Origin of the sequence: Burkholderia sp. Tr-20355 (assembly GCF_017104685.1) — a bacterium.
Taxonomy (GTDB): Bacteria; Pseudomonadota; Gammaproteobacteria; order Burkholderiales; family Burkholderiaceae; genus Burkholderia; species Burkholderia seminalis.
On sequence record NZ_JAAGPK010000009.1, the window covers coordinates 1 to 57,671 of the forward strand.

At 64.5% G+C, this 57,671-nt stretch carries 46 protein-coding genes and 3 pseudogenes (1 of these 49 running past the window's edge); 29 read left to right on the forward strand and 20 right to left on the reverse strand.

The genetic code is table 11. The features are described from left to right. The 5 genes from G3N62_RS03445 to G3N62_RS03465 form a co-directional block, all read right to left on the reverse strand. Positions 1-296, reverse strand: a 296-nt coding sequence (locus G3N62_RS03445) for a pyridoxal-phosphate dependent enzyme (RefSeq protein WP_226103995.1), incomplete at its 3' end; no start/stop codon positions are given. Positions 297-544: 248 nt separating this feature from the next. Beyond that, complete coding sequence (locus tag G3N62_RS03450) at positions 545-1,525, reverse strand: sulfonate ABC transporter substrate-binding protein (protein ID WP_034187990.1); 981 nt, start codon at positions 1,523-1,525, stop codon at positions 545-547. 123 nt (positions 1,526-1,648) lie between these two features. Beyond that, positions 1,649-2,497 carry a MerR family transcriptional regulator gene (locus G3N62_RS03455; RefSeq protein WP_034187989.1) on the reverse strand — a complete coding sequence of 283 codons (849 nt, stop codon included), beginning with the start codon at positions 2,495-2,497 and terminating at the stop codon, positions 1,649-1,651. Between the two features lie 27 nt (positions 2,498-2,524). Continuing rightward, positions 2,525-3,067, reverse strand: coding sequence for a GNAT family N-acetyltransferase (locus G3N62_RS03460; RefSeq protein ID WP_034187988.1), 543 nt, complete (start codon positions 3,065-3,067; stop codon positions 2,525-2,527). An 88-nt stretch (positions 3,068-3,155) separates the two neighbouring features. Further along, a complete protein-coding gene (locus G3N62_RS03465) occupies positions 3,156-4,028 on the reverse strand; it encodes a LysR family transcriptional regulator (protein ID WP_069704782.1) in 873 nt (290 codons plus the stop codon). A 131-nt stretch (positions 4,029-4,159) separates the two neighbouring features. On the opposite strand from G3N62_RS03465, the gene G3N62_RS03470 reads away from it, so the two are divergent. Then, entirely contained in the window at positions 4,160-5,158 is a 999-nt protein-coding gene (locus tag G3N62_RS03470; RefSeq protein WP_034187986.1) for a quinone oxidoreductase, read from the forward strand. Positions 5,159-5,217: 59 nt separating this feature from the next. Here the strand turns inward: G3N62_RS03470 and G3N62_RS03475 are convergent, their stop codons facing one another. Beyond that, on the reverse strand, positions 5,218-6,732 hold the full coding sequence (locus tag G3N62_RS03475; protein WP_124671185.1) for an MDR family MFS transporter: 1,515 nt from the start codon (positions 6,730-6,732) through the stop codon (positions 5,218-5,220). A gap of 231 nt (positions 6,733-6,963) precedes the next feature. Here G3N62_RS03475 and G3N62_RS03480 point away from each other — a divergent pair, with 231 nt between their 5' ends. After that, a complete protein-coding gene (locus G3N62_RS03480) occupies positions 6,964-8,523 on the forward strand; it encodes a methyl-accepting chemotaxis protein (protein WP_034187984.1) in 1,560 nt (519 codons plus the stop codon). Positions 8,524-8,595: 72 nt separating this feature from the next. Here the strand turns inward: G3N62_RS03480 and G3N62_RS03485 are convergent, their stop codons facing one another. The 4 genes from G3N62_RS03485 to G3N62_RS03500 form a co-directional block, all read right to left on the reverse strand. Then, a complete protein-coding gene (locus G3N62_RS03485; protein WP_226103996.1) occupies positions 8,596-8,967 on the reverse strand; it encodes a hypothetical protein in 372 nt (123 codons plus the stop codon). Between the two features lie 26 nt (positions 8,968-8,993). Beyond that, positions 8,994-10,208, reverse strand: a complete 1,215-nt coding sequence (locus G3N62_RS03490) for a DUF6402 family protein (RefSeq protein ID WP_185733137.1) — start codon at positions 10,206-10,208, stop codon at positions 8,994-8,996. Between the two features lie 191 nt (positions 10,209-10,399). Next, complete coding sequence (locus G3N62_RS03495; RefSeq protein ID WP_124671184.1) at positions 10,400-12,067, reverse strand: ATP-dependent helicase; 1,668 nt, start codon at positions 12,065-12,067, stop codon at positions 10,400-10,402. A gap of 118 nt (positions 12,068-12,185) precedes the next feature. Continuing rightward, positions 12,186-13,040, reverse strand: a complete 855-nt coding sequence (locus G3N62_RS03500) for a helix-turn-helix domain-containing protein (RefSeq protein ID WP_034187982.1) — start codon at positions 13,038-13,040, stop codon at positions 12,186-12,188. A 226-nt stretch (positions 13,041-13,266) separates the two neighbouring features. Between G3N62_RS03500 and G3N62_RS03505 the strand changes: the two genes are divergently transcribed. The 12 genes and pseudogenes from G3N62_RS03505 to G3N62_RS03555 all read left to right on the forward strand — a co-directional run bounded on the left by G3N62_RS03505 (position 13,267) and on the right by G3N62_RS03555 (position 31,812). Then, the gene (locus tag G3N62_RS03505; protein WP_124671183.1) at positions 13,267-14,601 is read left to right on the forward strand and encodes an FAD-binding oxidoreductase; all 1,335 of its coding nucleotides are present in this window, start codon (positions 13,267-13,269) and stop codon (positions 14,599-14,601) included. 60 nt (positions 14,602-14,661) lie between these two features. Continuing rightward, positions 14,662-15,756 carry a potassium channel protein gene (locus tag G3N62_RS03510; RefSeq protein WP_034187980.1) on the forward strand — a complete coding sequence of 365 codons (1,095 nt, stop codon included), beginning with the start codon at positions 14,662-14,664 and terminating at the stop codon, positions 15,754-15,756. Between the two features lie 425 nt (positions 15,757-16,181). Then, positions 16,182-16,550 (forward strand): annotated as a pseudogene (locus G3N62_RS03515) (2Fe-2S ferredoxin); the annotation flags it as partial. A gap of 536 nt (positions 16,551-17,086) precedes the next feature. Beyond that, positions 17,087-17,557 carry a hypothetical protein gene (locus G3N62_RS03520; protein WP_124671182.1) on the forward strand — a complete coding sequence of 157 codons (471 nt, stop codon included), beginning with the start codon at positions 17,087-17,089 and terminating at the stop codon, positions 17,555-17,557. A 169-nt stretch (positions 17,558-17,726) separates the two neighbouring features. Further along, on the forward strand, positions 17,727-20,429 hold the full coding sequence (locus tag G3N62_RS35815) for a sugar ABC transporter (protein ID WP_241012835.1): 2,703 nt from the start codon (positions 17,727-17,729) through the stop codon (positions 20,427-20,429). After that, entirely contained in the window at positions 20,419-24,552 is a 4,134-nt protein-coding gene (locus G3N62_RS03525; RefSeq protein ID WP_346778200.1) for a tetratricopeptide repeat protein, read from the forward strand. Before G3N62_RS35815 ends, G3N62_RS03525 begins: the two co-directional genes overlap by 11 nt. Before the next feature lie 171 nt (positions 24,553-24,723). Next, positions 24,724-25,221 carry a penicillin-binding protein activator LpoB gene (locus G3N62_RS03530; RefSeq protein WP_080287820.1) on the forward strand — a complete coding sequence of 166 codons (498 nt, stop codon included), beginning with the start codon at positions 24,724-24,726 and terminating at the stop codon, positions 25,219-25,221. A gap of 34 nt (positions 25,222-25,255) precedes the next feature. Beyond that, positions 25,256-26,716 (forward strand): PelD GGDEF domain-containing protein, encoded by a 1,461-nt coding sequence (locus G3N62_RS03535; protein WP_124671181.1) that lies wholly within the window; start codon positions 25,256-25,258, stop codon positions 26,714-26,716. Between the two features lie 64 nt (positions 26,717-26,780). Then, positions 26,781-27,815, forward strand: coding sequence for a hypothetical protein (locus G3N62_RS03540; RefSeq protein ID WP_083286491.1), 1,035 nt, complete (start codon positions 26,781-26,783; stop codon positions 27,813-27,815). Beyond that, positions 27,812-29,458, forward strand: a complete 1,647-nt coding sequence (pelF, locus tag G3N62_RS03545) for a GT4 family glycosyltransferase PelF (protein WP_124671180.1) — start codon at positions 27,812-27,814, stop codon at positions 29,456-29,458. The genes G3N62_RS03540 and pelF overlap by 4 nt, the downstream gene beginning before the upstream one ends. Further along, positions 29,458-30,831: an exopolysaccharide Pel transporter PelG gene (gene pelG / locus G3N62_RS03550; protein WP_124671179.1), complete on the forward strand. Its 1,374-nt coding sequence runs from the start codon at positions 29,458-29,460 to the stop codon at positions 30,829-30,831. Before pelF ends, pelG begins: the two co-directional genes overlap by 1 nt. A gap of 174 nt (positions 30,832-31,005) precedes the next feature. Then, positions 31,006-31,812 carry an endo alpha-1,4 polygalactosaminidase gene (locus G3N62_RS03555; protein WP_124671188.1) on the forward strand — a complete coding sequence of 269 codons (807 nt, stop codon included), beginning with the start codon at positions 31,006-31,008 and terminating at the stop codon, positions 31,810-31,812. On the opposite strand, the gene G3N62_RS03560 is transcribed toward G3N62_RS03555, so the two are convergent. Next, positions 31,774-32,190 carry a hypothetical protein gene (locus G3N62_RS03560; RefSeq protein WP_034187973.1) on the reverse strand — a complete coding sequence of 139 codons (417 nt, stop codon included), beginning with the start codon at positions 32,188-32,190 and terminating at the stop codon, positions 31,774-31,776. The two genes, G3N62_RS03555 and G3N62_RS03560, sit on opposite strands and share 39 nt — an antisense overlap. A gap of 510 nt (positions 32,191-32,700) precedes the next feature. Between G3N62_RS03560 and G3N62_RS03565 the strand changes: the two genes are divergently transcribed. Then, the gene (locus G3N62_RS03565; protein WP_069704618.1) at positions 32,701-34,269 is read left to right on the forward strand and encodes a methyl-accepting chemotaxis protein; all 1,569 of its coding nucleotides are present in this window, start codon (positions 32,701-32,703) and stop codon (positions 34,267-34,269) included. Between the two features lie 209 nt (positions 34,270-34,478). On the opposite strand, the gene G3N62_RS03570 is transcribed toward G3N62_RS03565, so the two are convergent. The 6 genes from G3N62_RS03570 to G3N62_RS03595 form a co-directional block, all read right to left on the reverse strand. Then, positions 34,479-34,748 (reverse strand): hypothetical protein, encoded by a 270-nt coding sequence (locus G3N62_RS03570; RefSeq protein ID WP_034187971.1) that lies wholly within the window; start codon positions 34,746-34,748, stop codon positions 34,479-34,481. A gap of 382 nt (positions 34,749-35,130) precedes the next feature. Beyond that, positions 35,131-35,568 (reverse strand): hypothetical protein, encoded by a 438-nt coding sequence (locus G3N62_RS03575; protein ID WP_051700970.1) that lies wholly within the window; start codon positions 35,566-35,568, stop codon positions 35,131-35,133. After that, the gene (locus G3N62_RS03580; protein ID WP_124671178.1) at positions 35,565-36,095 is read right to left on the reverse strand and encodes a chemotaxis protein CheW; all 531 of its coding nucleotides are present in this window, start codon (positions 36,093-36,095) and stop codon (positions 35,565-35,567) included. The genes G3N62_RS03575 and G3N62_RS03580 overlap by 4 nt, the downstream gene beginning before the upstream one ends. 34 nt (positions 36,096-36,129) lie before the next feature. After that, positions 36,130-37,860, reverse strand: coding sequence for a methyl-accepting chemotaxis protein (locus G3N62_RS03585; protein WP_124608774.1), 1,731 nt, complete (start codon positions 37,858-37,860; stop codon positions 36,130-36,132). A gap of 331 nt (positions 37,861-38,191) precedes the next feature. After that, on the reverse strand, positions 38,192-39,571 hold the full coding sequence (locus G3N62_RS03590) for a sigma-54 dependent transcriptional regulator (protein WP_124671177.1): 1,380 nt from the start codon (positions 39,569-39,571) through the stop codon (positions 38,192-38,194). Beyond that, a complete protein-coding gene (locus G3N62_RS03595) occupies positions 39,553-41,052 on the reverse strand; it encodes a HAMP domain-containing sensor histidine kinase (RefSeq protein WP_311767580.1) in 1,500 nt (499 codons plus the stop codon). The genes G3N62_RS03590 and G3N62_RS03595 overlap by 19 nt, the downstream gene beginning before the upstream one ends. A 456-nt stretch (positions 41,053-41,508) precedes the next feature. Here G3N62_RS03595 and G3N62_RS35820 point away from each other — a divergent pair. The 5 genes and pseudogenes from G3N62_RS35820 to G3N62_RS03615 all read left to right on the forward strand — a co-directional run. Beyond that, positions 41,509-41,686, forward strand: a pseudogene (locus G3N62_RS35820) (IS3 family transposase); the annotation flags it as partial. Positions 41,687-42,008: 322 nt separating this feature from the next. Beyond that, complete coding sequence (locus G3N62_RS03600; RefSeq protein WP_034187967.1) at positions 42,009-42,686, forward strand: YfdX family protein; 678 nt, start codon at positions 42,009-42,011, stop codon at positions 42,684-42,686. 6 nt (positions 42,687-42,692) lie between these two features. Continuing rightward, positions 42,693-42,953, forward strand: a complete 261-nt coding sequence (locus tag G3N62_RS03605; protein ID WP_034187966.1) for a GlsB/YeaQ/YmgE family stress response membrane protein — start codon at positions 42,693-42,695, stop codon at positions 42,951-42,953. 403 nt (positions 42,954-43,356) lie between these two features. Continuing rightward, positions 43,357-43,780 (forward strand): annotated as a pseudogene (locus G3N62_RS36370) (hypothetical protein); the annotation flags it as partial. A gap of 135 nt (positions 43,781-43,915) precedes the next feature. Continuing rightward, positions 43,916-44,884 carry a dienelactone hydrolase family protein gene (locus G3N62_RS03615; protein WP_241012832.1) on the forward strand — a complete coding sequence of 323 codons (969 nt, stop codon included), beginning with the start codon at positions 43,916-43,918 and terminating at the stop codon, positions 44,882-44,884. Positions 44,885-45,402: 518 nt separating this feature from the next. On the opposite strand, the gene G3N62_RS03620 is transcribed toward G3N62_RS03615, so the two are convergent. Together G3N62_RS03620 and G3N62_RS03625 are read right to left on the reverse strand one after the other, a co-directional pair. Further along, positions 45,403-46,587: a GGDEF domain-containing protein gene (locus G3N62_RS03620; RefSeq protein ID WP_059556722.1), complete on the reverse strand. Its 1,185-nt coding sequence runs from the start codon at positions 46,585-46,587 to the stop codon at positions 45,403-45,405. Positions 46,588-47,096: 509 nt separating this feature from the next. Next, positions 47,097-47,489, reverse strand: a complete 393-nt coding sequence (locus G3N62_RS03625) for a tautomerase family protein (protein ID WP_124671174.1) — start codon at positions 47,487-47,489, stop codon at positions 47,097-47,099. 99 nt (positions 47,490-47,588) lie between these two features. On the opposite strand from G3N62_RS03625, the gene G3N62_RS03630 reads away from it, so the two are divergent. Both G3N62_RS03630 and G3N62_RS03635 read left to right on the forward strand, forming a co-directional pair. Then, on the forward strand, positions 47,589-48,497 hold the full coding sequence (locus G3N62_RS03630; RefSeq protein ID WP_034187963.1) for a LysR family transcriptional regulator: 909 nt from the start codon (positions 47,589-47,591) through the stop codon (positions 48,495-48,497). A gap of 133 nt (positions 48,498-48,630) precedes the next feature. Next, positions 48,631-49,026 carry a hypothetical protein gene (locus G3N62_RS03635; RefSeq protein ID WP_034188006.1) on the forward strand — a complete coding sequence of 132 codons (396 nt, stop codon included), beginning with the start codon at positions 48,631-48,633 and terminating at the stop codon, positions 49,024-49,026. 105 nt (positions 49,027-49,131) lie between these two features. Here the strand turns inward: G3N62_RS03635 and G3N62_RS03640 are convergent, their stop codons facing one another. Then, positions 49,132-50,079 (reverse strand): GlxA family transcriptional regulator, encoded by a 948-nt coding sequence (locus tag G3N62_RS03640; protein WP_059556677.1) that lies wholly within the window; start codon positions 50,077-50,079, stop codon positions 49,132-49,134. Between the two features lie 509 nt (positions 50,080-50,588). Between G3N62_RS03640 and G3N62_RS03645 the strand changes: the two genes are divergently transcribed. The 7 genes from G3N62_RS03645 to G3N62_RS03675 all read left to right on the forward strand — a co-directional run. Continuing rightward, positions 50,589-51,398, forward strand: coding sequence for an SDR family oxidoreductase (locus tag G3N62_RS03645; RefSeq protein ID WP_124671173.1), 810 nt, complete (start codon positions 50,589-50,591; stop codon positions 51,396-51,398). 31 nt (positions 51,399-51,429) lie between these two features. Beyond that, positions 51,430-52,311, forward strand: a complete 882-nt coding sequence (locus G3N62_RS03650; RefSeq protein ID WP_241012833.1) for a type 1 glutamine amidotransferase domain-containing protein — start codon at positions 51,430-51,432, stop codon at positions 52,309-52,311. Positions 52,312-52,624: 313 nt separating this feature from the next. Next, a complete protein-coding gene (locus G3N62_RS03655; protein ID WP_034187960.1) occupies positions 52,625-53,176 on the forward strand; it encodes a sigma-70 family RNA polymerase sigma factor in 552 nt (183 codons plus the stop codon). Then, positions 53,158-54,132, forward strand: a complete 975-nt coding sequence (locus tag G3N62_RS03660; RefSeq protein ID WP_124671172.1) for a DUF4880 domain-containing protein — start codon at positions 53,158-53,160, stop codon at positions 54,130-54,132. The genes G3N62_RS03655 and G3N62_RS03660 overlap by 19 nt, the downstream gene beginning before the upstream one ends. A 135-nt stretch (positions 54,133-54,267) precedes the next feature. Further along, positions 54,268-54,729, forward strand: a complete 462-nt coding sequence (locus G3N62_RS03665) for an Lrp/AsnC family transcriptional regulator (protein WP_034188004.1) — start codon at positions 54,268-54,270, stop codon at positions 54,727-54,729. Positions 54,730-55,081: 352 nt separating this feature from the next. Next, positions 55,082-57,430, forward strand: a complete 2,349-nt coding sequence (locus G3N62_RS03670; RefSeq protein ID WP_241012836.1) for a TonB-dependent receptor — start codon at positions 55,082-55,084, stop codon at positions 57,428-57,430. Between the two features lie 31 nt (positions 57,431-57,461). Further along, positions 57,462-57,671 carry the 5' end (the start) of an energy transducer TonB gene (locus tag G3N62_RS03675; protein ID WP_241012834.1) on the forward strand. It continues 537 nt past the right edge of the window, so the window shows 210 of its 747 coding nt (coding positions 1-210); the start codon lies at positions 57,462-57,464; its stop codon lies off the right edge, out of view.

The following is a 57,671-nucleotide window of genomic DNA, read 5'->3' on the forward strand; positions in this document are numbered from 1 at the left end:
TTGCCGGCCGACGCCGTAATCACGCCGCGCGCGAGCGCGTCCGCCGGAATGTGCGCCATCTTGTTGTACGCGCCGCGCAGCTTGAACGAGAACACCGGCTGGTTGTCCTCGCGCTTCAGGTAAACGGTGTTGTGCAAGCGGGCCGACAGATTGCGGGCCGGCTGGAGTTCGGTCTCGCGTGCGACGTCGTACACACGGGCCGTGAGGATTTTCTTGACGTAGTCGATCGGTGGTCGGGCCTGCTTGACAGGTGCGACGCAGGCGTCGGGCGAGCTGCGATACAAAGACACGGTCATTTCCTTTCGAGGGCGGGTTTGACATGCCCTGGGCGGAAATGAAAAACCCGCCTCAGGGGCGGGTTGTCGTCATTGAGCCGGATGCGCGCTAACCCACCATTCGAAGAATGGTGCGAATAATCAGCGCGATGGCGAATGTTCGGTGGCTCATGTCTTGAAGCATCAACCATTGCAGTGGCAGTTGTCAACCGTACGGAGCGAATGGGTGCCTGGGCCGATCGCCGACACTTCGCGCCGCGGTGCGCGCGTTACTTCGCCGCCAGCGCGCTCGCCACGCTTTTGTCGGTCCACGCGTTCTCTGCCACGCTCAGCTTCTGCGGAATCAGCTTCGCCGCATAAAACGCATCGGCCACCCCTTGCTGGACCGCGACGATCTTCTCGTCGACCGGCACCGCACCGAACGGCACGCGCTTGATCCACGTCTCGACGAGCGGCAGCGGCAGGCCGACCTTCGGCGCGATCAGCGCGGCGGTCTCCGACGGATGCCCGTTGACCCACAGGCCCGTTTCGCGCACCTGCTTCAGGATCGCGCCGACCACGTCCGCATGCCGTTGCGCGAAATCGCGCGTCGCTTCGTAGAAGTTGTTCGCCGGCGTCAGACCCGTGTAATCGGACAGCGTGCGAATCTTCAGCGAATTCTGCGCGGCCGCGTAGTACGGATCCCAGACTGCCCATGCATCGACGTTGCCGCTCTCGAACGCGGCGCGCGCGTCGGCCGGCGGCAGGTACACCGGGCGAATTTCGTCGTAGCGCACGCCGGCCTTCTTCAGCGCCTCGAGCAACAGGTAGTTCGCGCTCGAACCCTTCTGCAGCGCAACCTTCTTGCCGCGCAGGTCGCCGAGCGAACGGATCGGCGAATCGGCCTTCACGAATACCGCCTCGTTGTGCGGCGACGGCGGCTCCGCGCCGACGTACACGAAGCGCACGCCGGCCGCCTGCGCGAACACGGGCGGCGGCGCGCCGGTGTAGCCGAAATCGATGCTGTTCGCATTCAGCGCCTCGAGCAGTTGCGGGCCGGCCGGGAATTCGAACCATTGAACGTCGTAGCCGAGCGGCTTGAGGCGCGATTCGAGCGCGCCCTGCGCCTTGACGACCGACAACAGGCCGGCCTTCTGATAGCCGATGCGCACGACCTTGTCGGCGGCGCCTTGGGCGAAGCTGGACGTCGCGGCAAGCGCGACGAGTGTGACGGCGGCGGTGCGGGTGATCCAGCGGGTGAAACGAATCATCGAACGGACTCCATGCGAAACGTCTTCGGGGAGCGGCCGGTGCCGCTCGGTTGGAAGAATCGTCGCATGGGCGTTCGTGCCCGCAAACGAAGCATTGCCGATATGAATATGACGGCGGCGGTCCTATGCTTTGTCGCCGTCGCGTGCGGGATCGGATGTATCCGGCGCGCCGGACTGCCGCGCGGCTTCGTCGCTGAGCTTCTTGTCGAGGATCGTCGCGACGCGGCCGCCGAGATACGCGCCCGCCGCGGTTTCGAGCGCGCGGTTCGTCTCGCCTTCGACGAACACGGCCGCGAGCGGGCGCAGGCGCCAGATCGCGTCGACGAGTTCGGGCACGTCGGTGGCCGGCGGCAGCGTGCCGGCGTCGTAGCGGTCGAGCCGCTTCACGACGAGATCGACGAGCAGCCGCGCGATCGCGTCGAAGTGCGGCCGGGCGAGACTGATCACGTCGAGCAGCTCGCGCGGCGGAATGCCTTCCTTCGTCATCGCGGCCGCCGCCTCGAGCAGCGCGGGGCTCTTCGCGACGAACGACAGGCCGCGCCGTTCGAGCAGCCCGAGCTCGGTCACGCGCGACAGCTGCGTGGTCGCCTGCGGGCCGAACATCTGCGCGAGCGCGGCGAGCGAATAGGTCTTCGGCAACTCGTGCGACCAGCGGCCGCCGATCGCGTTTTCGAGGCCGAGGATCGAGCGCAGGTCGTGGCCCTCGTCGATCGCCTTGATCAGGTCCTGGATGTTCGACAGCGTGTAGCCGCGCGCGAGCAAATGGTTGATCAGCTTCAGGCGCGCGACGTGCGTATCGTCGTAGATGCCGACGCGCCCGCGTTTCTCCGGCGGCGCGAGCAAGCCGCGATCCTGGTACGCGCGGACGTTGCGCACGGTGGTGTCGGACACGCGCGCGAGTTCGTCGACCGTGTACTCGTTGCGGGAATCCGGCGCAGCCTCGTCGGGCGTGGAATGAGTCTGTTTTGACATGCGGGCATTCTAGCGCGACGCGGCGGGTCAGGGCGAGGCGGGGAGCGTGTGCGCGCCGCCGCCGAGCGGCCGTTGCAGCAGCGCCGTGTCGATCCAGCGGCCGTGCTTGAAACCGACCGCTTTCAGCACGCCGGCCGGTTCGAAGCCGAATGCGTGGTGCAGCGAGGTCGAGCCGCCGGTGCCGCCGTCGGCGATCACCGCGATCATCTGCCGCCACGGGCCTTGCTCGCAGCGCGCGATCAGCGCCGCGAGCAACGCGCGGCCGATCCCGCGCCCGCGCTGCGCATCGTCGATGTAGATCGAATCCTCGATCGCGAAGCGGTACGCGCTGCGCGTGCGGTACGGCGTGGCATACGCGTAGCCGGCCACGCGGCCGTCGCATTCCGCGACGAGATACGGCAGTCCTTGGCGCAGCACCGCGTCGCGACGCGCGCGCAGTTCGGCGACGTCGGGCGGCGTTTCCTCGAACGACGCGACGCTGTGGTGCACGTGGTGCGCATAGATCGCGTGGATCGCATCGAGGTCGGTGTCGACGGCGTCGCGAACGACGCAGGCAGGAGCAGTGGACATGGCGGAGGCGGCGGAGAAATGAAAACGTTACTATGCCGCTCGCCGTGCGGCTTGGCAAAGCTGTCGGGCAAATTACGGTGTCGGCTGTCTACAGCCGTCCGTCCGCCGCGTGAACCGCATCGGCGATCGCTTCGGCGACGCGCTGCACGCGCGGCGACCGGCGCACGTCCGGGTGAACGACGAGCCAGATCTCGCGCTCGATGTCGCAACGCGGGGCGTCGGTCAGCTCGACGAGCGGCGCAGCGACGCGGGCGGCCGGATCGTCGACGAGAAACCTAGGCAGCAGCGCGACGCCGGCCCCGGCGGCGCACGCGCGATGCTGCGCGGCGAGGTCGTTGGCGATGAACGCGAAACGGCGCCCGGCCGCGAAGCGTTCGAGCCATTGCTGCTGCGGCGTTTGCGCGAGCGCGTCGTCGTAGCCGACGAACGGCCAGGTGTCGGGCGGCGCGTCGGCCCATTCCGGTGCCGCGCACAGCGCGAAACGCATCGTGCCGAGCCGGCGCGCGGCGAGTCCCGGCTCGCTCGGCCGCGACAGCCGCACCGCGAGATCGGCCTCGCGCGCATACAGGTTCGCCGCATGCATCTCGCCCAGCAGGTCGATCCGCAGTGCCGGCCACGCACGCTGTGCCCGGGCCAGGCGCGGCGCGAGGAAATGGCTGGCGAACACGGGCGACGCCGACACGCGCACTACACCGTCGAGCGCCGCGGCCCCTTGCGCGGCGCGCGCGAATGCATGTGCGTCGGCTTCGAGGCGCGCGGCGTGTTCGGCGAGGTGCAGCCCTTCGTCGGTCGGCGGCCAGCCGCGCGGCAGCCGGTCGAACAGCCGGATCCCGAGCGCCGACTCCAGCGCGTCGATGCGCCGCGCGACCGTCGAGTGCTGGACCTGCAGCGCCCGCGCGGCGGCCGACAGGCTGCCGCCCCGCATCACCGCGAGGAAGTAGCGGACGTCGTCCCAGCTCATCGGCAGCGCGGATGCTGGGGCGGAATCCGGATCGGTCGAATTTTGCACAGTAAATGGGCGATTAACGTGAATTCCGCTCGATTATGCACGATGGGATGATCGCATCACATCATTCGAAAGCGAGGAACGTCATGACCCAGACTGCCCATGCCATCCGGATCGGGATCGACCGTTACGGCGACGCCGGCGTACTGCGCCGCGTCGATGCGCCCGTCGCGCCGCCCGGCGCCGGCGAAGTGCGGATTCGCCAGACCGCGATCGGCGTGAACTTCGTCGACATCTATTTCAGGACGGGGGCGCACGCATTGCCCGCGCTGCCGGACGCCCTCGGTGTCGAAGCGGCCGGTGTGATCGACGCGGTCGGGCCGGGCGTGACCGATCTCGTGCCCGGCCAGCGCGTCGCGTACGCGGGGATGCCGACCGGCAGCTATGCGAACCTGCGCACGATGCCGGCCGGCCGCGTACTGCCGATTCCCGACAACCTGAGCGACGCAGCCGCCGCTGCCGGACTGCTGAAGGGGATCACCGTCTACATGCTGATGCATCGCGTCCGCCAGGTCGGCGCCGGCGACACGGTGCTCGTGCACGCGGCGGCCGGCGGCGTCGGGCTGCTGGCGACGCAGTGGGCGCGCGCGCTCGGCGCGCGGGTGATCGGCACGGTCGGGTCGGCCGCGAAGGCCGCGCTCGTGCGCACGCACGGCGCCGACGCGGTGGTCGATTATCGCGAGGAGGATTTCGTCGCGGCGGCGCGTGCGTTCGGCGGTGGCGCGGGGGTCGATTACGCGATCGACGGAATCGGTGGCGACGTGCTGACGCGCACGCTCGGCGCGGTCCGTCCGTTCGGGATGGTCGCGAGCATCGGGCAGGTGGCCGCGATCGGCACGCGGCAGACGTTCGATCTCGACGAACTGGGCCCGGCCCGTTCGATCGCGCTCGCGCGGCCGAGCGTGCTCGGCTTCATCGCGCGCGACGTCGACGGATATCGGGACGCCGCGCGCGCGACGCTCGACCGGCTGGCCGGCGGCATGCATGTCGAGATCGGCGCGCGGCTGCCGCTCGAACAGGCGGCCGACGCGCACCGGCTGCTGGAGTCGCGCGCGACGACGGGCGGTGTTGTGCTGCTGCCATGACGGCGGTCGCGCGCCGATCGCGAGGCGGCCCGCCGGTCGCGTCGTGATTCGCCGAACGCTCAGTGGTGCTTGCGCAGCGGCGCATCCTCGACGAACCACGCGAGCACGAACGCGATCGCGATCACCGTCGCAGCCGACAGATACACGACATGCAGCGACCCGGCGAACGCGTGCAGATACGCATCGCGCACCGCGTCGGGCAACTGGTGCACGGCGGCCGGGCCGAGCGCGGGCGGCAACGCCGTGCCGGCCGGCAGCGCGTGCATCATCCGCGACTGCAGCCCGTGCGAGAACAGCGCGCCGAACGCGGCGACACCGAGCGAGCCGCCGATCGAGCGGAACAGCGTCGCGCCCGACGTCGCGACGCCCATGTGCCGGAATTCGACCGTGTTCTGCACGGCGAGCGTGAGCACGGGCATCACCATGCCGAGCCCGATCCCGAGCAGCGCCATGTACGCATACATCGTGTGCAGCGGCGTGTCGAGCGTGAGCGTCGCCAGCAGCGCCGTCGCGACGCCGCCGATCAGCGTCCCCGCGATCGGGAACATCCGGTACGAACCGAGCCGCGAGATCAGCCGGCCGCTGACGATCGACGTCACGAGCATTCCGCCCATCATCGGCAGCAACTGCAGGCCGGCCTGCGACGGCGTCGAGCCTTTCACGACCTGCAGGTAGAGCGGGATGAACGTGACCGAGCCGAACAGCGCGACACCGACCACGAAGCCGATCAGGCTGACCAGCACGAAGGTGCGATGGCGAAACAGTTCGAGCGGCATGATCGGCTCGGCCGCGAGGCGCTCTTCGTAGACGAAGCCGCCGATCGCGACGACGCCTAGCACGAGCGTCATCCACAGTTGCGGCGATGTCCATGGCAGCAGCGAGCCGCCTTCGCTCGTGAACAGGATCACGCAGGTGAGGGCGGTCGCGAGGAACGCGGCGCCCATGTAGTCGATCCGGTGCTTCACCTGCGCGGTGTGCGGCCGGAACGCCACGCCGATCACCGCGAGCGCGAGCAAGCCGAGCGGCAGGTTGATCGTGAAGATCCAGCGCCACGACAGGTGCTCGACCAGGAAGCCGCCGAGCAGCGGGCCGACGATCGTCGCGAGGCCGTAGACGCCGCCGAACATCCCCTGGTAACGCGCGCGGCGATCGGGCGGGACCAGATCGCCGATCGCGGCCATCGTGACGACCATCAGGCCGCCGCCGCCGAGTCCTTGCAGCGCGCGCAGCACGATCAGCTGCGTCATGTCCTGCGCGACGCCGCACAGCGCGGAGCCCGCGAGAAACAGCACGATCGCGGCCTGCAGCACGATCTTGCGGCCGTACAGGTCGCCGAGCTTGCCGTACAGCGGCAGCACGACGGTGGACGACAGCAGGTACGCGGTGACGACCCACGACAGCTGGTCGAGCCCGCCGAGCTCGCCGACGATCGTCGGCAGCGCAGTCGACACGATCGTCTGGTCGAGCGCGGACAGCAGCATGACCAGCAGCAGCGCGGCGACGATCAGGCCGGTCGGCGCGTCCCGGCGCGCCGTTTCGACGGCCGGAGGAGTGAGGAGGGTGTCGCTTGTCATCGATATGTCTGCCATGGCAGGGAATTGAATCGAAATATAGCCATGGATGATTGCCTAGTCAATTTCTGCCCGGCCTTGATATGTTGCAGGCGTAACAGGAGATTGCCGGCACGAAAAATTGACCGGGATCAGACGAGAAACGGGGGCGGACTCAAGTTTTTTGCAGGCAAACCGTAATACAGAGTGCTGCGGACCGATTGCCGCGGCACTTTTCACCGCTCACGTGCCGTCATGAACCTGAACGCCCTGTTTTCCCGTTTCTCGATCCGTACGCGGATCTTCTCCACGCTCGGCCTCGTTGCCCTGCTGCTCGTCGTGTCGGGGCTGATCGGCCTCGCCGGCATGCAGAGCTCGAACCGCGCGCTCGACGAGGCCTACACGCAGCAACTGGCTGCGAAGACCGCGCTGTCCGCGGCGAGCCTGAACCTGACGATCGTGCGCACGACGCTCGATCGCGCGCTGCTGCATCCGGAAGCGCCGGACGTGCCGGATCTCGTCAAGAAGGCCGAGAACTATCTCGCGAAGGCCGACGCGGCCTGGCGCAACTACGCGGCGATGCCGCACGACGGCGACGAAGGCCCGCTTGCGAGCCGCCTCGACGCCGCGCGCCAGGCGCTGATCGGGCAGGCACTGAAGCCGCTGATCGATGCGATCCGCGAAGGCCGGCGCGACGAGGCCGACCGGCTGCTGATGTCGGTTGCGCCGCCGCTGTCGGTCGCGCTCACGCAGGCGACCGATGCGCTCGACGCATACCAGGTCGCGCGCGGCAAGGACGTGTACGACACCGCGCAGACCTATTACGGCTGGATGCGCATGGGCGCGATCGCGGGCATCGCGTTCGGCCTGGCCGCGTGTCTCGGCTGCGCGATCGGCCTGCATTTCGCGATCACGCAGCCGGTGAACCGGCTGCTGTCGCATTTCCGCCGCCTGTCGGAGGGCGACCTGACGTCGGAAGTGCGCTGGTCGTCGCACGACGAAATGGCCGAGCTGGTGAAGGGCGTGACGGGCATGCAGCGCAGCCTCGCGGATACGGTGCGCCAGGTCAGCCAGGGTTCCGAAGCGATCTCGACGGCGACGCACCAGATCGCGGCCGGCAACACCGACCTGTCGCAGCGCACCGAGGAGCAGGCATCGGCGCTGCAGGAGACGGCCGCGAGCATGGAGCAGCTGACGGCGACCGTGAAGCAGAACGCCGACCACGCGCTCGAGGCGCAGGCCTGCGCGGACAGTGCGAGCGAGATCGCGACGCGCGGCGCGACCGTGGTGGGCGAGGTGATCGGCACGATGAACGAGATCGACCAGAGCTCGCAGAAGGTTGCCGACATCATCGGCACGATCGAGGGCATCGCGTTCCAGACCAACATTCTTGCGCTGAATGCGGCGGTCGAAGCCGCGCGCGCCGGCGAGCAGGGCCGCGGTTTTGCGGTGGTCGCGGGCGAGGTGCGCACGCTCGCGCAGCGCTCGGCGTCCGCGGCGAAGGAAATCCGCACGCTGATCGGCGAATCGGTCGAACGCGTCGCGACCGGCTCGCGGCTCGTCGGCATGGCCGGCACGACGATGCAGGACATCCAGCAGGCGATCGGGCGCGTGACGGGCATCATGACGGAGATCGCGGCCGCATCGGGCGAGCAGCGCGACGGGATCGAGCAGGTGAACCGCGCGGTGTCGCAGATGGATCAGGTGTCGCAGCAGAACGCCGCGCTCGTCGAGCAGGCTGCGGCCGCCGCGGCGTCGCTCGAGGAACAGGCCGACGGGTTGCGTCGCGCGGTGGGCGCGTTCCGGGTGGCTTGATGGCCCGTCGAGAAGTGAAGCCCCGGTAACGGGGCTTTATTCTTTTATAAATCGCGATTTTCTGGCGTGCCTTTAAAACAGGGGCAATCTGGCGCGAAGCCAATCCCACCTGGATGGCGGAATCGTCAGATGTTTTTCGTAACGCGATTTGCCGGTCAAATCGATGTAGCGAACCAGGTTGCCCTCGTAATCCAGGGGCGGGTGGAAGACGTTTCCGTGATGCCAGTTGACGGAGAAATATCGTCGAGCGAGAAGCTCGCCGTCTTCGCTGAATACTCTTAGCTCTATATTGTCGTTCGCTGCGTCCTGGTCGTTTCCGCCGGTGCCGCACATCTTGAATCGGTACGGAACGCCATTCATGTTCTTTACGCCGCCGTCCAGTGTCTCCGGATGGTCGTAGAAATCGCATCGCCCGTAGGTGGGGCGACTGAAATGAATGATCAAGCCTGCGGCTATGTAAATGCTAAAGGCTAGGCTAATGTATCTGATGGCTCTATTCTGCATATTTCGCCAAGATTGAGATCGATTGGTTTTTTCAACTTCAAATAAACTGGGTTTGAATATATCGCGAAGTCTCTGCCTCGGTGATGTTTCTCACGCCAGCGGCTGTAGTCTGCATTGTGGATTGGAAAGTAAACATCGGAATTTCTGAATTTTCCGATCCAACCCCTTCGCGTGTCTACAGGTTTGTTGATGTTTCTCGACCAAATGCCGATGTCGGAATCTCGTTTTGGAGAGCTTGATCCAGTGAGAATCGATCCGGGGGCAATGATGACTCCGTGCTTGTTCCAGTGCCCTAAGTATTGCTTTCCGTTGAATGAATAGTTGTCTTTCACATATGCATAGATGTGGGTGATTTTTCCGGCGACGTCAAGGCAGTAATAATTTCCCGATTTCTCGTATTTTAAATATTTTTCGCTTGAAATTTCAACTTTTCCGATGGCGACATAAATATTGAAGTTCGCCAGCGCTCCTGTGAGATCGGTTGGGGCGAGATTTTCCAGGGTGTCCCAGTTGCCTATTGGCGCCAGCTGAAATTGCCAATCGTTGTGAAATTTCTGTAAATTGGATGTAAATGGAGTGGTACTGAAGTCGGACGTTGGATTTCTTTCGAAAAAGAGTTTCTTGAGGAAGGATTTTGTGATGTCTGATGCCGTCCGGATGGATCGCTCGCTATAGATGTCGCTTGCCAGAAGTTTTTCGTATTTTCTTTTGACACTTCCGAATTTCAATGCCCAGTCGAGAGTAACGACATTGTCGTTCAGCGGCTGGGTTGATGTCGGGTCATCGTTGTAAATATGCGCATCACCCGCAAACCAGATTCGCGCAAGTTTGGCTGAAACCTTCCAGCCCAAATTGTCCATCGCGATTGGTACGTCCTGGAGATCGAAAGGCGGCGGGTTTTCGCAAGCTTCCGATTCCGCCTGTCTCGGCGATCCTTGGGTTGTTGGTTGATCGGCTTGCGGCGGCGGTTGGGGGGCCGCAGAGGGCTTGGGAGCAGTCGAGGGCCTGGAAATCGGCTTGGGAGGCGGTGGCGGCTTTTCCCCCGGTGCGAGCCGGTCGAGCGAGACACCCCTTTGGGTATCAAGCGGAATGCACCCTTGGGAACCCTTGTATTCCTTCAGCTCCGATCCGAACCACCCCTTTTTCGGCTTGTAGTAAGCCACCTTTTTTACGTCGGCCATGGACTATCCCGTTTGCAACGAATAGCCGGGCATCGTAAAAGCCGGCGGCAAGCGGATAAACCGTCAGCAGTGGCCGAAACAGGGCGAAACGCGGGGGGACAAGGGGGCGAAGCAGGAAGAAATGTGCCCGATTGTGTCGGCGACCGTCATGTCGGAGATCGTCCCCAAGCCGGGCGCGCCGTCCCGCCGCGTTATCCCGCCGCGAGTTGCGCGGCCGCGCGCGACGACGCGACGATCAGCAGCTTCATCGTCGCCCGCGTCGCGCCGACGAACAGCTTGCGCGCGGCACGCGCGTCGAGCGTGTCGAAGTCGACCTCGGTGAGGATCACGCACGGCGCCGACTGGCCCTTGAAGCGATAGATCGAATCGAGCAGCACGTCGCCTTCGCGATATTCGGGGTTGCCGAACAGGTCGTACTTGCCGGTGAAGCTCTTGATCCGGTGCGGGCCGAGCTGGTCGAGCGGCGCGAGCACCGAGCCTTCGCGGCCGCGATACGACAGTACCGCGATGTCCTGCTTGCGGAAGCCGAGTGACAGCGCCTGCGTGACCGCACGCTTGGTCGCGTCGATACAGGCTTCCGCCAATGCGTCGGCCGACGCGCCTGGTTCCCCGTATGCCGATACCGACGGATCCGAACCGTCGAACGGGCTGCCCGAGCGCAGCTCGGCCGCGAGCGGCTCGACGCGGCCGACGACGTCGCGCACGAATTCGAGCAGGTCGCGCGGGCTGCGGTAGTTCGTCAGCGCCTTCAGCGTGACCCAGCCGGGCAGTGCGACGGGCTCGCGCATGTACAGATTCTGCAGCGGATCCTCCAGCCACCACCATGCGCCGTCCGGCGCCAGCAAGCGCTCCAGTGCGGCCGCCCACGGCGCGTGGAAATCCTGTCCTTCGTCGACGACCAGCACGTCGAAGCGCCAGCGCTCGGGAATCGGCGCTTCCGCGAAACGCGCTTCGAGCCGCTCGAATTCGCCGGGCGCCTGGAAGTCGGGCGTATAACTGCCGTCGCGCGCGACCCAGTCGCACAGCTGGTGGTAGTTCGCGATCTTCGCGCCGGGCGGCGCGATGCGCGCGATGTAGTCGGCGAGCGGCCGGTTGAAGCACACGTACAGCACGCGCTGGCCGGCCGCGACGGCGTCGCGCATCGCCTGCACCGCGAGCTGCGTCTTGCCCGAGCCGGCCGTACCGGTGACGCGCAGCCGGAACGGCGCGAATTCGAGCTGGCGCGCCCACGCGGCGAGCCCGCCCGACAGCCGCGTGACGAGCGTGCCGGCCTGCCCGACGAGCGTGCTCGTGTCGGGCGTGAGCGCGAGCTCGTCCGCGAGGAAATGGTGGAGTTTCGGCGCGTTCGGAAAGGGCTCATCGTCCTCGGGCAGGATCTGCAGGATCACGTGCGCGAGCTGGGCCTTGCGCGATGCGTCGACGATACGGTCGGCCGGGACGCCCGCGATCGACGCATCGCGGATCGAGTAGTCGGGGCAGTACAGCAGCGCCTCGACGCCGTAGACGCCCGCGCCGAGCGCGGCCGTCAGGCGCCGGTGCAGCGTCTCCTGCGTGCGCGCAAGCTGGATCGGGACATTGCGCTCTTTCTGCAGGTAGACCTTCACGAGCCCCTTGGGCGTTTCGCGCAGGAAGCCGGCCTTCTGCTCGATCAGCAGCACGCGGCCGGCCGGGCTCACGACGACGAACGCCGCTTCGCCGAATACCGAGAACGCCTGGTCGGCGCGCGTCCAGTGGACGCCGTGATACACGGTGTAGCTGTCGGGCAGCGCGTGTTCGAGCGCGGCGAGCGTTTCGCGCTCGCGTTCGGCCGCGCCGGTCGCGGCGAGGCTTTTCCAGTCGTCGGGGATGAGGCGGGCCATGGCGTGGGCGGCGGATGCCGGCGTGGGCGTGAACAGGTGCGGCTATTGTACTGATGAACCTGTTCATGCCCGCGGCGCCGCGCGTGCGTTGGCCGCTCGAAGGGCGGCCGGGCGGAGGTTATCCGCGCGCGAGCCGTTTCGCGAGATCGGCGCTGAGAATCGCCATGCGCGCGGGTTTTTCGTAGCAGACGACGTCGAACGCGCGGATCACTTCGCTGATGTCGGCCTCGCTCGCGCGGCCGGTGAGCAGGTCGCCCGTCAGCACGAAAATCGGCGCGCCCGGGTTGTCGGACGTGCGCACGGCCTTGATCGCGGTGGCGGCCGTGCTGTCGTCGAACAGCCATTCGGTCAGCACGGCGTCGAACGCCTGGCCCTGCAGCGCGTCGACGAACGGCGCGAGGCCGTCGAACGAGGCCGTCGAGAAACCCTGCCGTTCGAGGTAGCGGCATAGCTCGGTCGCGCTCACGCGGTCGGGGTCGATCACCGCGACGACGAGCTTGTCGCTCTCCGCGCGGCGCGGATAGATTTCGATCTTGTGCACGTCGTACGCGTTTTGATACAGCACGCCGGTGTGGCGCAGCACGCGCCAGCGGCCGTTCTGTTCGTACGCGACGAACTCGGGGCGCGCACCGGCCTCGAGCGGCGCGCCGATCCATGCGGTGCACGGAATCTCGGCGACGCCCGCATACAGGACGGCCTCCTGCGAATAGGCGCCGACCATGCCGGGGTCGAGCGTTTGCGCGCCGAACAGCTGCGCGGCGGGTTCGCCGTACGCTTCGGCGACTTTCTTGATCTGCGCGAGCGTCCAGGGGCTGCTGCCGCGCAGTTTGCGATGGCCTTGCGAGAAACTCAGGTCGAGGATGCGGCACAGCTCGGTGGTCTGCTGGCGCTTGCCGATGCCGTTGCGGGTCATCAGCTCGCGCACGCGCTCGGCAACCGCGAGGGAATCCGTGGTGATTGCTTCAGTGGTCATGCTACGGGAACGGATCGTGACGTTCAGAACGACGCCTTGCGGCAGTCTCGACGGACAGTCTTCATGACGTCCAATGGCGAGCCGACCGGCCACGCGCGGAAAAGATAACTTTACCGCAAAATGGTCGTCATTCAGTGTCGCGTAAGGTGCGTTTGTGTGAAAGGTGTGTCACGACGTTACCGCCGCGCCCCCTCATCTCGTATGGATTAACGCTTGACAGGAAGCAATGACGACAACCTATCCGCTGCACGATGCCCTGACCCGCGCCGAAACGGCGTTTCCGGCCGAAGCCGACGTCGTGATCACCGGCGCCGGCATCATGGGCTGCGCCGCCGCGTATTACCTGAGCCTGCGCGGGTTGAAGGCCGTCGTGCTCGACAAGTCGCGCATCGCCGGGCAGCAGTCGACACGCGCCTGGGGCTTCGTGCGGCAGCAGGGCCGCGAGTCGGCCGAGGTGCCGCTGATGATGGCCGGCATGCGAATCTGGGAAGGGTTAGAGGAAACCCTCGGTTTCGATCTCGAATGGCGGCAGGGCGGCTGTCTTTATATTGCGGACAACGAAGCGGACTGGTCGTCGTTCAACGCGTGGCTCGCCATTGCGCGTGAGCACGGGCTCGACACGCGCACGCTCACCCGCGCGCAGATCGACGAACGCGTCAGCGGCCTTTCGCCGCAGGCGCGTACGCTCGGCGGGTTGTATACCGCGACCGACGGGCAGGCCGAGCCGCGTCGCGTGGCCGCCGCGTTCGCCGCGCGCGCCACCGAGGGCGGGGCGCGTTTCTTCGAAGGCTGCGGCGTGACGGCGATCGAGACGGCCGGCGGCGCGGTCGTCGGCGTCGCGACCGAACGCGGCACGATCCGCACGCGGCGCGTGATCTGCGCGGCCGGCGCGACCAGCTTCCGGCTGCTCGACGGCGTCGGCATCCGGCTGCCGCAGCAGGCCGTGCGCGGCACCTGCATGCGCACCAACGTGGTGCCGCCGGTGTCGGCGGCGACGGTGTGGGGGCATGGCCTCGGCATCCGGCAGCGCAAGAACGGCGCGATCAACCTCGCCGACGACATGCAGGTCGACGTGGACCTGACGCTCGGCCATTTGCGCGGGTTGAGCCTGTTCTGGCCGGAGTTCTGGTCGCAGCGCGACAAATTCCGGTTGCACGTGAATGCGGCGGCGTGGCGCGATGGGCTTGCACGCATCAACGGCGCGGCCGGGCCGATCGAGCCGCGCGATCCGCAGCCGCAGCCGAACCGCGCGCATGCGCCGCGCGCGCTCGCGAAGCTCAAGGCGATCTTCCCCGCGTTGAAGGATGCGCAGATCGTCGAGGCGTGGGCCGGCCTGATCGACGTGCTGCCCGACGGCATCCCGGTGATCGACGCGCCGGGCACGCCCGCGGGGCTCGCGATCGCAACGGGGTTCTGCGGGCACGGTTTCGCGATGGGGCCGATCGTCGGCCGGCTGCTCGCCGAATGGATCGACACGGGCGCGCCGTCGCTCGACCTGTCGGCGTTTCGCGCGCAGCGCTTCGTCGACGGCACGATGGTGCGGCCGCGCAGCATGCTGTGACGGCCGGGTGCGCGCGTTCCCGTCGTAGAATCGAGCCCGCATCCTTCAGGAGAATCCCCGTTGGCAACGCCCTCCGACCAGCGCCGCTCGTTGCGCATGCGCCTGCGTCGCGCCCGCAACCCGTGGCAGGCGCCGCGTGCGCGCACGCTGTTCACGCGTCCCGCGACGTCGCCGCGGCGCACGCTGCTGTTCCGCATCGGCGCGGTCGCGCTGCTGTGCACGCTCGCGTTCGTCGTGCTGTACCTCGATCGCGACGGCTTGCGCGATTCGACCAAGAGCACGCCGATGACCGTCGCCGATCTCGTGTACTTCACGATGGTGACGGTGGCGACGGTCGGCTACGGCGACATCGTGCCCGTCACCGAGCGGGCGCGCCTGCTCGATGCGTTCTTCATCGTGCCGATCCGCATCGTCATCTGGTTCATTTTCCTGGGCACGGCCTATCAGTTCGTGATCCAGCGCGTCATCGAGGAATTCCGCATGAAACGCCTGCAAAAGCAACTGTCCGATCACATCGTCGTGTGCGGTTACGGCCTGTCGGGGTCGATCGCGGTGCGCGAGCTGCTGGAAAGCGGCGTCGATCCGGCGACGATCATCGTGATCGACTCGCAGCAGCAGGCGCTCGAGGCCGCGACGTCGCTCGGCGTGACGGGATTGCTCGGCGATCCCGCCCATGAGGATCTGCTGCAGCAGGCGCAGGTGCGCGCGGCGAAGGCCGTGATCATTTCGGTGACCGACGATCCGACCGCGATCCTGCTGACGCTGTCGGTGCGCAGCATCGCGCCCGATACGAAGATCGTCGTGCGAATCCAGGAGAACCTGTATCAGCGGCAACTGCGGCAGGCCGGCGCGGACGTGATCGTGTCGTCGACGAAGATCGGCGCGCTGCTGCTCGCGGACGCGGTGCACAGCCGCTACATCGTGCCGTTCGTCAACGACATGCTGTCGACGCGCGGGCGGGCGACGCTGATCGAGCGCGAGGCGCTGCCGCACGAGATCGGCTGCATGACGAACGTCGTGCCGGGCGCGATCGTGGTCGGGCTCGACCGCTGCGGGAAGATCCAGTCGTTCTACGAGGATCCGCCGTGCCGGATCGAGGCGGGCGATACGCTGGTGGTGATTCAGTCGGCGCGGATTCCGGATCCGGATGTTTGATGATTGATTGTTACTGTAAATTCAATTAATTCAATGGGTTGTGGTTGTTTTTCAAGATGGCGTGTCGTTTTTGTCATTGTGTAGGCGTCGTGTAGGCATTCGGGAGTGACATCGGTCTACGTAGATCCTCGTGGAATCGATGCCTCCGAATCGGGTTCGACGGCCGTCAGTCCGAAGCAGCATGTTTTTCAACGATTTTGATAACTTGACCAATCCATTTACATCCGGGTTACGTCTCGATATCTGATGTGGTTAAAGCGATTGCCAACTGTATAGCCCCACCTCCCATGTAGGAGACGTTGGTACAGCCGTTGCACGATGCAAATCGATTCCTAATCGACGTTGGCAATGCTTCTGTCGCTGGCAAAGAGCTGTTGACGTGGTTAGAGCGGCACAAGATGCGAGATCTTTTGTCGCCGCCGCAGGTCACGCGCGTGCTGGGCCTGAACATGTCACGGATGAACCTGCACTTCGACGGCTACCCCGGCGGGTGCGTGATGACCGTCGCGCTGGACGGAGACGTCAAGTACAAGCTGCTCCGGTGCGTGACGCCGGTGAGCGACGGCAAGAACGTCATGCACATGCTGATCTCGATCCGGAAGGTGGGCGGCGTCCTGCGCCGCGCGACCGACTACCTGCTGTTCGGGCTCCAGACCCGGCAGGCCTCGGGGTACGACGTCAAGATCTGGAACGGGATGAAGCCGGACGGCTGCGGCGCGTACGGCAAATACGACAAGCTCGTGCTCAAGTACCGCGCGCTCTACCGGGGCTGGGCCGACCGCGTCGGCCGGTAGCGTTGCCGCGGTGATGCCGAGGGCCGCCAGCGGCATCGATATGCCCGATACGCGATGACGAGATGGCCAGATCGCGCCCGATCGGCGATTTTATCGATCGAAGCGAATGCGGGCGTGCTCGCGCGTAGGCACGCCCGCCGCATGTGCCGCGGCGTGGATAAATCGCGGTTAAAGGCAGGCTGTAAGGCAATCGAATTCGGTATTCAAAGCAATCGGTACCCATGATAGCGCGGCGCTGCAAACGTGTGCGGCCATGGTGCGCGTCACGCCTGTTGCGACGTACCGAGGGAGTCGAATGCCATACGCAGGTCATCTTGGGCCGGGATAATCCAGGAACTCCGCCGGTGATTTCGATCTCGGTATGTGGCTCCGGTTCGATTGGGCAACGGCATCATCCGATCTCGCCGCGAATGTCCGTCGAAATGCCTTCGTCGTCTTTACGATGTCGCATCAAAACATAAATTTATGTAAGAACATAAAATTTATCAATGGGCATGGTAATTTAAAAAAGAAGAACAAACGGGGAAATAATAAGTATGGCCAAGTCGGAAAAAGCATCCGGGTTGATGCTTGTCGCTAGTTTCATCGGCTCTTCCGCGATCAATGGCTGCAATGCGCTGCGCTTGCAGCCATTTGCGGTGCGGGTCTTGTGTGTGCTGGCAATCACGTGCTGTTTTTTCGTCGCCTATCGAGGCGAAGTGGTGCCGTCCGGGGCGAAGGCCGAGAGCACGGATTGCTTCGAATATTGCTCGGACATACACGGCATGGGCGCACTTCAAGCCGCCCTCGTACTGGCTGCCGACAAGGCCGCCGGTTTCAGAATCGCCACGCGCTTGCAGATGCCGCGTATCACGGACGCGGGCCATCGCCGGCATGGGCGTCGGCAAACGATGAGTGCGCAAACGACCTCCACTTCATCGTGGTTGCTGCATGCACGTGCTCCGATGGAGCGCGACGGCCGCGTGCAGATGGACGGACGTCTGTCGGCTTTCGACACCATCCGCTAGGTCTTACCTGTGCTGTGCCGGGGCGGCGTGTGCCGGCATTGCTTTACGTCCGGAACGACACGAATTGAATCACCCACCCAGAGCAAGCGCGGCCTCCGTGCTCGCCGTCCGCGGCAGCGTGGCCGCGATCTTGTGCAGCGCAGCGCTTGCGTTCGTTTCGCTGCACGTCATGGCGGCCGATACCCCGGCAGTTCCATCCTCGTCGGGCGCACTACGTGCGAACGTCGCGTTTTTCGACGGCGCGCAGCCGCCCGAAGCGTTGCTGCAAGCGTTCGACGCGGTGGTGCTCGATCCGGCCCGAGGCTTCGATCCGGCAACGCACCGGCTCGCGCACACCGTTTGGATCGCGCACGTACCGCATGACGCGTCGGGCTCGGCCCTTGGGCCGGCTGCGTTTGTCTCGCAGCGCATCGAGCCGCTGTGGGCGCGCGGTTATCGCGGCTTCCTGCTCGACACGCCGGAGGCGATCGCATCGAGTGAGGCAATTCATGCGGCCTATCCTGACGCGCGGCTGATCGTCGGCGGTCACGATGCGCTGCGTGCGGCGCAATCGCATGCGAATGTGCTTTACGCGGTACTTGGTCCGCCGCTGGTACGCGGTTTCGTGGACGGCGACGATATGGGTATGGTACGCGACGTCGCCGCTGCAGACCGTGCCGCACGCGCCGACGCGGCACGGATTTTCATGCGTGAGACGCACGTGCCGGTGTTGTCGATCGAGATCTGCGAGCGCACCGACCGTGCATGTGCACGCGCGACGGCCGCGCAGGTCGTCGCGACCGGCGTGACGCCGTACGTGACGGACGCCGGCCGTGACGTCGTCGGCATCGGTGCGATCGAAGTGCTGCCTCGCAAGGTGCTGATCGTGCAGAACCGCGACGCCGATACGCCGGTGGACGAAACGCGCGGCGTGCGCGACCTCGCGATGCCGCTCAACTATTTCGGCTACGACGTCGAATACGCGGATCTCGACGCGCCGCTGCCGGCCGATATCACCCCGGACCGTTACGCGGGCGTCGTCGCCTGGATCGAAGGCGCGGAGCCCGCCGACCCGGCGAGATGGCGGCGCTGGATCGATGCGCGCATCGCGGATCACGTGCCGGTCGCCTTCATGGGACAGTTCGGTTTCGACGCCGCGCAGGAAGAGGGCGCGGCACTCGATCTGCAGCCGGTGCCCGGCCCGTTCACGGCGCCGCTCAGCGTCGTGACGCGCGATCCGATGATGCACTTCGAGATCGATCCGAGGCCGGATGCGCGCGATCTCGTCGGGATGCGGGTCGGCTCGCGCAGCCGCGTGCTGTTGCGGCTCGCGGCGGCCGGCACGAACATCGACGCGGCCGCGATCACGCCGTGGGGCGGCTATACGCTGAGTCCGTACACGGTCGTTTCGCTGAACGGCATCGGGCAGACGCGTTGGGCGATCCAGCCGATCTCGTTCGTGACCGACGCGCTGCGTCTCGTGCGGATGCCGTCGCCGAGCGTCACGACGGAGAACGGCCGCCGCCTGTTCATGACGCACGTCGACGGCGACGGCTATGCGTCGCGCGCGGAATTCCCCGGTGCCGATTATTCGGGAGACGCACTCTATCGACGTATCTTCACGCGCTACAAAGTGCCGATGACGTTGTCGGTCATCGAAGGCGAAGTGGGGCCGACAGGCCTGTATCCGAAACTGTCGCCGCGCCTCGAGGCGCTCGCGCGGCAGATGTTCGCGCTGCCGTGGGTGCAGATCGGTTCGCACACCTACTCGCATCCGTTCCAGATGGCCGACCTCGATGCGACGACGGGCGCACGCGTCGACCACCGGAACAACGTCGAGCGCGGCAACGGCGGCGATACGGCGTTCTCGCTGGATATCCCGGGCTACACGTTCGATCTCGACCGCGAGATCGCCGGCTCGATCGCCTACATCGACTCGCGTCTCGCGCCGCCGGGCAAGCGTACCGAAGTGCTGCAATGGCCGGGCGACTGCGAGCCGCCCGCGATCGCCGTGCGCAAGGCCTATGCGGCCGGCGTGCAGAACATCAACGGCGGCGACACGATCATCCGCAAGTCGGTGAACAGCTGGACCCATATCGCGCCGCTCGGCATCGACAAAGGGCCGGGCGCGTACCAGGTATACGCGCCGGACCAGGACGAGAACGTTTACACGAACGACTGGCAGGGCCCGTTTTATGGTTTCACGCAGGTACTCGAAACCTACGACATGACGGAGCATCCGTATCGCTTCAAACCGATCGACGTGTACTACCACATGTACAGCGGCACGAAGATCGCGTCGCTGCGCGCGCTGGATCAGATCTACTCGACCGTGCTGACGCAGCCGGTGCTGCCCGTCTACATCACCGATTACACGCACAAGGTGCTGGACTGGCGCGATTTCGCGGTCGCGCGTGAAATGGCCGGCGGCGCATGGGTCGTGCGCGGCAACGGCGACGTGCGCGAGTTGCACTGGCCGCGCAACGACGTGCCGGACCTGCGTGCATCGCAGGGCGTGACAGGTTATGCGCCCGGCCCGGACGGCCTCTATATCCATATTGGCGACGGCGCCGCACGTGTCGTGTTCGAGCGCGCCACGGAGAGCGGACTGCGCGGCGGAGCGCAATCGCATGGCCCGGGCGGGACACCGTACATCGCGCAAGCGAACGGATTCGTCCGGCACTTCCACCGTACCGCCGACGGGATGTCGTTCGAGTTCGGCGGCTACTACCAGCCGTTCGTCGAGCTTGCCGACGCGCAGCGCTGCCGTGTGCGCATCGCGGGCCGACCGATCGATGCACGGCACGACGGAACGGTTCTCCGTTTCGAAACGGCGGCCGACGTCCGTCTGCCGATGCGCTACCAGCCGGTCGAGATTGCGTGTGACCGGTAATCGCCCGCGTATCGCGCCGCCATGGCTCGTGCTGGTGCTGGCAGGCGTCGTGCTGCTGGCTGGCTATGCGGTTGCACCTCATGACGGGCTGCGTGAGCGGATGGCCGCGGTGGGCGGCCCGAGCGATCTGAGCGCGGCGTATCTCGAAGCATGGTTGAAAGTGCGGCCGCGCGACGAAGCGCTACTGGCGATGCTCGGTGAGCAATATGTGTCGCTGGGCCGGCTCGCGGATGCGGGGCGGGTCGTTCAACGGATGGACGAGGCGGCTTCCCCGCCCCTGCGGCAGGCCGCGATGAAGCTGCAGCTCGCGATCGCGCAGCAACGCACGAACGAGATGCAGGCCGACGATCCGCGCCGTTCCGTTGCGCTTGCCGCACTGCGCCGGCAGATCTCCGATGCTGCCGCGCTCGACTGGTCCGATCGCGATCTCGAATGGTTCGCGCAATCCGCGGCATCGGTCGGTGCCCCCGCGCTCGCGCTGCGGTTCTATGTGCGCCTCGCACGGCGCGACACTGCACATCGCGACAAGTGGGACGGATACGTGTCGCGCTACGCGTTGCAGATCGGCGACTACCAGGAGGCGGCCGACAGCTGGTTCCGGCGTCAGCAGAACGCGACGACGCTCGGCGCGCAGCGTCGCTGCTTCATCGCCGGCATTCGTGTGCTGCAGGCCGGCAATCTGACCGCCGATGCAATCGCGGTTGCGCAGCGCCAGAACGACGCGTTCATCGACGATCAGCCGACGCTTGTCGCGTTGCTCGATCTCGCACGGGCGGCGCAGCGGCCGGACCTGATCGAGCGGTATGCGAAGGCGTTGGCGCGGCGCGCGGGGATCGGCGGGATTGCCTATCGGAGCAGGCGCGCGGAGCGCGTGCTCGCCATGCCGGCGGTTCACCGGTCGGGTTCGACGCAGCAGGCGTACGCCTATCTGGACGGTCCGATGGTCTGGGGTGGCGCACGTCGCGGTCGCGTCGCGCGGCAGCTCCGGGCAGGCCATGACGGCCATGGCCCGTTCATCGATGCGGCGCAAGCGCAAGTCACCGCACCGACGCAACCGCGGGCGCACATCGTGAAGGTCGCGCTGCAACGGCGCGACGCAATGATGCGCTTCGTCGACGCGACGCAGGTATCGAATCATGCGAGAGCCGTGCAACTTCCGTCGCCGCCGGCTGCCGATGGGGCGGACATTGCCGATCTTCTCTATCAGTCGTTCCTGGAGTCCGCCGATCCCGCCAATGCGGAGAAGGTCGCGCTCGCGCAGCTCGCCAAGGAACCGCATTCGGCGCTGTGGCGCAAGCGCCTTGCACAGGTGGCCGAATGGAACGGGGCGTCGCAGCTCGCGCTGAAGTCGTGGCTCGACTATGCGCGACAAACGGGCGACCCCGTCGGCTGGCGGAACGTTCGGCGCATCGCCCCGATGCTGGACGACGACGACGCCTACCTGGCCGCTTTGCTGTACACGGCACGGGCGACGCCCGACGATCTCAAGCTCGTCGATTCCATCACCGCAACGTATGAGCGTCTCGGGCGGCCGGACGACGCGATCGCGTTCCTCGACGGTCTGCCGCACGGCCGTGAAGCGAACGCGCTCGACGAACGCGCCGGTGCGCTCGCGGAACGTGCCGGCCACGATGACGAGGCACTCGCGATCTACCGTCGGTTGCAACGGCGCGAGCCGCGCAATCCGCGCTACGCGCTGCACACCGCCAATGTGCTGTATCGCGACGGTGACTACGCGGGCGCACTCGATGCAATGACGAATGCGAGCCGTTACGCGCAGGACGGCGAAGTGGCGTTCTGGCGCAACTACGGCGAACTCGCGCGCCTGCTGCAACGTGACGACGCGGCGCACGACGCGTATCGTCATCTGCTGGCGAGCGATGCGGCAACGCCCGACGATCTGGCCGACATGTCGTACTTCTACGATGCGTACCCGATCGACGCCGGCCGTATCTCGGTGCTGCACTACCGGCGCGACCATACCGTGCGCGCGCTGCAGCAGGCGGTTTACTACTACACCGCAGCCGGCGCGATGGAACGCATCGACGCGCTGCTCGCGAGCCTCACGCCGCGGGAGCGCGAGGCAGCCGAGGCGTCGCCGGGTTTTCTCGGCGTACGTGCCGAGTACGAGCGGCAAGCGGGCCGTCCGCTCGATGCGTTGCACGATCTGCAGCGTGCGGTCGATCTGCCGGGCGCATCGGTGGATCTGAATGCGGCGCTATTGTGGACGCTGGTCGATTACGGCACGGATGCCGAGTTGCATGCGGCGCTCGTGCGCTGGCGCGACAAGGCTTCGGCTGACGCGCCGCTGTGGGGACCGTACGCCGCGGCCGAACTCCGTCTGAACCGGCCCGTCGATGCGCTCGAATATCTGCGCCGTCAGGCCGTGATGATGTCGCACGATCCGCTGTGGCTGATCACGTACGCCGATGCGCAGGAAATGGCGGGACGTCCGGATCTCGCGTGGTCGATTCGTCGCAAGGTGTGGCTGCAGATCGGCGCATTCGGCCGGAAAGAGGCCTGGCAGACGCCGCGGGAACGGGATGCACGGTCCTCGCCGCCGCGACGGACGACGCAGGAGCGGCAAGCGTCGCAACCCATCCAACGCGGTGTTCCGGCACGTACGTCGCAGGACATCGAGACGCACCTGGAGCTGCGCAGCCGCGGCGTCGATCTGGCTGCGCAATATTCGAACGCCGACCACGCGGTCGCGCTGCTCGACGAACTGCTGAAGGACGGCTCGGCGGCTGCCGATTTCATCAGCGAACGCCGTACCTTGCTCGGCGATGCACGCGGTCTTTCGCCGCTCGAATCGTCGGCGCGGGGCAGCACGAAATCGACACGGGACATGCTGGAAAAAGACCGCCGTGCGTACGCCGCGGTCGCGCAGGAGGTGGCGATTAGCTGGGCGCTGTCGCACGAGGCGAATCCGCTGGCGAAGCGGTGGCTCGCGTTGCAGGCGGCGAACCTGTTCGCACGGCCGGCGTCCGCGCAATTGACCGTCGCGCTAGCCGACGGCGACATCGGGACGATGGAACGTCTGCTCGATCAGGGCGTGCACCTGCCGCGCTACGACCGTATCGATGCGGCCGAAGCCGTCGACCGGCCGGCGCAAGCACAAACGCTCGCGTTCGATGGCCTCGATGGCGCGCCCGACGACAGCGAAATGCATCGGCGTTTCGTCGAAACCGCGCTCGCGTGGCCGCAGTCGCTCGACGCGAGCATGACGACCTACGCCGAACGTCCGCTCGATTACAGCGAGCAGACGATCGCGGCAAGCCGCAAGATCGCCGGGCATTACCTGATCGGCATGACCGCCACGCTGGACCTCCAGCGATCGACGGACGCGTCGCAACTGGTCAACGTGCCGTCGGCGGACCGCTCGCTGGTGGTCCATGTCCGTCGGCAGACGCGTGACGATGCGTTCACGGTAAGTGCGGGCCGCCGCGAAGGACTCGACACCTTCTATACGATCGGACTCGGCGCGGAATTCGGACGCGACGGACCGCTGCGGTTCGGCATACGTGCGGGTCGCGATCAGGTCGCCGACGAGCTGCCGGCGTTGCGCATCGGCGGGATGAAGGACAACCTGATCGCCGATGGAAACTGGCAGGCGAACGAATGCGTGACGGTGTCCGGCAGTGTCGAGATGGACCGCTTCTACAGCCAGGCGCGTACCTATCTCGGTAGCGGCGTGCTGTCGACCGCGCAGGTGAGCTACCGAATTCGTACGGCGTACCCGGACTATACGATCCGCGTCGTCGGCACGCACGGCGCTTACGGTGCGGGGGGGCGGGCGGACACGCTGATTTCGTCGCTTCTGCCTGCCGCGAGCCGGTCGGCCTCCGCCGGAAACTTCATGCCGGCCACGTACACGCAATACGGATTGTTCGCGGGGTTCGGGACCGATCTGCGCGAACGGTACACGCATCGGTGGCGGCCGTTTCTCGAGGTTGGCGTCGTGCACGATTCGATTCAGGGCGGCGGAGCGGCCATCGATGCCGGCATGGCGGGCTCGGTGTTCGGCGGGGACCACGCCGCATTGTTCATCCAGCACCAGCGTGTATCACGCCTCGGTACGCCCGTGACGGTGGTCGGCGCGCAATACCGCTGGTTTTATTGATTCCGGTTTCCGTCGTTGCGCGGCGCGAACGGAACGACGCACACGATGATGCATACAACGAAGTGAGTAGGGAGTGGTTCGATGAACGAGATGAACGAAGCGGCTGTACGGTCCGGATGGTTGCGCTGCGCGGAGGCAGCCCGGCTCGTCCGTTGGGGCGCGGCGATCGCGATGTCGGCGGCGGTGCTCGCGGGCTGCGGCTCGATGCGCCAGACTGCGGCGCCGACGCTCGCGGCCAGCGATGCGGTGGCGATCGCGCCGATTGCGAACTTCACCGAAACGCCCGCGGCGGGCGGGAGCGCCGCGGCGCTCGCGGCGACCGTGTTGCGCGCGAACGGGCTGGCCGACGTGCGTCTCGCGCCGGCCGACGGAGACGGCAACGCGATGTTCGACACCGCGCAGCGCGACACGGGCGAGCGTCGGCTCGCGTGGGCGCGCGAGCATCACGTGAAGTACGTGCTGGCCGGCGCCGTCGAGGAGTGGCGCTACAAGGTGGGCGTCGACGGCGAGCCGGTCGCCGGCCTGACCTTCGAACTCGTCGACGTCGAGTCGGGCCGGGTCGTCTGGAGCGCCGCGGGTACGCGCAGCGGCTGGAGCCGTTCGAGCCTGTCGAGCGTCGCGAATGCGCTGGTCGGCCGCCTGCTCGCGCCGTTGCGTCCGCGCTCGTGATGCGTGCTCGACACGACTGCACCGGAAGACGACCATGAGCTCCGCGAACGCTACCGATAACCCTCACGGCGGGAGCGGCCCTGCATCGGCGTTGCCTCGATCGCGTCAGACGAATCCGTTCGGGCACCTGAGTCGGATACGCCGTCTCGTCGCGCCGGCCGCTGCGCGGCCGATTTCGGTCGTGGAAACGATCGTGTTCATGCTGATCGTGCTCGCGCTTGCGTGGCACTTCGACCGGAGCGATCCGCTGCTGCTGCATGCGGATTTTCCATGGCTGTGGTTCGGCCCGCTCGTCGTCGCGCTGCGTTACGGGACGCTGCTCGGGTTGCTCGCGAACGCGTTGATGATCGGCGCATGGCAATGCGTCGCCCACCTGCATCCTGCCGCGGCCGGCGAAGTGTGGCCGCTGCAGCGCTTCGCCGGCGGCTTGCTGCAGACGATCGTCGTCGGCCATTTCGGCGACACGTGGGGCGCTCGCGCAACTCGGGCGAACGCGCTCAACGACTATCTGAACGACCGGCTCGTCGCGATCACGAAGAGCCACTACCTGATGCGTCTGTCGCACGAGCGGCTGGAAAAGGATTTGCTGTCGAAGCCGACCACGCTGCGGGATTCGATCACCGAACTGCGCCGTCTGTCGCTCGCGCACGGATTCGATGCGCCTCCGCAGGGTGTGGCGAGCACGGTGCGGCTACCCGGTGCGCACGCGCTGCTCGAATTCGTCGCGCAGGCATGTCAGATCGAGGTGGCGGCGCTGTATCCGGTCGAAGGCGCGACGCAGTCGCCCAGAATCGTGTGCGAACCGGTTGCGCGGCTCGGCGATGCATTCGATTTCGATCCGCGCGACGGCCTCGTGGCCCGCATGCTCGAGACGAAATGCATCGCCCATCCGAAGAGCGGCGACGACGTGGCGCCGAATACGGCGCTGCTGGTCGCCGCGCCGGTCGTGTGCGCCGACGGTCGCCTGATCGCGTTGCTCGCGATCAAGCGCATGCCGTTTCTGTCGCTGAACTTCGATAATCTGCAACTGCTGCTGGTGCTGCTCGGCTTTTACGCGGACGGCGTCGAGCATGCGGCGTGCGTGCGCGACGTGGTGGCGGCAGTACCGGCATGCCCGTACGAATTCGCGCTCGACATCGCGCGTCTGACGCGCCTGCAGCGCGAGTCGGGGATCGCGTCGTCGCTGGTCGCGCTCGTGTTCCAGCACGACGAGGCGGACGATTCGCTGTTCGAGCATGTGATGCGCGGGCGCCGTTCGCTCGATCTCATATGGCCGCTGAAGACGCCGACGCAATCGGTGCTCGTGAACCTGATGCCGGCGACCGATACGGCCGGCGTCGACGGTTATCTCGCGCGCATCGAGGCGAGCTTCGCGGCGCAGTTCGGTCTCGATCTCGAAGGCGCGCGGATCGGCGTGCATACGCTGCATCTGGGCAGCCTCGAACCGGGGGCGGCATTGCAGCGCCTGCTGAAGGGATGCGGCGTTCATGTCTAGGCCGCGATCCGGTTCGCGGGCGCCCGGTCTCGAGCGGCGCGCGTTGCGCGTGCCGCCGGCGTCCATGCTGGCCGCACTCGCGTCGTGCGTCGGCATTGCGATCGTCGCGGCGCTGCAGTATGCCGTGCTCGTGCAGTTCGGCGGGTCCGCCCAGGTGGGGGCGGCGATGACCGTCCTGGCACCGTCGGTTGACCCCCTGTGGCCCGTGTTCGGGGCGATGGTGGCAGGCGGCGCGGCGCAGGCGGTGCTGTACCGGCAGTTGCTGCCGCAACGTTACCGAACCCAACGCAACGGGACGCTCGCGGCGCTCTGGCTCGCCTGTACGTTCGTGCCGGTCGGCGGCGGCCTCGTCGTGCTGGCCAGCTGTGCGTGGGCGGCTTGCTGGCCCGCGAAGCAGGGCGACGACGCATACGCCGACGTGCCTTTGCCCGAGTTCGTCACCTATCTCGTGTCGCGCGTCTCGCACGGCGGCGGTGCGCGTCTGCAGGCGCGTCTCGTGAATACGCGGGTGGCCGCGTCGGATCGGCTCTCCGCGCTGGTTGCGATCCAGAGCATGCCGACGCGCACGACCGGCACGCTGCTGCGCGATCTGCTCGCCGATCCTCTCGAAGACGTGCGGCTCATCGCATACGGCACGCTCGACCGCGCCGAGAACGAGATCGCGCAGAACATCTTCCGTGCGCAGCAGACGCTCGATGCCGCCGACGACGATGCAACGCGCCAGGCGAATCATCGCCGGCTTGCCGAGCTGTACTTCGAGCTGGTCTATCAGAATCTCGTGCTCGGTGCGGTGCACGGGCACACGCGCGAACAGGCCGACCGCCACGCGCAGGCCGCGCTCGCGATCGACGCAGGCGACGCGGCGATGTGGCTCGTTCGCGGCCGCCTTGCACTCGCGACCGGCGACGCGGACGCGGCCGTGCAATACATGAGCCGTGCGCTCGAATGGGGCTTTCCGCGCGAGCGTCTCGTGCCGTGGCTTGCCGAGGCTGCATTCCTGCGTGGCGAGTATCCGCGCACGGCCGAACTGCTCGCGTCGCTCGGCAACGCGGCCGCGCTGCCCGTTCTCAATCCCGTCGTTCGTTACTGGTCGTCATGAAACCGTCCATTCACCGCCGTGCCGGTCCGTCGACCGGGATCGACGTTTGCCTGCTGCTCGAGGGCACGTTCCCGTATGTGCGAGGCGGCGTATCGAGCTGGGTCAACGAGATGATTCGTGCCTACCCGCACAAGCACTTCGCGATCGTGTTCATCGGCAGCCGGGAAGACGACTATCATGGCGCCGCGTACGCATTGCCCGACAACGTCGTCCACTTCGAGTCCCATTATCTGTATGGCGACGTGCCCGCCGATACGGGCAGCGCACGGGAGATTCCCGGCGACGCCGAAGCGTTCAGGCGTTCGGCTGCGCTGCACGATGCGTGGCGCGGGCGGGACGCGGACGGCGTCGTGGCGAATCCGGCTGCGCTGATGGCCGACCTGGTCCAACTGATCGACGACGACGGACCGCTGAACGAGCGGCAGTTTTCCACCAGCCGCGCGGCGTGGGACTTCATCGTCGAGCGTTATCGCCGCTACTGCACGGACCCGTCCTTCACCGACTACTTCTGGACGGTACGGATCATGCACAAGCCGCTGTGGCAGCTTGCGCGGATCGCACGCGGACTGCCGCCGGCGCGCGTCTATCACACCGTATCGACGGGTTATGCGGGCTTTCTCGGTGCGCTGTTGCATTACCGCACGGGCCGGCCGCTACTCGTTTCCGAGCACGGTATCTATACCAAGGAACGCAAGATCGATCTGCTGCAAAGCGAGTGGATCCGCGACAACCGGGGCGCGTTCGAGCGGGACGTATCGGCGATCAGCTATTTTCGCGCGCTGTGGGTGCGTTTCTTCGAAGCACTCGGCAAGCTCGCCTACGACGCGGCCGACGAGATCGTCGCGCTCTACGAGGCCAATCGGCACCGTCAGATCGCCGACGGCGCCGATGCCGCCCGGACGCGCAACATTCCGAACGGCGTCGACGTGGACGGCTTCGCGCCGCTGCTGGACAAGCGGGACGGCGGCCCGCGCCGCGTCGTCGCGCTGATCGGCCGCGTGGTGCCGATCAAGGACATCAAGACGTTCGTCCGCGCGATGTTCATCGCATCGCGGACGATGCCGGAAATCGAAGGCTGGATCGTCGGGCCGGAAGAAGAGGATCCCGCGTACGCGCTGGAATGCCGGGCGCTCGCGCAGAGCCTCGGGCTCGCGACGACGGTGCGCTTTCTCGGCTTCCAGCGGATGCACGACATTTTGCCGAAAGTCGACGTGATCGCGCTGACCTCGATCAGCGAGGCGCTCCCGCTCGTCGTGCTCGAAGGCTTCGCGGCCGGCGTGCCGTCGATTACCACGGACGTCGGGTCGTGCCGGCAACTGATCGAAGGGCTCGGAGAGGACGACCGCGCGTTCGGGCCCGCGGGCGCGGTCGTGCCGATCGCGAATCCGGCCGCGTTCGCGCAGGCGGCGCTCGACCTGCTCGGCGACGCGCAGCGCTGGCAGGCCGCGCAGCAAGCCGGCCTCTCCCGCGTCCGACGCTTCTACACGCGTGCACAGATGATCGACCGGTATCGGGCGTTGTACGATGCGCTCGCGATCGCCCCCGACCGGATGCGCCGCGGGCGGCCGTTCGAAGCCGGCTGCCCGGTGCACCATGCAGGTGCGGGCGTGGTTGCATCCGGCTCGAGCAAGGAGGGCCGCTGATGGCCGGCATCGGCTTCGAGTTGCGCAAGATCCTGCGGCAACAGACGCTCTTCGGCGTCGCACGCGCATACGCGTATGCGGGGCTGATCAGCTCCGGGCCGCTGATTCTGTCGATATTCGGAATTCTGATCATCGGCGTGATGAGCGTCGCGTTCGTGATACCCAAATATGCGATCGTCCAGTTTCAGGTGTCGGTGACTTACCTGATCGCGTGCAGTCTGATTCTGACCGGGCCGCTGCAATTGTCGTTCACGCGCTTCATCTCCGACCGGCTGTTCGAGAAGCGCGACGATCTCGTGCTGTCGAACTATAACGGTGTGGCGTTGATTGCCACGGCGGCATCGGGATGTGCCGGCTGCATCGCGGTGGCGTCGGGATTTCGCGGCGAGCCGCTGCTGTATCGGCTGCTGATGGTCGCGGGATTCGTCATCGTCAGCAATATCTGGATCGCGGTGATCTTTTTGTCCAGCGTGAAACAGTACCGGCAGATTCTCGCGGTATTCCTGGTCGGATACGGCTGCACGGTCGCGTTCGCGCTGATGCTGAACCGGCAGGGCATTTGCGGCCTGCTCGGCGGTTTCGTCGCCGGGCATCTCGTCTTGCTTACCGGGCTTTCGGGGTTGATCTACCGAAACTACCGCAGCGATCGCTTCGTCTCGTTCGAGATGCTCGACCGGCGCTTCGCGTATCCGACGCTCGCGCTTGTCGGACTGCTGTTCAATCTCGGCGTATGGCTCGACAAGTTCATGTTCTGGTATGCACCGGGCACGGGTGCGCAGGTGATCGGGCCGTTGCGTGCATCGGTGATCTACGACATACCCGTGTTCATCGCGTACGTTTGCGTGATGCCCGGGATGGCGACGTTCCTGGTACGCATCGAGGCGGACTTCGTCGAGTATTACGATGCGTTCTACGAAGCCGTGCGCAGCGGTGCGACGCTGCGGCACATCAACGACATGCGCGACATGATGGTCGGCAGCGTGCGCGCCGGGCTGTATGAAATCATCAAGGTGCAGGCCGCCGTGCTGGTGCTGATCGTCGCATTCGGTCACTGGCTGCTGGCGGCCCTGCATATCTCGACGCTGTACCTTCCGCTTCTGCTCGTCGACGTGATCGCCGCGAGTCTGCAGGTGCTGCTGCTGGGTTTGCTGAACGTATTCTTCTATCTCGACGCGCGCCGGCTGGTCGTGGCGCTGTCGACGGCTTTCGTCGCGCTCAACGGCGTGCTGACCGGCATCACGCTATGGATGACGCCGGATGCATACGGCTATGGCTTCGCGCTTGCGCTGCTCGTTCTCGATGTCGCGGCGGTCCTGCTGCTCGACCGCAAGTTCGGCCGCCTCGAATACGAAACCTATATGTTGCGTCATTGAGGAGATATGTTTTCATTCCGAATCCGTCGGCCGCACGGGCGGCCGATGATGGCGCTGGCGTCGGCCGCGGCTGCCATCGCAGTCGTCATCTTGGGTGCGCTGTGCGGGCGGGCAGGCTATGCGCAACCCGCACCGCCCGTATCGTCGCCTGACGCGTGCGATCCGGCCGATGCGATGCGTGCGCATTCCGTCGCGTTCTTCTACGGCAACGACGTGCCGGTTCGCCAGCTGGAGAAGTTCGATGTCGTTGTCGTCGAACCCGACAGCGGCTTCGATCCACGTGCGCAAGACGTGCGACGCCCCGCGTGGTTCGCCTATGTGAGCGTCGGCGAAGTCACGCAGGAGCGCGACTATGCGCGCAGGATGCCGAAACGGTGGTTGTTCGGGCGTAATACGACATGGGCGTCGGCGGTCGTCGATCAGTCGGCGCAGGGGTGGCCGTCGTTTTTCGTCGAACAGGTGATCGCGCCGCTGTGGGCGCGTGGGTACCGAGGCTTCTTTTTCGACACGCTGGATTCGTACCAGCTCGCCGCGAAGACGGAAGCGGCGCGCGCGAAGCAGGAGGCTGGCCTGGTCGCCGTGATCCACGCCGTGAAATCGCGCTATCCGACTGCGCAACTGATCCTGAACCGCGGCTTCGAGATCTTGCCGAAGGTGCATGACGCGATCGCCGCGGTTGCATTCGAATCGCTGTTCGGCAACTGGGATCAGCGCAACCGGCGTTACGGCGCCGTCCCCGCGGCGGATCGCGACTGGTTGCTCGCGCAAGCAAAGGCGATTGAAGCGCGCTATGCGCTACCGGTGGTCTCGATCGACTATTGCCCGCCGGAAGACGCGGCGTGCCGCGACACGATCGCCGCGAAGATTCGCGCGACGGGTCTCATTCCGTATGTGACGGACGGAGCGTTGCGCACCGTCGGCACGGGCCCCGATGCGACGGCATCATGGCGATGCCGCGACGCGAGGTTCGGCGGAGATTGACGCATTCTGCCTACTGCTGTCGAGCGTATCTCGAGACAGCGCGTCGATTGCCGCAATGATCGAATTGAACAGCCCGGAGAGTTCGTCTGCGTGCACACTGACGCGAGCAAGCATTTCTCGCTGCTCGGCGGTCGCGGCCTCTGCTTGCCAGCGCATGAACTGCTCGTCTTGAATCGGTAACGTTTTTCGTTGCCGGGCGTAGTAATGCCGGATTCGTCCAAGCATCGCGCCGTCCAGCACGTGCGGCTCCATTTTGTGCGTGGTCAGTTTGACCTGTATCCCACGCGCTTCGTCCAGTTGAGCGTCGAACAAATAAAGGAAGGTCGGCAAAAACCGGATCGGTCGCCATGCCGGCGCTTGTCGCGTGGTGTCGTTCATCGTTGGAAATCCGCCGGGATGACTGTTTTGTCGATCTGTGTCGAGAGTCCCCCACGCTGCGCGCGCCGGTATTGAGCCACTGGCTGGACATCGACCGCGCAATACATGCAATCGGTATGCCATCGGGTCCGCTGCGATCAGGCAAGGGTTGGCCGGCAGGGCTGAAACCCATGTGTCAACGGTTCGTGACACCGATGTATGGAAATCCGTACTCGTCGCGGTACGCGACGATGCGACCGCGCTGCTGTTTCCCGTTTCCCCGGTGACGAGGGCGTCCTGCATTTTCATCACGGCCGACGCGACGTTTTTCGCGGCAATCGATAAAAAGATAATACGCCCGTGATCGTTTGCGAGGACGGATAGTCACCTGAGGCGCAAGCGTGTCAGGGCAAGCCGACCGATATATCCGACCATCTCGCGAAAGGTTTCCTCAGGCGAGGAATGCATGAGTTACAGGAAGTTTGCTTGCGTGCCGACATAACGAACAACAACACACGGGGGGAAGCAAGCATGGGTTCCATGACAGTCGGCAGGAAGCTGGGCGTTGCATTCGGTATCGTCGTACTTATATCGTTGATCGGCAGCGCGATCTCGATCGTCAATTTTCTGAAGCTGAATCAGGCGAACGGCTGGAACGTTCATAGTTACCAGGTCTTGCGAGCGAACGACGACATGCTGACCAGCATGGTCAACATGGAGACGGGCGTGCGCGGCTACGTGGCCTCGGGGGATGACCGGTTTCTGGAGCCCTACAAGGCAGGCGTCAAGCAGTTCGCCGCGTCGCTCGATGTCGTTCGCGGCCTCACCGCGGACAACGCGGCGCAGCAGCGTCGTCTCGAGACACTGCGCGACATGCATCGGAAGGTGGCGGAGATCGATGACAAGCTGATCGCGATGCGGCGTGACGTCAATGCCGGTACGCAGCCGGCCAACGTGCTGATCGACTACTTCAAGCAGGGCAACGACAAGCAGTTCATGGATCGCTATCGAGCCGTGGCCGCCGAGCTGAACGAGGCCGAGCAGTCGCTGCTCGATCAGCGCTCAGGGGAAGTGGCTAGCTTGACTGCGTTGACCAAGTTGACGCTGGCGGCAGCAGGCGTCATCACCGTCGTCCTCTCGATCGTGCTGGGAACCGTCATCACGCGCGGAATCATGCGGTCGCTGGGGGGCGAGCCCGCCGACGCCGCGGTCGTGGCCGGGCGTATTGCCGAAGGCAATCTCGAAGCACCTGTGCCGGTCGCGCCGAACGATCGCGGCAGCCTGATGGCGTCGCTCGAATCGATGCGGCGGCAACTGAGCGGCATCGTGTCGGAAATCCAGTCGACCGCGGAATCGATCACGACTTCGGCTGGCGAAATCGCGCAAGGTAACCTGGATCTCTCGCAGCGAACGGAGGAGCAGGCGGCTTCGCTCGAGGAAACGGCGGCCAGCATGGAGCAGTTGACCGCGACGGTTCGTCAGAATACGGAAAACGCCCGGCAGGCGAATGCGCTCGCGGGCAGCGCGTGCGAGGTCGCGATGCGCGGCGGCGAAGTGGTGAACCAGGTGGTCGACTCCATGCGCGCCATTTCGAGCAGTTCGGGCAAGGTTGCCGAAATCATCGCCGTGATCGAGGGGATTGCGTTCCAGACGAACATCCTCGCGCTGAATGCGGCAGTCGAGGCCGCGCGTGCGGGCGAGCAGGGGCGCGGATTTGCGGTGGTGGCCGGCGAAGTGCGCACGTTGGCGCAACGCAGCGCGAACGCGGCCAAGGAAGTCAAGGATCTCATCACGGGTTCGGTGGAAAGCGTGGCCCAAGGGTCGCAGCAGGTCGAACGCGCGGGCGCCACCATGTCGGAGATCGTGCAGTCCGTGCGGCGAGTGACCGACATCATGAATGAAATCGCATCGGCGTCGGACGAACAGGGAACGGGTATCGAGCAGGTCAACGTCGCCGTGGGCCAGATGGACTCGGTCACGCAGCAGAACGCGGCGCTCGTGGAGCAGGCATCGGCGGCCGCGCAGGCGATGGCGCAGCAGGCGACCACGCTGCGCGAGGTGGTCGGGGTATTCAGGATCGGTCGCGCGCTCGCGCACTGACGCCCCCCGAATCCCGGTGCTCCACTCGAAGTCGATGCGCGAGGCGCCGAGTCGCTCGCGTGGCGATGCTTTCGTGGATCGAGGCAGTTTGTCGCAGGATGTTCGGTGAACCGAGCGCCGGCCGTATCGCGCTTCCGTGTGGCGACCACGTCATGCCCGCATGTCGTTTCGCCCCTCTTCAAGCGTGGATGAATGTCTGCGCAAGCTTTCTACAGGTTCTCGACCGGAACGGGAATCGTCTCGCCTTGATACGGTATCGCCGAGAACGGTCCAACCGCGCGAAGGATCCGATGCCGATTCAGTTCGAAGGCCAGCCGAATCTGCTGTTCGCTCGTATCCCGGGCGCCGAGGCAGGTGCGGACGGTCTCGCGCAATAACGAAAACGAGCGATATCCCCAACCGAATCCATAAGCGGAAAATTGCAGCGTGCCCGCATCCGTCAAAACGGGCAGCGTGCTCTCGATCGGTAGCATGTTCATCCTTGGCACCTGTTTGAAGACCATACGGTATGTCGCCGCGCATAGGGGCAGCGTGACGGTCAGGCGAGCATGCCGCGCTATCCGGTCCGCTTTCGACTACGTCCACCGTTGCATGGGCCGCTTCCTGTTCGCGCGAAACATGCAAGCGACGTGCCACGTCAAGGCCTATGCCGGACAAAGGCACTCCCAACAGCGAACAATCAGATGTGTCAATCAATCGATACACCGGCGTCAACGAATTAGACGCCGATCGAGGTTGATGTGGGTATTGTTTTATTGCCGTCAATCAACCGAAATAGTTTGGAAAGGGAGGCGATGCCGGTTACATCGCCGATACCGTTCATTCGCACGGCGGGTTTTCGCAAAGCCAGTGCGCATAGGCTCATGGCGCCGGCTCGAATCGAGGTCGGGCGAACGTCGACGAATCGTTCGGCTGCTTGACGCCGGATGTTGCCCGGGACGATTCGTCGAGCCACGCGATGATCGAATCGTACAGCGCGGCGAGGTGGTCGGCGCGCTCGCCGATCCGCCTGAGCATTTCCCGTTGCTCCGTAGTCGTGGCTTCCCATTGCCAACGCATGAATTGCTCGTATTGAATCGGCAACAGCTTCCGTTGCCCGATGTAGTAATGCGTGACTCGCTCGCGCATCGCAGGATCGGCCATGCGTCCTTCCGTCGTGTGCCGGGTCAATTTGTCGAAGGTCGCCCGCGCTTCGTCCACTTGAATGTCGACCAGATAAAACAGGATCGGCAAAAACTCGATGGGCCGCCATACCGGCGGCCGTTGCGTGTCCTTCGTCATCGTTTGAATGTCGATCAAGCTTCGCTCGGCCGGTTCCGGCGCGCGCCGACATCGATCGTTTCCATCAGTCGATCGATGTCGAGCAGGGTCAGCATTTGTTCGCCGTCGTCCCCTTCATGGATGGCGAGGCCCGTGACGCATTCCGTTTGCATCGCGGTCCCGACCTCCGGCGCGGGACGGCGAGCGGAGAGATCGATATCGACCACGCCGCTCACCGAGTCGACGATCAAACCGATCGCCTGTTCCGCACCGTCGAGTACGATGATGGCGGTCGGTACGGTGTCGCTGATCGGGTCCAGCGAGAACGTCGTGCGCAGGTCGACGATCGGCATGACGAGGCCGCGCAGGTTGATCGTGCCTTTGACGAACGGCGGCGCATCGGCGGCGGGCGTCGGTTCTACATAGGGGCGAATTTCGCGGACACTCATGATATCGATGCCGTATTCGTCGTCGCCGAGCACGAAAGCGACAAATACCTGCTTGGTCGCGTCGCCGGCGCTTTCGCGTACGGGTACGCTCTCCGCGATTTCAACTGCTTCCGTCATGTCATGCTCCAGAAAATGGATGGTTAGTGCCGTATCAAAAGGCGGTCCAGTCTGCTGCCGCGTCCATCGCGGCACGGGGTGACGGCGCGCTTGCCTCCGTCACGGGCGTGCGGCCCGGTCGCACCGGCCGTGACACGGCCGCCGTGGTGGCCGCACCCCGGCGCGTCGCCGGCTGATCGTAGGCATGGCTATCCACGGACCCGACACGGAAGAACGAGACGGCCTCGGTCAATCGATGGCCCTGATCTTCGAGCGACTTCGACGCGGCCGCCGCTTCTTCCACCAGTGCCGCGTTCTGTTGCGTAACTTCGTCCATCTGTGTGATCGCGATGTTGACCTGTTCGATCCCGCGACTTTGTTCGGAGGAGGCCGCGGCGATTTCACCCATGATGTCTGTCACGCGTGCCACGGCCTTCGTCACGTCGGCCATCGTATGGCCCGCATCGTCGGCAAAACGCGAGCCGTCCCGAATCTTCTGGACGGATGCGCCGATCAACGCCTTGATTTCCTTGGCTGCACTCGATGAACGCTGCGCGAGGCTTCTCACTTCGCTCGCCACGACGGCGAAGCCGCGACCCTGTTCGCCCGCGCGGGCAGCTTCCACGGCGGCGTTCAGCGCGAGAATGTTGGTCTGGAACGCGATGCCCTCGATGATCCCGGTGATCTCGGCTATCTTCGACGAGCTGTCGCTGATGTCGGTCATGGTTTCCACGACCTGGCTCACCACCGCGCTGCCTTTGTGCGCGACGTCCGACGCACCGTTGGCCAGGGCGCTCGCCTGTTGCGCGCTCTCCGCGTTCTGACGCACGGTAGCGGTGAGCTGTTCCATGCTCGATGCCGTCTCCTGCAGCGACGCCGCCTGTTGCTCCGTGCGGGACGACAGGTCCTGGTTGCCGGACGCGATCTGGCTGGATCCCGTCGCGATGCTGTCCGCGGCGGTACGGACTTGCCCGATCAGCCGGACGAGGCTCGCCTGCATCTCGCCCATCGATGCCAGCACGCTGCCCTGCGGCGCGGCCGCGGCGCCGTCCACGGTGCCGAGGTCGCCCGCCGCGACGCGGCGTGTGATGTCGCTCAGGGCGCCGGGTTCCGCGCCGAGTGCGCGCGTGATGCTGCGCGTGATCAGGAGCGCCGCAACGACGGCGGCGGCGACGGCGGCGAGACAGATGCCGATCAGCAGCGCGCGGTGTCTGTCGTACTGTTGCGCGGACGCCTGCTTGCTTTCGGCCGCCCGATTGCTTGCGAAGCCGGCGTAGGTGTCGGCTGCTGCGACGAGTTCCTTCAGTAGCGGCCGGCATTGATCGTCGATCATCGCGATCGCCTGGTCTCGCTGGCCGTGCAACGCAGCGTCGCCGATCGCGACGGCCACCGGGCCGTATCGCGACTCGATGCGGTTGATCTCGGCCACCAGCGCGCGGCCTTTCGCCGTCACGTCGGGGTTGGTGGCGATGGCTTCGTTCAGCTGGCGAAGCCGTGCCTGCACTTCGTCGTGCGCCTGCGTCATCGCAACGCGTTCGGCTTCGATATCGTCGGGCTTCGTCACGAGCACCAGATTACGGACGGCGACCGCGCGACGAAGTACCGCCGCACGAACTTTTTCGGTCAACTCCGCGCGCGCACGCGCACCGTCGACGTAGTTGGCGAAACTGTCGTTCGCATCCCCGAGCGCACCGAGTGCGATCACCGAAACCAGAACCACCAGCGCGGCCATCATGCCGAAGGTCAGCGCGAGTTTCGCTCGCACGGTCAATTGTCCGAAGCTCATGTTTAGTCTTCCCCTGTCGTTTGCCCTGGTCGAGCGGTTGTCGTTGTGCTTGTTATGAACGTCGGGTCGGGAAGGCATCGACATGCGTCGACGCTCATCCGCGTCCCGTCGTTGAAATCACGATCACGCAGGGACCGGTACCGGCTTCGATGTCTTCGCGTGCTGTTTCGCGAAGGATGAGCGCCGCCTGCCCGGTGCGATCCGCGAGATCGCTCCGGGCAATACATGCAAGCGGTGTGCCACATAAAGGGGACTGTCGGACAAGGCTTTGCGGGCAGCGCGGCAGCGAGACTGTCAACGCATCCGGACACGCGTGTCCGGCAATCCGACGCTAGCCGATGTCGAGGTGTGCCATGCGCGTGTACAGCGACTGGCGGCTGATGCCGAGCCGCTTCGCTGCTTCCGCGCGATTGTCGCCGGTGAGTCCGAGCGTGCGCAGGATCATCTCGCGCTCGACGGCGGCGAGTGCTTCCGACAGCGGACGATTGAGCATCGCGGCAGGCAGCAGCGCGTCGCGCGAAGGAACACCCGGTTCGTCGAGGAACGCGAGATCGCATCCGGTGACGACGGCGCCGGGCGCGAGCGCATTCACGCGCGCGATCGCGTTGCGCAGTTCGCGTACGTTGCCCGGCCACGCATACGCGATCAGGCGGCGCTCCGCCTGCACGGACAGCCGCTTCGTCGTAGTCGAGGCCGACGTCGTGTCGAGAAAATGGACGGCGAGCGGCAGGATGTCGGCCAGCCGCTCGCGCAGCGGCGGCAGATGAATGGGGATGACGTTGAGTCGGTAAAGCAGGTCTTCGCGAAACGTTCCGTTCGCGACCATGGTCCGCAGGTCCCGATGGGTTGCCGCAATCACGCGGACGTTCACCGAAATGGACCGGTTGACGCCGAGTGGGGTGACTTGCTGTTCCTGCAGCACCCGCAGCAGCTTGGCTTGCATGGAGGTCGCCATGTCGCCGACCTCATCCAGAAAAAGCGTGCCGCCATCGGCTTCGACGATTCGGCCGGTCCGGGCGGCCGTGGCGCCCGTGAAGGCACCTTTGCAATGGCCGAAAAGCTCGCTTTCGAGCAGCTCATGAGGAATCGCCGCGCAATTCACGGCAACGAACGGGCCGGCGCTACGCGACGACTCGACGTGGAGCACCCTGGCCGCGACTTCCTTGCCGGTTCCCGTTTCCCCGGTGATGAGAACGGTCGCGTCCGACGCTGCCGCGCGGCCGATACATTTCTGTACTTCGCGCATCGCCGCGCTGATGCCGAGCAAGCGCGGCTCCGCACCGGCAGGTTCGTCGAACGCGTCGACGTTCGCCTGCGCATGGGGAGCGGCATCGGACAGAGGATGGGCCGCGAAGATCCGCTCGAGCAGGCTCGCGATATCGTCGCGGCCGACCGGCTTCGTCAGGTGGTCGAATGCGCCGAGGCGCATGGCGGCGATCGTGTTGCCGCTACGGGCATAGGCGGTCAGTACCACCACGGGGACCGTCGCGAGTCGAGGGATGCGCCGCAGTTTCGCGAGCACGGCAATGCCGTCCATGTCGGGCAACCGGATGTCGAGGAATATGCAGGCGGGTTGCAGACCTCGGTCGACGCGGGCGAGCGCGTGCTCGCCCGTGCCGGCGCATAGGGTTTCGTGACCCAGATCGGTCAGCGTTTCAGACAATCCTTCGCAGAAGGCATCGTCGTCGTCGATCAGCAGGATGGTCGCCATGGGATATCGATGACAAAGCAAGTAGTAGGGGTGGCGGCGTGACAGGCGTTGCCGCCGTGCGACGCTGCGATCTCTCGAACCAGGGTGAGACCGAGCCCGCAGCCGCCGGGCCGCGCGCTGACGAAGGGCTCGAAGATGCGCGCGCGCTCGGCTTCGGCAACGCCGGGGCCGTCGTCGGCGACTTCGAGCACGAAGCGTGCGCCGCATGGTGAAGCGCGGCGGCTGGCCTCGACGTGAACCTTGCCGCCCGGGCGAACGTGCGCCAGCGAATTGACGATCAGATTGTCGAGCGCACGACGCATCTGGGCAGGGTCGAATACGGGGCGATCGGTCGTGTCGCTGGTGGAGGCCGTCGGCATATTGCAGGCCACCGTCAGCGCGACATTCTTGCCGCGCGCGAGCTCGTCGTGTGTCTGCACGCTTTCCGAAAGCCACGTGGCCGGATCGACCGGCTCCAGGCGCGGCGTAACGGGCTGGGTGAGCGCCAGGAGCCTGGACACCTGGATTTCGATGCGCTCGATCTGGCCGAGTATCGAGCGCAGCGCCGATTGCTGCCGGCAGGCATCGCCGGCCAGCGCGTTCTCGGCTTTCAATCGCATCGCGCCAGCCGGATTGCGAATTTCATGCGCAACCTCGGCGGCCAGTGTGCCGAGCAGCGCGACACGATGTGCTTGCGCGAGGCGTATTTCCAGTTCGCTCGCGTGTTCGCGAGCATTGCGGGTACGCGCAGTACAGCGGTTGAATGCATGCGCGATCCGATCCAGTTCCGGCTCGCCCGGGCAGGGGATGCTGCCGGCGGAATCGGCGTCGTCGTTCGAGAGCGCCGTGTCGAGCCGCACGAGTTTGTCGCGCCATGCGCGCAGTGCGAAGGCGAGATACAGGGAAACGGCGAACAGAAGCGCCAGAACGACGGCAAACGTTGCTACGATGGCGTCGCCCAGACGGACCAACATCGATTGCGCGCGCACAAGGGTCCATGCATAGAGCCCGGTATGTCCGTTCACGGGGCACGCGATCGCGACGACTGCGTCGTGGTGCCTTCCCGCTATTTCGGCGGCGGAGCGCACGCCGGTGGACGCTGCCGAGAGCGCGCTCAGGATCAGCGGCGTTTCCGCTTCCGGAATGTCGCGCTTGATGCCGCTGCCGGGGTACGACGGAAACGCGTAAGCCAGAAATCCACCGGCACGCTCGGGCGCATTCGCCGACGGCGCGGAATGCAACGCGCCAGCGTGCCAGAAGCCCCCTTCGATACCCGCGGATGCGGCAAGGGCCGCGTTGAGTACGTCGCGCAACAGTTGAACGCTCGGCTCCGTCGCGTGAGGTAACGACAGCGTGTAGTGGGAAGCAATCGCGTCGCACGCGTCGCTCGCGCGCTGCCTGGCGGATGCGATCCGGTGGCCTTCGGTGCAACTGGCCATTAACCAGACGATTGCGACCAGCGATGCGCACAACGCCGCGGCAAGTGCCCTGAGTAGCGACAATTGCGTTGAAAACCTCGGTCTGACTAGCGGCATGGTCTTGCGTGGAACGGTGCTACGTCGGTGCTCATGGAAATGGTCTGCACAATGCAGGGCAATCGCGTTCGCGTCTGCGTCGACGTTCGGTCGAGAATAATGGGGTGGCCGTGGGGACGATGTGGCGGGCCATTCTTGTTTGAAGCATGCGATGTATGCGGTACGCACGCACTCGCATCGCTCGGTTGGCAGGTTTTGTCAGACAACAGCTTCTGAAACGCGACACGTTCCGGCTGTGAAATCAATGTGTCAGACCGGTTCGTGGTCGTATCCGGAAGTGATCCTTATTATCTGAATGGTACAGAAACGTTTTATTTTCGTCCTGTGCGCAATCGTTTGCGTATGTGCGCGATCAATAAAAAGCAATGCGGTCCCGCGTCCGCACCGGCACGCCGCGCGTGTGGAAGTTCCACCTCGGCAAGTTTGCGCGAGCAGCGTAGCGAACATTCGTCGACGCGAGCGGCGGTCGAGTCAATGGCGCCGATGATGGGCTGTACGGCGCAGACGACGCTCGCATTGGGCAAACCAGGTCGATCATGGCGATCGTGATGGCGTGACCACTGACGAACGCGAACGGCTGAAGGCCGTGGAGCGCAACGTTAATGGGACGAGGGAGTCTGTCGGTTCCATTTTTTCAGGCCGGCCTCGGTAAAGATCTCGTCAGGATGGAACATGCTCCGCGCATCCACCGGGACATGACGCCCTCCATTCTGCGGAATCCGAATCAACTCATGTGTTGATTTCCATCGAGAGGCTTCCCACTGCGCGCCAGATGGGTTGGTGAAATCTCGTGTTGACCGCCAGGGTTAAGTTTCTTTTAAGTCCGCCTTCGTATCTTGTGTTCAGGGCGCGTGAATGATGCAACTGCGTGATGTCCAGTCAGCCCTACGGGAACAACAACGATCAGAGAAGGAGAATTCGACATGTCCACCCTGAACAGAAAGAAAGTAGCCTTCTGCGTGATGTCGGTCGCATTGCTGGTCTGCGGCACTGTGCCTGCCGGCTATGCGGTCGCGGCCGTCACCCAGGCAAAGGCCGTCAACCAGGATTTCACGAAACTGTCGCATGCCGGGAATCGGGCCATGATTGACGTCATGATTGCCCGATCTGCGCTCTTCGACGGCCATCCTGAGGCGGCCACCCATCTGCTGGCCGACGCCAAGACGGCCATGCAGGCGGCGAAGTCCGACAACTCGGCCTTCATGAAGGCCGAATCGACGCTGAGCGACGCCGCCGGTGCACACGCCAACACGGCTACGAGCAATCAGGCTACGGCATGGCTGCCGGTCGGCGGTGACATGACCGTACTGGATGACTTTACCGCCCAGCCGGTCAAGGCCAAGGCAGTCGCCAACGCCAACGCGGCCTTGAAGAAGGGGGACCGCGAAGGGGCGATCAAGGCGCTGAAACTTGCTGACGTCAATGTCGCCTATACCGTCGACGTCGTTCCACTCGACCAAACCGCCGAGCGTATCGATCAGGCGTCGGCACTGCTGAACGCGGGCAAGTATTACGAAGCAGGTGTCGTCCTGCACCACGTGCAGGACAGCCAGCGCTTCGATCAACTCGATATTAATGCCGTGCCGGCCACCCGCGGATAAACCATCGTGAGCGATACCTCCCATAGCCTGCTGACGTGGATTCTCATCGGCGGTGCGTCAGGCTGCTTTGCCGGGGTGGTCTGGCGTGGACGCCCGTACCAGATCATTCGCGATATCGTTCTGGGCGTCATGGGCGCATGCGTGGTCTCAGGTATTGCTCATGTCCTAGATTTATCGGTAGCCAACAGCGTGTTTCTCGACATTGTCACCTCCACGGCGGGTGCGCTCGTCGCACTCGCCGCAATGCGTCAATTGCGCAAGACCTAGTCTGACGCGCAAGCGGCTGATACGCTCGATACACCGATTGTCGTCGCGCGCCGCGCTGCAACCGACGATCGTCAGGCAACTGAGGATGTTACAGGGCGAGAATCCTGCATGCGCCTTCAAGTTCCCCTCCTAAAAGTACGCGCGCGGCGTTTGTAGAGGTGGCTCCGGCATTTTCTGCTGTGCGCCCCGCGGCATCGGAATCGCGCGTCCGGAGCCGCACGCAGATCGCCGATGACGGCCCCACGCGATGGAGCACGGGGTTCCCAATGCCGTCGATCACGAGTTCCCTTCCGCAAGTTTGCATTTTGTCGTAAACAACTTGTATGGACCATTCATCATCGCCTCGGGAACCTCTATGAGAAATAGGTAAGGATCTAGCCGCCTGACTATCGGATTCGGGTTATTGACGGTCCTACCGGTGGCAATCGCCGTGACCGCGTTTTACGGAATGTGGCAATTGAACCATCAACTTGACGCTATTACGCGAGTAAGCAATACGGAAGCACGGTTGGCAAACCCACTATGCTCATCAATACAGGATCGCGCAATCGCCATCCGGAATCTGGCGTTGCTCACTGCCCAGCAAGATATGGCACAGGAAGCCGACGGCATTCCTTGCGCTCAACGCAGCGGTCGACGCGGCGCGTGCGGATGAGCAGGGACGAGGCGTCGCGGTTGTCGCAGGTGAAGTCCGAACCTTGGCACAACGAAGTGCGGTAGCGGCGAAGGAAATCAACGAGCTCATCGGAACATCGGTATCTCACGTCGCTGCGGGTTCAAATCCGGTTTCGAACGCTGGAGCGACAATGGAGGAGATCGTCCGATCGTAAGCGATCGATAAACGACGCCCCTCGGTCATCAAACGTGTAAGAACGCTCTGATATCCTTCGCCTCTCATTCTGGTTGACCAGGGGAGTAGTGACATGCGTTGGATAGTGCCTCTCGTACTGGCGATCGTATGTATGTCCGCGCTGGCTGATCCGGCCGCTTTTAACGCAGGGATAATCCGGCTCACGGGGGTGAACGAAGCTGCCCCTTTCAACACGGTGATCTTTTACCCTACGCGTGAGCGCGAGGTTCCGTGGCAAGCGGGCCCGTTCACTGTTGAGGCGACGCGCGATGCTTCGCCTGTACCGGATGGCCGTTTCCCCGTTGTATTGATTTCACATGGACGAGGCGGCGGTCCCTTCAGCCACCGTGAATTGGCCACAACTCTGGCTCGCGCCGGATTTATCGTCGTCTTGCCGACGCACGTTGGGGACGCTTCAGGCTATCCCCGAGCGCCGTCCCAAGCCCAGATTCTGATTGATCGCCCCCGGCAGGCAGAGGCCGCGCTCAATGCAGTCCTCGCGGATCCACGGTTTTCCGCGAGCGCCGATGTCGGCCGAATTGGCATGATCGGATACTCAGCCGGTGGCTACACTGCGCTGATTCTGGCCGGAGCGAAACCCGATTTTGCGTATGCCGGTGCGTACTGCGCAGATCACGATGATCCGGGATCGTGTCCGCGTCCAGCAACCAGCAATGGTGCGCACGGCACCCAAGGCAAAGCGGCCGTACCCGCTGACCTGGTAGCTTGGCAACCGCCCGTTGATCGCCGCCTGAAGGCCTTGGTGCTGATGGATCCGCTGGCGATGATGTTCGAGGCATCTGGCTTGTCCGCCGTGCGCGTACCGACGATGCTCTATCGACCGCGGGACGACAGCTATCTTGGTTCTGCGAGAAACGCTCTTGGAGTTGTGTCAGGCTTGCCCACACCGCCCGCAGTCCACATCGTGCCAGGCAACCACTTCGTTTTCATTGATCCTTGTCCGGCCTCGGTCGCCGCCAGTGCGGCACTGATCTGTCAGGATGCGCCCGGGATCGATCGTGTGGAGATTCATCGCCAGATCGACCATGAGGTCGTGGAGTTCCTACGCGCAAATCTATAAGTCATCCAGACTGAGCTGACCTGCTCCAGGGAAGCAACGCGGCGTGGTCGATGGCCGACCAAGCGGAAAGCCTGAAAGCGGCAGTGTCTATCTTCAAAGTCGACTAGTAGCCACGGCCGATTCCGTTGCCTTGGCTCATTCACGGAGGCTGAGGGGACCGCCGCCTCGCCCATGTGAAATCAATACAACGGGGAAGCGGCCATCCGGTACAGGCGAAGCATCGCGCGTCGCCTCAACGGTGACCGGGCCCGCTTGCCACGGAACCTCACGCTCACGCGTAAGGGTAAAAGATCACCGGATTGAAAGCGGCAGAGCCGGATTACCCCTGCGTTAAAAGCGGCCGAATCAGCCAGCGCGGAAAGCGTACATACGATCGCCAGTACGAGAGGCACTATCCAACGCATGTCACTGCTCCTGGTCAGCCAGAATGAGAGGCGAAAGCTATTAGAGCGTTCTTGCGCGTTTGATGACCGAGGGGCGTCGTTTATCGATCGCTCACAGTTGACTTATTCGCGATGCTACGCACGTGCGGTCTCGTCGCGCTCTTGTCCTCGGGCGTGATGAACCAGCTGACTGCCACCTTGGGACTTGGCCAGATATAGTGCTTGATCTGCAGCTGCGAGCAGATCGGTGAGTGCAATCATCTCCGAATTCGATGTCGCCAGGCCAATGCTGACGGTTGCTTGAATTCGATGACCGTCGGCGCTGTGAACCATCCTGGCAAACTGGCTCGCAATGATTTCTCCGACTGTTTTCGCGCGATGGCTATCGTGGTCAGGCAGCAGGGCAGCAAATTCTTCACCGCCGATGCGCGCCAGAATCGTATTCGCGTCGGTACTGGCGCGAACCACGCTCGCGAACGACCTCAATACCTCGTCGCCGGCCTTGTGACCATAGCGATCGTTAATTCTTTTGAAGTGGTCGAGATCAAACGCAAGGAGCGTGACAGGGCGTCGACGTATTGCGCAATCGTCGATCACTCGCTCTCCCTCTTCAAAAAACAGCCTGCGATTTCCCAGGCGGGTCAAGTAATCCGTACGGGACTCTTGCAGGAGTTCGCCATGAACTTCCTCCCGGGTGAGCCGGAGTAGCGTCATCGGCAAAATGACGGAATAGAGGACACCCTCGTACATCGTGATTTTGCTCGAAATTGACAATGCTTGCGTCCCAAAAATCGAGACCAGCCATGGCAGGACAATGGCTCTGGCAGCGTAGAACAATGCATGGATTCCCGTCACCGCCACAGCGACGCGTCGAGATTGAACGGCCGGCATCGCGTCACGTCGTGTCAGTTCGAGGGTTGTCATTGCGGAAACGAGCGCGATGGGTATCGCGCTGGCATAGAGCCATACTGCGGCCTGCCAGCGCGCACCGGCCGCCGCCCATGTAAGCCCCATCAAGAGAAGCAGACCGATCGAGCTTGCGAGATGCCGCCGGCCGTTGAACATTGCCACAGCGTGCAAAACCAGGAGATAGCCGCCCAGAATCACGAGATTGCTTATAGCAGCGCCAGCGGAGCCCAGCAGTTCAAGCCGAAACGCAGCCACCGCGCAACCGACCCCTAGCGTCGCATAGCCGGCCGCCAGCATTCGCAGTTCGTTGCTGCGCTTGGGATGCGATACGTGCTCCCAATATGTCATGGCGGAACTGGCCAACAAGGTTCCGATCGCTAAAAGGTAGAGGGTAGCAAGATCGACTTTCATCGTCGTTATAAAGCACGTCGCCGCCACGACGAGGAAGAGGTTGCCGACAAACCTGCAATAACGGCAGATACTAACAATTCTTGAGAATAGACGGGGAAATGGCGATCCTTACGTTTCAAAAACTGTTCTGGCCTCCTGTTCTTGTAAGTCCAATCGCAGTACTTTGCGGCGCAGCCAACAGAACGTTGAGTCAAATTTGTGCCGCCAGGCTGCTTGACTGATCCTGAAACGGGTTGGATTCGCTTTCGGGGATGACGTTTCGATTCGATGGCCGGGAATTGGGTTCGTCTCGATCGAGGAGGGAACGGCGAAACCATCGCGCTGGCGTTGCCGGTGATCACGCCCGGTTCGACCCTATCCCCGGCACACCCGGGCGTGCTCCGGCCAGTAGGCCGTCTCGCCGCCGATACCGGCGACACGGTCGGCTGGCCGCTCGGCGTGATGTCGGCAAAGCGCATCGTGACCGACCGTCCGATGGCGCGAGTGACGCAGGAGTTGGGGCGGCGGAGTTACGCCTTCGGCGCGTATTGCATCTCGCCGTTGCCGAACGACCAGTCTTCGCGCGCGACGTCAACGAGGCTGATCCACACATCTTCCTTGCGCACGCCGGCCTTCGCGTGGATGCCGTCCGCAACGGCGCGGTAGAAGGCCTTCTTCACGTCGATCGTGCGCCCCGCGTTCCAGGTGACCTGGATAAACACGATGCCGGACGTGTAAGTCACGCCCAGATATCCGTCGGCCGGATAGACGAGCTCGTCCGGCGCATGGCGCGAAATGATCTGGAACTTGTCGTTCTCCGGGACGTTGGCGATCGTGGTCATCGCTTCGTAGACCGTGTCGCTGACAGCCTTGACGACTTCGGGCGATGCGTCTTTCGACAGATTGATTCGTACGAGGGGCATTTCATTCTCCGTGGACTGGTGTGCGATTGCGTTTGAGAGTAGGCTAGTGCACAAGTTTCCACAAACGAATGTTTTTCATTGAAATGTTGACGAATCGGAATGATGATTGAAGAACTGAAATCGTTCATCGCGGTAGTCGACGCGGCTTCGCTGACCCGCGCGGCCGATCAGCTGTGCGTGTCGCAATCGACGATATCGAAGCGCATACAGCGGCTCGAGGAGGGGCTGGGTGCCACGTTGTTCGACAGAAACGCCAAGCCGCCGCGGCCGACGGCGCTTGCCAGCCGGGTCTACGAACAGGCCGTGCCGGTTCTACGCGCGTTGAACCAGCTTCACGACATTGCCCGGGAAGATTCTCCGCCGTCGGGGACGCTGCGCTTCGGCTTGCCGCAGGCCGTCGCGGATATCGTGCTGTTCGACGCCGTCATGACCATGAAGGCGCGGTTTCCTGCGCTGGACGTGAGGTTGCTTACCGACTGGAGCGTCGGTTTGCAGCGCATGGTCGAAAACGGATCGCTCGACGTCGCGTTGCTGATGTTGCCGGCGGGGGCTTCGCTGCCGGAGGACTTCGGCTGCAGCCTCGTCACGAGATTCGATGTGAAGGTGGTGCAGAGCGCGTCGAAGCCGGTCGTCGATGCTCGCGCGACGGTGGAAGCGCTGTCCGCCCACGGGTGGATACTCAACCCTGACGGCTGCGGCTATCGCGCCGCGCTCGAGCGTGCGATGGCCAATCGGGGGCAGCGCTTTCGATTGAGCATCGACACCTATGGAACCGACATGCAACTCAGGCTCGTGGCCAGCGGGCTCGGGCTTGGCCTCGTGCCGACGGACGTGTTGCGCGCGAGCCCGTGGCGTTCGCAGCTCAGCGTCGTCGAGGTCGGCGGCTTTGCGCTGGCGCTGGACGTGTGGCTCGTGTTTCCGCGCGCGCTAGGCAATCTGCGGCGCGCGGTCGACGTGCTCGCGGAGTCGGTGGCGGCCTCCTTCGAGCAACAGGCCATTGGGCAGTAGCGACGCGCGGTGTCCGGAATCATTGCTTATCCGACATGGCGAGGGCGGCGAGCCGGGTGCCAGAATCGGCTGGCAGCCTACGCACAGGCCGATGCCGCACGAGTTCGATCAATCACCTGGAATCCTGACCACCATGCCCTATCTGCAACTGGACGTGAACGACCACTATTCGGTGGAAGCCAAGCAATTGCTCGCCGCCAGAATGAGCGAGACCTATGCGCGGATGATGTCGGTCGATATTCGGCGTATCAGCGTCGCGATCCGGGAACTGGGGCAAGGCGGTGTCTGGCGCATTGCCGAGGCGGGCAAAGCGCCGGTCCCGGTCGCCGTGATGATGCTGGATATCCGGCGGGGGCGCCCGCCCGAGCAGCGCATGGAAGTGGCGCAGGCGCTTTGCGCGCACTGCGTGGAGATTCTCGGCCTGCGTGAGGACCGGCTCAATGTCGAATTCACGCAGCATTCCGGCGACGAGATGTACCACCCGGCGCTGGGCGGTTACAGCCCGGAGTGGGGCCCCGGCGAGCAATAGATCGTCCGCTTGCACGGCTGGCTGCCTGCAGACCTGCCGGTGGTCGGGCGCTCGGGGTTTGGGCAGGCAAGACCGCGCAAACCTCGCCTATTGGTTCAACAAGTCCTAGTTCACGAGCGGCGCGACTCCCGAGGCTCGCTGGATGGTCTGCGGGGGTTGCCCGAACGCGCGCAGAAACGCCTGGCGCATGCGCTCGCGGTCGCCGAATCCGGTTTCTCTCGCAATGATTTCGATCGGGTGGCGTGTCGTTTCCATCATCAGGCGCGCGGCCTCGACGCGCAGCCGCTCGACCGCCTTGGCGGGGGATTGCCCCGTCTCCTCCCGGAACACGCGGCTGAATTGGCGCGGGCTCAAACGTGCCGCCTCCGCCAGTCGTTCCACCGACAGATCGCTCGCCAGGTTCTCGCTCGCATAGGTCAGCGCCATTCGCACGCGGTCCGATCGCGCGTCCAGTTCCAGCAACGTCGAGAATTGCGACTGCCCGCCGCCGCGCCGTTGGTACAGCACGAGCTTGCGCGCGACCATGCGCGCCGTTTCCAGCCCGAAGTCGCTTTCGACGATCGCGAGCGCGAGATCCACCCCGGCGCTCATTCCGGCCGAAGTCCAGACCTGGCCGTCCACGACGAAGATGCGGTCTTCGTCGAGCTGCACGTCCGGATATTGCTTCCTGAAATCCCGCGCGTGATACCAGTGCGTCGTGGCCCGTTTCCCGTCGAGGAGGCCGGCGGCCGCGAGGACGAAGGCGCCCGTGCATATCGACGCAATGCGCCGCGAGTGGAAGGGCGCGCGACGCAGGAAGTCCACCAGCCTCGCCGACGGAAGCCGGCATTCGTTGTCGCCGGCGACGATCAGCGTGTCATAGCCGTCGTTGGCCAGTGGCTCGGTGTTGACCGAAAACCCCTGCGACGACACGACCGCTCCGCCGTGCTCGGACACGATCCGGAACTGGTACACCGCTTCGCCGCGGAGCAGATTCGCGTACTCGAACACGCTCGCCACCGCGAGCGCGAGCGACTGGAAATTTGGGTAAACAACGAGTCCTACGGTGTGCATGATGTCCGCCAGGTGGATGGCCTGATTAATTGAATCTAGCATAAAACGGACATTGCCGCGGGCTGCGGTGGCGCTTCACTCATGCCCTTGTGCGCGGCCCGATCCGGGGCTGCCGCGCTTTCGCCGGCATGCCCGTCGATGTCGTCGAGGCGCCGCCCGATGGCGTGGCGCAACGGACTGCGCGACCGTTTCGGGCATCGCGCGACGCGCGTTTCGTGTGGCCTCGATTCAATCAGGATGCCTATCTTCACCGGTTTTCCCCCCTGTCTTTTTCCAGGTTCGTCCTGTCGGCCGTCTTCGGAGGGGGCAAGGCACCGCGCGGCACCCTCTGCAGGGCCGATTTTGGGTAACCGGGCGTCTCTTGCAAAGGACGAATCCGCAAGGTTTCCGGTCAATGCATCGATGGCAGAAATCATTGCATCTATGACATTGAGGATGAGCGTGGTCGAAGCCAGAATTCATTCCACGAACCGACACCCGGTCGGCTCAATCCACGGAAAGGAAAAGACATGAGCACTTCCACGAAAGGCACCGCGCTGATCACCGGCGCATCGGCCGGCATCGGCGCCATTTACGCGGACCGCCTCGCCAAACGCGGCTACGACCTCATTCTGGTGGCGCGTAATCAGGATCGTCTGAATACGCTGGCGGGCCGCCTTACGGCCGAAACCGGCCGCTCGGTCGAGACCGTTGCCGCCGATCTGAACGACAAGGCCGCGCTCGCGAAGATCGAAGGCATTCTGCGCGAGGACAGCAGCATCACGATGCTGGTGAACAACGCGGGAATTGGCTCGGTCGCGTCGATTCTCAACGGCGACGTCGACACGATGGAGTCGATGATCAATCTGAACATCACCGCGCTCACCCGCCTGACTTACGCCGTCGCCCCGGTGTTCGCCGGCAAGGGCACGGGCACCATCGTCAACATCGGCTCCGTCGTTGGCATTGCGGTCGAACTGCTCAACGGCGTGTACAGCGCGTCGAAGTCGTACGTGCTGAGCTTCGGTCACGCCCTTCAGCGCGACCTGGCGGACAAGGGCGTGCGCGTGCAGACCGTGCTGCCCGCAGCGACGGCGACCGAGTTCTGGGATGTGGCGGGCTATGCGAAACAGAAGGAAGCCGCCAGCACGATGACGGCCGACGACTTGGTGGATGCCGCGCTCGCGGGCCTCGATCAGGGCGAGCTCGTGACGATCCCGACGCTGCACGACGGCGACGGCTGGACGCAATGGGAAGCGGCCCGCCGCGCGCTTACGCCCAAATTCGCGAACGCCAAGGCCGCTCCGCGCTACGCGCCGGATGCCAAGGCCGGCGCTTGAACCGGCTCACTCATTTTTTCGGAAGGGTTTGATGATGAACATCCTCAAGATCGGTGCTGCCGTACTCGCCACGTCGGCCGCGTTTGCATTGCCGGTGGGCGCGTCGGCGCAGTCGCGCGGCAAGGTGCTGGTTGTCATGTCGAGCGCTCACGCGCTCGATCTGCGCGACGGCAAGACATATTCGACCGGTTATTACCTCAACGAATTCGTCGTGCCGTACCGCAAGCTCGTCGAGGCGGGCTACGAGCCGGTGATCGCCAATCCGAACGGCGACATGCCGGTGATGGACGCGAACTCGAACAACAAGCTGTTTTTCGGCGGCGACGATGCCGCGCGCGCGGATGCACTGAAATACGCGCAGGGTATCGCGCAACTGAAGCATCCGAAGACGCTCGCGTCCGTCGTCTCCGAGGGGACCGACGGTTATGTCGGCCTGTTTATCCCCGGCGGCCATGCGCCGATGGTCGACCTGCTCAAGGACCGGAATCTCGGCAAGATCCTGGTCAGCTTCCATGACAGCGGCCGTCCCACCGGGATCATCTGTCACGGGCCGATCGTGTTGTTGTCGACGCTGCACGATCCGGATGCCTTCGTTGCATCGATGGTCGCCAACGACGGCAAGGCGAATGCCTTCGCGGCTGGCTGGCCGTATGCCGGTTACCGGATGACCGTCTTCTCGACGGGCGAGGAGCAGCAGCTCGAGGGGCCGAACGGGCTTGGCGGCAACGTGCCGTTCTATCCGGTGAACGCGTTGGCAGAAGCCGGCGCCCACGTCGACACGGTGGCGAACTGGCACGGCAATGTCGTCGTCGATCGCGAGCTGATCACGGGGCAGCAGCCGATGTCGGCGCCGGAATTCGGCGACGTCCTCGTGGCGAAACTGACGGCCCGCGCGAACGGAGTTCGTCCGTGACGGCAGCGGCCGGGCGTGTTGCGCCCGGCCGCTTCGACTTCGCTGCCGACTCGACATGGATCGGGCAATGGGCGGCATTTGACGCAGGCGAGCCGGTGGCGATGGATCTCGGGTATCGCGGCGTCCTTGCCGTCCCGGCGTCGAGGACGACTGCCCCGGACATCAGGGTTCTGGATTGATATCGCGCCGGCACGCGGCGATTTTGAAATGGCATACTACGACACCGATCTAGCGGGGCATGACGTTGCATTTCGGCAGATGATTGGCATCCTGCAGTGCACGCCCATCGCGCCATCGCTTTGGAAATTGGTACATGAGCACTGGCCCGGCAGCACAGCCTCTCGACAAACTGGAAAGGAGCGACGACGAGTCGGCTCGTTCCCGCTCGGTTTGGCTCGCCAACGAGTTTCGGGCCAGCTACGGATGGCTGAAGGCGAAGCTGATGCGGCGTGTCGGATCGCCGGCCGATGCCGAGGATCTGGCGTCGTCGTCGTTCGAGGCGCTTGCCGGCGTCGATGACCCGCCGGGTATTCGCGAGCCTCGAGCGTGGCTGACCGTCATCGCCCAGCGTCTCACCTTCGAGATGTGGCGCCGCCGGGATCTCGAGCGCGCGTATCATGAGGCGCTCCTCAATGCCGAGGAACCCCTCGCGCCGTCCGCCGAATCGATCGTCGAGATTTCCCAGGCATTGTTCCTGATCGATCAGGCGCTCGATGGATTGCCTCCGAAAGCGAGAAGTGCCTTTATCTACAGCCAGATCGACGGCCTCACTTATTCCGAGATTGCCGCTCGACTCGGCGTCTCGACAAGCATGGTTCGCAAATACATCGCCCAGGCGCTTACCCGATGCTTTCTGATCAGTTGAATGCCGCGCGCGGCGCCGGCACGGTCGATTCGTGCGCGGAGGAAGCCATTCAGTGGGAGGTCCGGTTGCGTGCCGAGGACGCCACGCAGCAGGATCGCGATGGCTTCGAGGCATGGCGCCGCGCCGATCCCGCGCACGAAGCGGCGTGGATACGGCTCCAGGAAGGGCTGGCACGGTTTGCGTCGCTGCGGAACGCACCCGGCACGGCGGTGCGAAGCGCGCTGAACGAGCCGTCCCGTGCGCGGCGCCGCATGTTGAAGGCGGGCGCCGGGGTGGGCGCGCTGGCGCTGGCCGCGATCGGGACGCGAGAACTGGTCCGGGCCTATTCGCTCGACGCCGATTATCACAATGGCGATCTGACGCCGCAGGCCGTGGCGCTGAAAGACGGAACGCCGATCGTCCTCGGGGCATCGGCGCGTGTTTATTGGACGCGGGACGGCGCGCGCGGCGACGTCTATCTTGCGTCCGGCCAGATCCTGTCGAGTCCCGCCACGACGAACCGCTCGCCGTTCGCCGTGAGGACGCGGGACGGGACGGCAATCACGAGCCGCGCCCGCCTGAGCGTCGATGCATTGCGTTATCACACCGTGGTCGCGGTGCAGGGCGGCGATGCAACCCTTGCGACGCCGCGCGGCGGTAGCGTCCGCATCGCCGATGGTTCGGTCTGGTCGCTATCGCCGGGGCGCATTGCCCGCATGCCGGAGACGGCCGCCGACATCTTCGCCTGGAGCCGCGGCACGCTCGTCGTCCTGGATCGGCCGCTGCCTGACATCCTCGAGACGCTGGGCCGCTACTACGGCGGCTATATCCGGTTTCCGCAGACCGCGCTCGCTCGCCGGGTCAGCGGCGTGTTCCCGCTCAACGACGCCGAGGCGGCGCTGCACCAGCTCGCCAACGGCCTGGGACTCTCCCTGGCCGTGTATGGCAAGGTTCTGGCCGTCGCCTCCGAGGCTTGACGCCGCGCCCCGTTCAGCCGGGGCGCGAAAAAAATTTTTCTTTCCCGGTGTCACTTTTCCCGCTTCGTTGCACAAGGTGAATGAAGGCGTCCGAATGCCTGCGACGCTTACCTTGTCCCGAAGGGGGGAACTGTGATCGACCATATCGACAAGGCCATCCTGACAGTCCTGCAAGAGGACAGCACGCTTTCAGTGGCGGAAATCGCCGATCGCGTGCATTTGTCGACGACGCCTTGCTGGCGCCGCATACAGAAGCTCGAGCAGGACGGCGTCATCGCCCGCCGGGTTGCCCTGCTCGACGCCGACAAGCTCAATGTCGGCGTGACCGTGCTCGTCGAAATCAGGACTGCGCAGCATACCGCGGCCTGGCTCAAACGCTTCTGCGACGTGGTCGCCGACATCCCCGAGGTGATCGAGGTGTACCGCATGAGCGGTCATATCGACTACCTGCTGAAGGTGGTCGTTCCGCACATTGCCGGGTATGACGGCGTGTACAAGCGCTTGATCAGCGAGCTGGAAATTTTCGATGTGAGTTCGAGTTTCTCGATGGAGACCATCAAGCATACGACGAGGTTGCCCCTCGATTACGTTTGCTGATTTTCTTGTCTGCGGATTCCGCCTGCTGGATTGAATTTTCAAGGACGACGCGGTCGGTGGGAATAAAAAACCGGAAATGGCGCGAAGGACGAATTCTTTCAAAAAAGTATTCCGGGCAGGATCGCTAGACTTTTTCATGTGGATGAGGAGCCGGCAAGCCTGCCGGGGCCGGCGGCCTCGAGCGAAGCCGGGAGTGAAGGGGGAAGGCATGCCGTTGCGGTTGGCCGCTGCTTCTCGACTTCTCGATCGTGTGGGACAAGACAGGCGTTTTGCCGAAATACAACCGACTAGGGATGGGTGCATCGTGGGGATCAAGTTCAACGGCAAGGGTATGGCCCGCAACGTTGCGGCAATGGCGATCGCAATGGCGGTTGCCCAGACTTTCATGGTGTCCGCGGCGTATGCGCAGCAGGCGGAACAACACACCTATCATCTGCCGAGCGGTCCGCTGGATCGCACGTTGGTGGAGATCGCCCGGGTCGCGCAGCTTCCGTTGAGCTATGACGCGTCATTGGTGCAGTCGCTCAAATCGGCGCCGGTGGACGGCACGTATTCGGCCGAGGCCGCGATCCGCAAGGCGTTGCAGGGCACGGGCCTCGACCTGGTTCCGACGGCGAACGGCGGTTACACGCTGGCTCACGTCAAGGCGGATGCCAAGGGGGTTTCGTCGGCGCCGGCCGCTGCCGCAGCCGCAGCCGCGGCGACCACGGCGCCGGTGGACACCACCTTGCCCCTCATCAGCGTGGCGGCCAGCCGGGATTCAGGCGGTACCGGCTTCGTCGCGGAATCGTCCTCCACCTATGCGCGCTCGGATGTGCCGCTGAGCGAGACGCCGAAATCGGTCAGCGTCATCAATGCCGCGGTGATCCAGAGCCAGGGTGCTCAGTCGCTCTCCGATGTGCTGAGGAATGCTTCCGGTGTCGTCACGCGGCCGGGGCCGCTGGGCGTGCCGAATTACACGATTCGCGGGTTTGTAGCGCAAAACCTCACGTCGGATGGATTGTCGACTGTCGGGACGGCCCCTAACGTTACGCCGACGATCGCCATCTCGAGCGTGGAAGTGGTCAAGGGACCCTCGGCCATCGTGAATGGCAACAGTCCGCCGGGAGGCGTCATCAATCTCGTCAAGAAGACGCCGCAGGCCGATCCGTTTCATGAAATCCAGGTGGGCTACGGATCGTACGGCGACACCCAGATCGCGCTGGACAGCACGGGCGCGATCACCGCCGACAAGAAACTCCGGTATCGCTTCATCATCTCGGGTGAACGGGTCGGCCAGAATTCGATGGGATATGACGGCAAGAGAAATTTCTACTTTGCGCCGACTGTGCAATGGAAGGACTCGACCACGGATGTGACGGTCGGCTATGAGCGCACGGTCTACCGCGAGCCGGTTCCCCAGTTCACGCTCGGCCATGCTGCCGGCGATATCTATCGAAACTATATCGACAAGCCGCTTGGCACGCCGTCCGACCATTTCGGCGCGCAAACGGACAATATTTTCATTCATCTCGAACAAAAGCTCGGCTCGGCGCTGACCTTCGTGAGCAAGGGTTCCTATACGCGGACCCAACAAACGCAGCAAGCCTGGACTACGGCCACGCCGCTCTCGGCGACCAACGGCGTGTTGTTCCACAATTTCGATTCGCTCTCGGATTTCTACAGTTGGAGCTTCCAGAACTACCTGCGCGCCAAGTTCAATGTCGGCGCTGCGAAAAATACGGTGATTGCTGGCTGGGACGTTCTTCGCTACAGCCAGCATCAGTTTGACACCACGACATCGAAATTCATTTCCATTCCGAATGTCTTCGGCTCATTTACGCTTCCGTCTTCCGACACGGGAAACCTGATGCCGAATGGGACTACCTACTTCACCCAAACCGGCTTGTATCTACAAGATCAGTTCTCCTACAAGAATTTCCATGCACTCGCGTCCGTGCGCCGGGATACCTATCTGACACATGCGACCTACGCCGGTAACCCACCCCCGGGAAACCATCAGAATGCGTATAGCCCGAGCCTCGGCCTGCTCTACGAACTGACGTCCGAGATTGCCGCCTACGCCAGCTACAACCGTGGCTTTCAGCCGGGCACGGCGCTTGAATTCGGCGGCGGCGTGCTCCCCCCGCAAACCAGCCAGCAGGTCGAAGTGGGCATGAAGTTCAACCTGCTGGACGACAAGCTGGCCATCACGACCTCGGCTTACCGCACCTCGTTCAGCAATTACAACGTTGCCGACCCGGCCCATCGCGGCTTCTATCTTCCCGCCGGCGGCGCCGTGAGTCGCGGATTCGAAGCGGAGATTACCGGGCAGCCGCTGCCTGGTGTCAACGTGGTGGGCAGCTACACGTACAACGACTTCGTGCAGCCGCCGAACAGCAAGCTGGCGGTGAACCTGCCCAAGAACAGCGCCAGCCTGTGGGCGACCTACAACTTCCGCTCCGAGAAGCTCCAGGGTTTCGGTGTCGGCGCGGGGCTGTTCTTCGCGAGCGGGCAGTACATCGGTTCGGGCTCGGCGTATCGCATCCCCAGCCAGGTGGAGACGGATCTCGGCGTGTTCTATCGGAAGAAGGGTTACGGCCTGAATCTTTCGGTCAAGAACGTATTCAATCGCAAGCTCTACTACAGCAGCACGACGCCCTCCTTGATCCCGATGGGACCGGAGCGGACCGTCATGCTCACCGGTACCTATGATTTCTGACACCCTCGAGACTCGGCCGTGGAGCGGCGGCATGTCGAATCCTGAGCGCATCACTCATTCGCGGGCGCGATGGCGGCGCGCGGCGATCGGGGGCGCGGTCGTGCTGGCGCACGCACTGGGGCTGTATCTGATCGTTCATCGCAGCGTGGACCTGATCAGGCTGGAGGCCGACCGGGCCTCCGGTGCGTCGGTTCAGGTCAGGCTCGTTGCCGCGCCGACACCCGAGCCCGTCGCGCGGCCG

Coding starts and splice junctions, on each gene's coding strand:
- G3N62_RS03620 (WP_059556722.1), bottom strand. CDS start 46,587: ATGAAAGTCGATCTTGCTACCCTCTACCTTTTAGCGATCGGAACCTTG.
- G3N62_RS03535 (WP_124671181.1), top strand. CDS start 25,256: ATGAGCTCCGCGAACGCTACCGATAACCCTCACGGCGGGAGCGGCCCT.
- G3N62_RS03495 (WP_124671184.1), bottom strand. CDS start 12,067: ATGGCCCGCCTCATCCCCGACGACTGGAAAAGCCTCGCCGCGACCGGC.
- G3N62_RS03470 (WP_034187986.1), top strand. CDS start 4,160: ATGACCCAGACTGCCCATGCCATCCGGATCGGGATCGACCGTTACGGC.
- G3N62_RS03650 (WP_241012833.1), top strand. CDS start 51,430: ATGATGAACATCCTCAAGATCGGTGCTGCCGTACTCGCCACGTCGGCC.
- G3N62_RS03565 (WP_069704618.1), top strand. CDS start 32,701: ATGGGTTCCATGACAGTCGGCAGGAAGCTGGGCGTTGCATTCGGTATC.
- G3N62_RS03660 (WP_124671172.1), top strand. CDS start 53,158: ATGCTTTCTGATCAGTTGAATGCCGCGCGCGGCGCCGGCACGGTCGAT.
- G3N62_RS03580 (WP_124671178.1), bottom strand. CDS start 36,095: ATGACGGAAGCAGTTGAAATCGCGGAGAGCGTACCCGTACGCGAAAGC.
- G3N62_RS03585 (WP_124608774.1), bottom strand. CDS start 37,860: ATGAGCTTCGGACAATTGACCGTGCGAGCGAAACTCGCGCTGACCTTC.
- G3N62_RS03625 (WP_124671174.1), bottom strand. CDS start 47,489: ATGCCCCTCGTACGAATCAATCTGTCGAAAGACGCATCGCCCGAAGTC.
- G3N62_RS03590 (WP_124671177.1), bottom strand. CDS start 39,571: ATGGCGACCATCCTGCTGATCGACGACGACGATGCCTTCTGCGAAGGA.
- G3N62_RS03555 (WP_124671188.1), top strand. CDS start 31,006: ATGCGTGCGCATTCCGTCGCGTTCTTCTACGGCAACGACGTGCCGGTT.
- G3N62_RS35815 (WP_241012835.1), top strand. CDS start 17,727: ATGGCGGCCGATACCCCGGCAGTTCCATCCTCGTCGGGCGCACTACGT.
- G3N62_RS03520 (WP_124671182.1), top strand. CDS start 17,087: ATGGCCAAGTCGGAAAAAGCATCCGGGTTGATGCTTGTCGCTAGTTTC.
- G3N62_RS03500 (WP_034187982.1), bottom strand. CDS start 13,040: ATGACCACTGAAGCAATCACCACGGATTCCCTCGCGGTTGCCGAGCGC.
- G3N62_RS03560 (WP_034187973.1), bottom strand. CDS start 32,190: ATGAACGACACCACGCGACAAGCGCCGGCATGGCGACCGATCCGGTTT.
- G3N62_RS03455 (WP_034187989.1), bottom strand. CDS start 2,497: ATGTCAAAACAGACTCATTCCACGCCCGACGAGGCTGCGCCGGATTCC.
- G3N62_RS03450 (WP_034187990.1), bottom strand. CDS start 1,525: ATGATTCGTTTCACCCGCTGGATCACCCGCACCGCCGCCGTCACACTC.
- G3N62_RS03635 (WP_034188006.1), top strand. CDS start 48,631: ATGCCCTATCTGCAACTGGACGTGAACGACCACTATTCGGTGGAAGCC.
- G3N62_RS03640 (WP_059556677.1), bottom strand. CDS start 50,079: ATGCACACCGTAGGACTCGTTGTTTACCCAAATTTCCAGTCGCTCGCG.
- G3N62_RS03490 (WP_185733137.1), bottom strand. CDS start 10,208: ATGGCCGACGTAAAAAAGGTGGCTTACTACAAGCCGAAAAAGGGGTGG.
- G3N62_RS03655 (WP_034187960.1), top strand. CDS start 52,625: ATGAGCACTGGCCCGGCAGCACAGCCTCTCGACAAACTGGAAAGGAGC.
- G3N62_RS03465 (WP_069704782.1), bottom strand. CDS start 4,028: ATGAGCTGGGACGACGTCCGCTACTTCCTCGCGGTGATGCGGGGCGGC.
- G3N62_RS03670 (WP_241012836.1), top strand. CDS start 55,082: ATGGCGATCGCAATGGCGGTTGCCCAGACTTTCATGGTGTCCGCGGCG.
- pelF (WP_124671180.1), top strand. CDS start 27,812: ATGAAACCGTCCATTCACCGCCGTGCCGGTCCGTCGACCGGGATCGAC.
- G3N62_RS03460 (WP_034187988.1), bottom strand. CDS start 3,067: ATGTCCACTGCTCCTGCCTGCGTCGTTCGCGACGCCGTCGACACCGAC.
- G3N62_RS03570 (WP_034187971.1), bottom strand. CDS start 34,748: ATGAACATGCTACCGATCGAGAGCACGCTGCCCGTTTTGACGGATGCG.
- pelG (WP_124671179.1), top strand. CDS start 29,458: ATGGCCGGCATCGGCTTCGAGTTGCGCAAGATCCTGCGGCAACAGACG.
- G3N62_RS03645 (WP_124671173.1), top strand. CDS start 50,589: ATGAGCACTTCCACGAAAGGCACCGCGCTGATCACCGGCGCATCGGCC.
- G3N62_RS03615 (WP_241012832.1), top strand. CDS start 43,916: ATGTCCGCGCTGGCTGATCCGGCCGCTTTTAACGCAGGGATAATCCGG.
- G3N62_RS03480 (WP_034187984.1), top strand. CDS start 6,964: ATGAACCTGAACGCCCTGTTTTCCCGTTTCTCGATCCGTACGCGGATC.
- G3N62_RS03630 (WP_034187963.1), top strand. CDS start 47,589: ATGATGATTGAAGAACTGAAATCGTTCATCGCGGTAGTCGACGCGGCT.
- G3N62_RS03540 (WP_083286491.1), top strand. CDS start 26,781: ATGCTGGCCGCACTCGCGTCGTGCGTCGGCATTGCGATCGTCGCGGCG.
- G3N62_RS03505 (WP_124671183.1), top strand. CDS start 13,267: ATGACGACAACCTATCCGCTGCACGATGCCCTGACCCGCGCCGAAACG.
- G3N62_RS03530 (WP_080287820.1), top strand. CDS start 24,724: ATGTCGGCGGCGGTGCTCGCGGGCTGCGGCTCGATGCGCCAGACTGCG.
- G3N62_RS03475 (WP_124671185.1), bottom strand. CDS start 6,732: ATGACAAGCGACACCCTCCTCACTCCTCCGGCCGTCGAAACGGCGCGC.
- G3N62_RS03600 (WP_034187967.1), top strand. CDS start 42,009: ATGTCCACCCTGAACAGAAAGAAAGTAGCCTTCTGCGTGATGTCGGTC.